At 64.7% G+C, this 57671-nt stretch carries 51 protein-coding genes and 1 tRNA gene (2 of these 52 only partly in view); 29 read left to right on the plus strand and 23 right to left on the minus strand.

Going from position 1 to position 57671, the window contains the following annotated elements:
- A protein-coding gene (locus tag ACP7BY_RS03820; RefSeq protein WP_126847908.1) for a DEAD/DEAH box helicase crosses the window boundary here: on the plus strand, nt 1-380 show its final stretch. The gene continues 1081 nt to the left of window position 1, outside the view; 380 of the gene's 1461 nt are visible here — the last part of the coding sequence; its start codon lies beyond the left edge, outside the window; its stop codon occupies nt 378-380.
- Between the two features lie 55 nt (nt 381-435).
- Here ACP7BY_RS03820 and ACP7BY_RS03825 read toward each other — a convergent pair whose 3' ends face one another.
- The 11 genes from ACP7BY_RS03825 to ACP7BY_RS03875 all read right to left on the minus strand — a co-directional run bounded on the left by ACP7BY_RS03825 (nt 436) and on the right by ACP7BY_RS03875 (nt 8372).
- Nucleotides 436-1074, minus strand: coding sequence for a glutathione S-transferase family protein (locus tag ACP7BY_RS03825; protein WP_033966047.1), 639 nt, complete (start codon nt 1072-1074; stop codon nt 436-438).
- Between the two features lie 55 nt (nt 1075-1129).
- Entirely contained in the window at nt 1130-2005 is an 876-nt protein-coding gene (locus tag ACP7BY_RS03830) for a dienelactone hydrolase family protein (protein ID WP_171010517.1), read from the minus strand.
- A gap of 49 nt (nt 2006-2054) precedes the next feature.
- Entirely contained in the window at nt 2055-3134 is a 1080-nt protein-coding gene (locus ACP7BY_RS03835; protein ID WP_033966044.1) for an MBL fold metallo-hydrolase, read from the minus strand.
- Nucleotides 3135-3177: 43 nt separating this feature from the next.
- Entirely contained in the window at nt 3178-3837 is a 660-nt protein-coding gene (locus tag ACP7BY_RS03840) for an HAD hydrolase-like protein (RefSeq protein WP_033966048.1), read from the minus strand.
- Between the two features lie 7 nt (nt 3838-3844).
- The gene (locus ACP7BY_RS03845; RefSeq protein ID WP_033966043.1) at nt 3845-4351 is read right to left on the minus strand and encodes an EF-hand domain-containing protein; all 507 of its coding nucleotides are present in this window, start codon (nt 4349-4351) and stop codon (nt 3845-3847) included.
- Nucleotides 4348-4803, minus strand: a complete 456-nt coding sequence (locus ACP7BY_RS03850; RefSeq protein WP_137902795.1) for a hypothetical protein — start codon at nt 4801-4803, stop codon at nt 4348-4350. Before ACP7BY_RS03850 ends, ACP7BY_RS03845 begins: the two co-directional genes overlap by 4 nt.
- Entirely contained in the window at nt 4800-5846 is a 1047-nt protein-coding gene (queA, locus tag ACP7BY_RS03855) for a tRNA preQ1(34) S-adenosylmethionine ribosyltransferase-isomerase QueA (protein WP_033966039.1), read from the minus strand. Before queA ends, ACP7BY_RS03850 begins: the two co-directional genes overlap by 4 nt.
- 36 nt (nt 5847-5882) lie before the next feature.
- Nucleotides 5883-6632 carry a peptidylprolyl isomerase gene (locus ACP7BY_RS03860; RefSeq protein ID WP_171010523.1) on the minus strand — a complete coding sequence of 250 codons (750 nt, stop codon included), beginning with the start codon at nt 6630-6632 and terminating at the stop codon, nt 5883-5885.
- Between the two features lie 90 nt (nt 6633-6722).
- On the minus strand, nt 6723-7226 hold the full coding sequence (gene coaD / locus ACP7BY_RS03865) for a pantetheine-phosphate adenylyltransferase (RefSeq protein ID WP_171010524.1): 504 nt from the start codon (nt 7224-7226) through the stop codon (nt 6723-6725).
- A gap of 2 nt (nt 7227-7228) precedes the next feature.
- Nucleotides 7229-8128, minus strand: a complete 900-nt coding sequence (locus ACP7BY_RS03870) for a polyprenyl synthetase family protein (RefSeq protein ID WP_033966036.1) — start codon at nt 8126-8128, stop codon at nt 7229-7231.
- A gap of 4 nt (nt 8129-8132) precedes the next feature.
- The gene (locus tag ACP7BY_RS03875; RefSeq protein ID WP_033966035.1) at nt 8133-8372 is read right to left on the minus strand and encodes an exodeoxyribonuclease VII small subunit; all 240 of its coding nucleotides are present in this window, start codon (nt 8370-8372) and stop codon (nt 8133-8135) included.
- A gap of 93 nt (nt 8373-8465) precedes the next feature.
- Here ACP7BY_RS03875 and ACP7BY_RS03880 point away from each other — a divergent pair, with 93 nt between their 5' ends.
- Complete coding sequence (locus tag ACP7BY_RS03880) at nt 8466-9812, plus strand: NAD-dependent succinate-semialdehyde dehydrogenase (RefSeq protein WP_033966034.1); 1347 nt, start codon at nt 8466-8468, stop codon at nt 9810-9812.
- A gap of 70 nt (nt 9813-9882) precedes the next feature.
- On the opposite strand, the gene ACP7BY_RS03885 is transcribed toward ACP7BY_RS03880, so the two are convergent.
- Nucleotides 9883-10884 (minus strand): NAD(P)H-quinone oxidoreductase, encoded by a 1002-nt coding sequence (locus ACP7BY_RS03885; RefSeq protein WP_171010518.1) that lies wholly within the window; start codon nt 10882-10884, stop codon nt 9883-9885.
- A gap of 70 nt (nt 10885-10954) precedes the next feature.
- Here ACP7BY_RS03885 and ACP7BY_RS03890 point away from each other — a divergent pair, with 70 nt between their 5' ends.
- The 13 genes from ACP7BY_RS03890 to ACP7BY_RS03950 all read left to right on the plus strand — a co-directional run bounded on the left by ACP7BY_RS03890 (nt 10955) and on the right by ACP7BY_RS03950 (nt 26509).
- Nucleotides 10955-11152 (plus strand): DUF1192 domain-containing protein, encoded by a 198-nt coding sequence (locus ACP7BY_RS03890; protein WP_033966031.1) that lies wholly within the window; start codon nt 10955-10957, stop codon nt 11150-11152.
- A 125-nt stretch (nt 11153-11277) separates the two neighbouring features.
- The gene (gene clpA / locus ACP7BY_RS03895) at nt 11278-13605 is read left to right on the plus strand and encodes an ATP-dependent Clp protease ATP-binding subunit ClpA (RefSeq protein ID WP_033966030.1); all 2328 of its coding nucleotides are present in this window, start codon (nt 11278-11280) and stop codon (nt 13603-13605) included.
- 227 nt (nt 13606-13832) lie between these two features.
- Nucleotides 13833-15461, plus strand: coding sequence for a GGDEF domain-containing protein (locus tag ACP7BY_RS03900; protein WP_249340851.1), 1629 nt, complete (start codon nt 13833-13835; stop codon nt 15459-15461).
- 68 nt (nt 15462-15529) lie between these two features.
- Complete coding sequence (locus ACP7BY_RS03905) at nt 15530-15727, plus strand: hypothetical protein (protein ID WP_033966028.1); 198 nt, start codon at nt 15530-15532, stop codon at nt 15725-15727.
- Nucleotides 15728-15766: 39 nt separating this feature from the next.
- On the plus strand, nt 15767-17470 hold the full coding sequence (locus ACP7BY_RS03910) for a long-chain-fatty-acid--CoA ligase (RefSeq protein WP_033966025.1): 1704 nt from the start codon (nt 15767-15769) through the stop codon (nt 17468-17470).
- Nucleotides 17471-17541: 71 nt separating this feature from the next.
- Nucleotides 17542-18153 carry a glutathione S-transferase family protein gene (locus ACP7BY_RS03915; protein ID WP_033966024.1) on the plus strand — a complete coding sequence of 204 codons (612 nt, stop codon included), beginning with the start codon at nt 17542-17544 and terminating at the stop codon, nt 18151-18153.
- 88 nt (nt 18154-18241) lie between these two features.
- Nucleotides 18242-19141, plus strand: coding sequence for a UDP-2,3-diacylglucosamine diphosphatase (locus ACP7BY_RS03920; protein WP_033966021.1), 900 nt, complete (start codon nt 18242-18244; stop codon nt 19139-19141).
- A gap of 5 nt (nt 19142-19146) precedes the next feature.
- Entirely contained in the window at nt 19147-20184 is a 1038-nt protein-coding gene (locus ACP7BY_RS03925) for a glycosyltransferase family 4 protein (RefSeq protein WP_033966019.1), read from the plus strand.
- Nucleotides 20185-20292: 108 nt separating this feature from the next.
- Nucleotides 20293-20973 carry a DUF1013 domain-containing protein gene (locus ACP7BY_RS03930; protein ID WP_033966017.1) on the plus strand — a complete coding sequence of 227 codons (681 nt, stop codon included), beginning with the start codon at nt 20293-20295 and terminating at the stop codon, nt 20971-20973.
- Between the two features lie 121 nt (nt 20974-21094).
- Nucleotides 21095-22243, plus strand: a complete 1149-nt coding sequence (gene tgt, locus ACP7BY_RS03935; protein ID WP_137902797.1) for a tRNA guanosine(34) transglycosylase Tgt — start codon at nt 21095-21097, stop codon at nt 22241-22243.
- Nucleotides 22240-22422 carry a hypothetical protein gene (locus tag ACP7BY_RS03940; protein WP_033965556.1) on the plus strand — a complete coding sequence of 61 codons (183 nt, stop codon included), beginning with the start codon at nt 22240-22242 and terminating at the stop codon, nt 22420-22422. The genes tgt and ACP7BY_RS03940 overlap by 4 nt, the downstream gene beginning before the upstream one ends.
- A gap of 129 nt (nt 22423-22551) precedes the next feature.
- Nucleotides 22552-25389, plus strand: coding sequence for a M16 family metallopeptidase (locus tag ACP7BY_RS03945; RefSeq protein WP_137902798.1), 2838 nt, complete (start codon nt 22552-22554; stop codon nt 25387-25389).
- A 103-nt stretch (nt 25390-25492) separates the two neighbouring features.
- Nucleotides 25493-26509: a cell wall hydrolase gene (locus ACP7BY_RS03950; protein ID WP_137902799.1), complete on the plus strand. Its 1017-nt coding sequence runs from the start codon at nt 25493-25495 to the stop codon at nt 26507-26509.
- A 123-nt stretch (nt 26510-26632) separates the two neighbouring features.
- Here the strand turns inward: ACP7BY_RS03950 and ACP7BY_RS03955 are convergent, their stop codons facing one another.
- The 4 genes from ACP7BY_RS03955 to ACP7BY_RS03970 all read right to left on the minus strand — a co-directional run bounded on the left by ACP7BY_RS03955 (nt 26633) and on the right by ACP7BY_RS03970 (nt 33085).
- On the minus strand, nt 26633-28540 hold the full coding sequence (locus tag ACP7BY_RS03955) for an alpha/beta hydrolase family protein (protein WP_033965558.1): 1908 nt from the start codon (nt 28538-28540) through the stop codon (nt 26633-26635).
- Nucleotides 28541-28698: 158 nt separating this feature from the next.
- Nucleotides 28699-29112, minus strand: a complete 414-nt coding sequence (locus ACP7BY_RS03960; RefSeq protein WP_033965559.1) for a holin family protein — start codon at nt 29110-29112, stop codon at nt 28699-28701.
- A 74-nt stretch (nt 29113-29186) separates the two neighbouring features.
- Nucleotides 29187-29726, minus strand: a complete 540-nt coding sequence (locus ACP7BY_RS03965; protein ID WP_033965560.1) for a glycoside hydrolase family 108 protein — start codon at nt 29724-29726, stop codon at nt 29187-29189.
- Between the two features lie 98 nt (nt 29727-29824).
- Nucleotides 29825-33085: a S41 family peptidase gene (locus ACP7BY_RS03970; protein WP_033965561.1), complete on the minus strand. Its 3261-nt coding sequence runs from the start codon at nt 33083-33085 to the stop codon at nt 29825-29827.
- Between the two features lie 132 nt (nt 33086-33217).
- Between ACP7BY_RS03970 and ACP7BY_RS03975 the strand changes: the two genes are divergently transcribed.
- Complete coding sequence (locus tag ACP7BY_RS03975; protein WP_249340852.1) at nt 33218-37147, plus strand: PAS domain S-box protein; 3930 nt, start codon at nt 33218-33220, stop codon at nt 37145-37147.
- 1 nt (nt 37148) lies between these two features.
- Entirely contained in the window at nt 37149-37868 is a 720-nt protein-coding gene (locus ACP7BY_RS03980; RefSeq protein WP_033965562.1) for a response regulator transcription factor, read from the plus strand.
- Here ACP7BY_RS03980 and ACP7BY_RS03985 read toward each other — a convergent pair.
- Nucleotides 37844-38467 (minus strand): response regulator transcription factor, encoded by a 624-nt coding sequence (locus ACP7BY_RS03985; RefSeq protein WP_033965563.1) that lies wholly within the window; start codon nt 38465-38467, stop codon nt 37844-37846. The two genes, ACP7BY_RS03980 and ACP7BY_RS03985, sit on opposite strands and share 25 nt — an antisense overlap.
- A 201-nt stretch (nt 38468-38668) precedes the next feature.
- Between ACP7BY_RS03985 and ACP7BY_RS03990 the strand changes: the two genes are divergently transcribed.
- Complete coding sequence (locus tag ACP7BY_RS03990; RefSeq protein WP_231565190.1) at nt 38669-40066, plus strand: hypothetical protein; 1398 nt, start codon at nt 38669-38671, stop codon at nt 40064-40066.
- Between the two features lie 37 nt (nt 40067-40103).
- Here the strand turns inward: ACP7BY_RS03990 and ACP7BY_RS03995 are convergent.
- The 3 genes from ACP7BY_RS03995 to ACP7BY_RS04005 form a co-directional block, all read right to left on the minus strand.
- Nucleotides 40104-40180: transfer RNA gene (locus ACP7BY_RS03995), tRNA-Pro, on the minus strand.
- Nucleotides 40181-40244: 64 nt separating this feature from the next.
- Nucleotides 40245-40931: a hypothetical protein gene (locus ACP7BY_RS04000; protein WP_033965564.1), complete on the minus strand. Its 687-nt coding sequence runs from the start codon at nt 40929-40931 to the stop codon at nt 40245-40247.
- A 29-nt stretch (nt 40932-40960) separates the two neighbouring features.
- Nucleotides 40961-41272 carry a putative quinol monooxygenase gene (locus tag ACP7BY_RS04005; RefSeq protein ID WP_033965565.1) on the minus strand — a complete coding sequence of 104 codons (312 nt, stop codon included), beginning with the start codon at nt 41270-41272 and terminating at the stop codon, nt 40961-40963.
- A gap of 135 nt (nt 41273-41407) precedes the next feature.
- On the opposite strand from ACP7BY_RS04005, the gene yajC reads away from it, so the two are divergent.
- From yajC to ACP7BY_RS04030, 5 genes are read left to right on the plus strand one after another with little or no spacing between them, the layout of a single operon-like run.
- Nucleotides 41408-41752: a preprotein translocase subunit YajC gene (gene yajC / locus ACP7BY_RS04010; protein ID WP_033965566.1), complete on the plus strand. Its 345-nt coding sequence runs from the start codon at nt 41408-41410 to the stop codon at nt 41750-41752.
- Between the two features lie 4 nt (nt 41753-41756).
- Complete coding sequence (gene secD / locus ACP7BY_RS04015) at nt 41757-43346, plus strand: protein translocase subunit SecD (protein WP_033965567.1); 1590 nt, start codon at nt 41757-41759, stop codon at nt 43344-43346.
- 12 nt (nt 43347-43358) lie between these two features.
- Nucleotides 43359-44312, plus strand: a complete 954-nt coding sequence (gene secF / locus ACP7BY_RS04020; RefSeq protein WP_033965568.1) for a protein translocase subunit SecF — start codon at nt 43359-43361, stop codon at nt 44310-44312.
- The gene (locus ACP7BY_RS04025; RefSeq protein ID WP_033965569.1) at nt 44312-44692 is read left to right on the plus strand and encodes an Mth938-like domain-containing protein; all 381 of its coding nucleotides are present in this window, start codon (nt 44312-44314) and stop codon (nt 44690-44692) included. The genes secF and ACP7BY_RS04025 overlap by 1 nt, the downstream gene beginning before the upstream one ends.
- Before the next feature lie 54 nt (nt 44693-44746).
- Nucleotides 44747-45937 (plus strand): DUF3089 domain-containing protein, encoded by a 1191-nt coding sequence (locus ACP7BY_RS04030; protein ID WP_137902800.1) that lies wholly within the window; start codon nt 44747-44749, stop codon nt 45935-45937.
- Here ACP7BY_RS04030 and ACP7BY_RS04035 read toward each other — a convergent pair.
- Together ACP7BY_RS04035 and ACP7BY_RS04040 are read right to left on the minus strand one after the other, a co-directional pair.
- Nucleotides 45923-47095: a glycosyltransferase gene (locus tag ACP7BY_RS04035; protein WP_137902801.1), complete on the minus strand. Its 1173-nt coding sequence runs from the start codon at nt 47093-47095 to the stop codon at nt 45923-45925. The two genes, ACP7BY_RS04030 and ACP7BY_RS04035, sit on opposite strands and share 15 nt — an antisense overlap.
- A gap of 61 nt (nt 47096-47156) precedes the next feature.
- The gene (locus ACP7BY_RS04040) at nt 47157-47981 is read right to left on the minus strand and encodes a class I mannose-6-phosphate isomerase (RefSeq protein ID WP_033965571.1); all 825 of its coding nucleotides are present in this window, start codon (nt 47979-47981) and stop codon (nt 47157-47159) included.
- 136 nt (nt 47982-48117) lie between these two features.
- Here ACP7BY_RS04040 and ACP7BY_RS04045 point away from each other — a divergent pair, with 136 nt between their 5' ends.
- Together ACP7BY_RS04045 and recN are read left to right on the plus strand one after the other, a co-directional pair.
- The gene (locus ACP7BY_RS04045; RefSeq protein WP_033965572.1) at nt 48118-49071 is read left to right on the plus strand and encodes an outer membrane protein assembly factor BamD; all 954 of its coding nucleotides are present in this window, start codon (nt 48118-48120) and stop codon (nt 49069-49071) included.
- A gap of 64 nt (nt 49072-49135) precedes the next feature.
- Nucleotides 49136-50800 carry a DNA repair protein RecN gene (recN, locus tag ACP7BY_RS04050; RefSeq protein WP_033965574.1) on the plus strand — a complete coding sequence of 555 codons (1665 nt, stop codon included), beginning with the start codon at nt 49136-49138 and terminating at the stop codon, nt 50798-50800.
- An 89-nt stretch (nt 50801-50889) separates the two neighbouring features.
- On the opposite strand, the gene ACP7BY_RS04055 is transcribed toward recN, so the two are convergent.
- The gene (locus ACP7BY_RS04055; RefSeq protein ID WP_033965575.1) at nt 50890-51207 is read right to left on the minus strand and encodes a hypothetical protein; all 318 of its coding nucleotides are present in this window, start codon (nt 51205-51207) and stop codon (nt 50890-50892) included.
- Between the two features lie 367 nt (nt 51208-51574).
- Here ACP7BY_RS04055 and ACP7BY_RS04060 point away from each other — a divergent pair, with 367 nt between their 5' ends.
- The 4 genes from ACP7BY_RS04060 to ACP7BY_RS04075 all read left to right on the plus strand — a co-directional run.
- Entirely contained in the window at nt 51575-51781 is a 207-nt protein-coding gene (locus ACP7BY_RS04060; protein ID WP_010185321.1) for a cold-shock protein, read from the plus strand.
- Nucleotides 51782-51837: 56 nt separating this feature from the next.
- Nucleotides 51838-52065: a hypothetical protein gene (locus tag ACP7BY_RS04065; RefSeq protein ID WP_231565191.1), complete on the plus strand. Its 228-nt coding sequence runs from the start codon at nt 51838-51840 to the stop codon at nt 52063-52065.
- A gap of 40 nt (nt 52066-52105) precedes the next feature.
- Nucleotides 52106-54241: an NAD-dependent DNA ligase LigA gene (gene ligA / locus ACP7BY_RS04070; protein ID WP_033965576.1), complete on the plus strand. Its 2136-nt coding sequence runs from the start codon at nt 52106-52108 to the stop codon at nt 54239-54241.
- A gap of 177 nt (nt 54242-54418) precedes the next feature.
- Nucleotides 54419-57671, plus strand: partial view of a TonB-dependent receptor gene (locus ACP7BY_RS04075; RefSeq protein ID WP_126847840.1) — the 5' portion only. The gene runs 80 nt beyond the window's last position; the window shows 3253 of its 3333 coding nt (coding positions 1-3253); the start codon lies at nt 54419-54421; its stop codon lies off the right edge, out of view.

Below are 57671 nucleotides of genomic sequence, written 5' to 3' on the forward strand. Positions count from 1 at the left end.
CCGGTCTGAAGATCGAGCGCTACGAGACCGGCACCGCCCCCGCTGCCGACGACACGCCAGAAGCGCCGCGCGAAGCTGCCCCGAAAACACGCCGCCGTCCCAAGGCTGCCGCGAAGGTCGCGGTGCCCGTCGTTGAAGCGGAGGAAGCGCCATCCGAGGTCGACCGCCCTGCCCGCCCGCCACGTCCGCCGCGCGCCGAACGCCCGGCGCGAGAGGCACGCGCACCGCGCGAAGATCGCCCCGCCCGTACCAGCCGCCCGCCGCGTAGCGCGCCCGCCGAGCGCGCAGAACCGCTGGAGCCAATCGATGCGGTCGACGATGGCGGTTGGAACGGCCCGATGCCGAACTTCCTGCTGGCCAAACTGACGCTGACCGACTGAGCGTGTCCACCGCCGCGCGGCGGTGGACACGCTATCCGGCGGTGGAGTGCGGCCGTTACGCCGCCGATGCCGGTGTCGGTGTCGGCATCAGCGCGTTATCGATCTCGTTCGCGCGCTGATAGGCAGGCCGCTCCTGCACGCGCGCAAGATAGTCCTCAAAGGCCGCGCGCTTGGGCAGCGACCCGAATTGCACGCCCCAGGCCACTTGCGACCCGGCATAGACATCCGCTGCCGTAAAGGTGTCGCCCGCGAAATAGCGATGCGCCGACACCGCCTTTTCCAACGTATCGACTGCCAGATCGTACGATCCGTACCCCGCCATGCGTTGCTGCGAATCGGTCGGCGTCACGCCAAGCGACCGGTTGGTGATCGCATGTTCGAGTGGCCCCGCCGCGAAGAACAGCCAGCGATAATAGTCCGCCCGCGCCGTCGTCGGCGGGGCCAGCCCGGCCTCGGGAAAGGCGTCGGCGAGATAGGCGCAAATCGCCGCGCATTCGGTAACAACATGCCCGTGATGGACGATCGCAGGCACTTTCCCCATCGGGTTGACCGACAAATACGGCTCCCCCTTCATCGTCGTGGCATAATCGAGCAGCACCGTTTCATAGGGTGCGCCGACTTCCTCGAGCATCCAGCGCGCGATCCGGCCGCGCGACATCGGGTTGGTGTAAAAGGTCAGGTCCGCCACGATCATTCTCCCCCAGATATCGCCCAGCGATTCTTCGGAACATTAGTGGAACGAAAGTCCCCTACCCGTCAAGATGCTGGTGCAGAAACGCGACCGTCCGCTCCCACGCCAAGTCAGCGGCGGGCTTGTTATAGCGTTCAGCCGAGGTGTCGTTGTTGAAGGCGTGATCGACGCCGTCATAGGCATATGCAGTCACGTCCTTGCCCGCCGCCTTCAACGCGGCAACCCACGGCACGCCCGTAGCGGCAACGCGCGCATCCTTGCCCGCATAATGCAGCAGCAAGGGGGCTGCGACCGCCCCCGCCTCGGCCGGATCCGGTGCCGGGCCATAATAAGCGACACCCGCCGCCAACGCGTTGCCCGCCGCCACGGCAACACGATTGACCAGCGCCCCGCCCCAGCAAAAGCCGATAATGCCAACCTTGCCGTTCGCGCCCGGCTGCGCCGACATTGCGCCGATCGTGGCGACGGCTTCCCCGGTGATCGCGGTAAGGTCAGCCTTGCCAATCATGTCGCGGGCGAGGTTCTCGTCGACGGGAGTGCCACCCTGGTCGCTCAGAAAATCGGGCGCAACCGCCTGAAAGCCGGCCAGCGCCACACGCCGGGCGACATCTTCGATATGCGGGGTCAGCCCGCGATTTTCATGCACGACAATAACGACGCCAGCGTGTTTCGCATCCTTGGGTGCCGCGAAATAGCCGGTCAATTGCTTGCCCGGCCCGATCGCATAGGGACCTTTACGCGTCACCAGCGCCGGGTCATCGGGCTGGGTGATCGAGGCAGCGGCGGGCGAGGCCGCAATCCCGGCGATCAACACTTCGGCAGCAGCGACCGATCCGACCAGGCCGACCATTTCGCGCAACAGGGCGCGGCGGTCGCGATGCTCATGCGTGAAGGCGTCGTAAATCTGGATAGCGCGATCGCGGATATCGGGCATGAGCATTCCTCAAACGATTCGCCCCCCGGCACTTCGCCAAGCTACCCCGTCAAACCGCGCGATACCACCACACACCGTCCTCGATCGTCTTCACCGCGCGCCCTTCGACCTCCAGCCGCCGGACATGCGCCAGCGCTTCGCCCGTCGCCATGCCGAGCATGTCGGGCCCGATCGCGCGCCGGAACAGCCGCCCGAAACAGTCGATCGCGCGGCGCGGTTCGGCCAGAAACACTTCCAGTTCGTCGAGCCGCTCGCGATGTTCGCGGTCCATCGCATCGAGCCGCGCGTGCAAGCCGGTGAACGGATCGCCATGTCCCGGCAGCACCAGCACATCGTCGGGCAATGCCTTCAACCGCGCGATCGAGTCGAACCATTCGCCCAGCGGATCGGCCGCAGGCTCGGTCACACCGAGCGAAACATTCGGGCTGATCCGCGGCAACACCTGGTCGCCCGAGATCAGCACCTTGCCGACGGGATCGTACAGACAGGCATGTTCGGGACTGTGCCCCGACCCGACAACCACCTGCCACTCGACCGCGCCGATCAGCCGCGTATCGCCATGCTGGATGCGGGTATAGCCGAGTGGCAGCGGCGTGACGATCCGGCGGAACCCCGCCCAGCCACGCTCGCTGGCATGGGCGATCTGCGCATCGTCCCACCCCGCGCCACGCCAAAAGGCGATCATCTCATGCGGCACCGCATCGCGCGCATCGGCGACCAGCATCCGCGCGGTCAGCCATTCGCCGCGCGTCATCACCAGCGGGCAGCCATGCGTATCGCATATCCAGCCCGCCAAACCGATATGATCGGGATGGAAATGCGTGCCGATCATCTGCGTCATCCGCACGCCCGCCAAAGGCCCCTGCCCCAAAGCCTCCCACGCCGCACGCGCCTCGGGCGTGTTCATGCCGGTATCGACCAGCGCCACGCCACCCGCATCGTCGAGCAGCCAGCAATTGACATGCTTGAGCGGTCCCGGAACGTGCAGCCGCACCCAGCCGATGCCGGGGGCCACACGCATCACCGTGCCGGGCGCTGGCTCGGCCCCGCCATACGGATAGGTCAGCCCCTTATGGCTGGTCGGGACGAAGCTCTGCTCGACCGGGACGGCCGCCTCTGCAATGGACATGCGATCGGTTAGCGCGGGGTGCCGTACCAAGTCACGCATTTCCTCAGGCAAGGAGCGTCGCCTCCTCGCCCAGCAACAGCCGCAGCACCTCGTCGGGCGATTCGAACATGATGTCCGGATTCAGCCGCGCCAGCCCGTCGCGATTGGCATAACCCCACAACACCGCGCCCGAACAGATGCCGACCTTCTTCGCCGCCACCACGTCGCGCGTCTCGTCGCCGATCGAGATGACATGCTCGATCGCCACCTTGCTCTTGCGCAACACCCGGCGATAGCGCGGTGCCTTGCCGAACAAGGATGCGCCGCATTCGAACCATTCGATCAACGCGGCATTTTCGGGGCCAAGGATGGCACGGGCATTATGCTCGGCATTGGAAGTGACCAGCGCCATGCGCACGCCATTGTCCGCCAATTGCCGCAGCAACGGCGTAACGCCCTCGAACAAGGCGATCCGGTCGGTCTGCTCGGCCAACAGGCGATGGAGGTAGCGCCCGATCTTGGGCAATTTCCAGCGCGGAATGCCGAGATGGCGGATCACCTCCCCCGAGGTGCGCCCGCGCAAGGACGCAACCTCCTCGGGGGCGACCTTGCGGAACTTGAACCGGTCGGCGAGATGATCGGCGACCGACAGGAACCAGTCCCCGCTATCGGCCAGCGTTCCGTCGAAATCGAAGATCACCAAACGATAGCGCGGATCGGACATGGTCACCTCAGCGCGATTGCGAGGAGCGGCGATGGCCGCGCTTGCCGTCATCCCCCTGGGGAACCGGTGCGCTGCGAATGGTCACCAGCTCCGCTCGTGTCGCCGCCCCGTCCTTGTTGAGGTCGAAACGGTCGAACAGGCTCGAAAACTGCGCCTGCAACTCGGCGAGCGTGATGCGGTTGTCGCCATCGCTGTCGATGGCGAACGGGCTCGGCAGCGCATTGCGATCCCCCAGCCATTTGAGCGCCCAGTCGCTATAGTCGATATAGCCGATCGAGCCCTTATGCGCGCTGTCGGCATCGGCGAAGCTGCGCGCGATACAGGCACTGAGCTCGGCGCGGGTGGTGCGCCCGTCGCCGTCACTGTCGCACGCGGCGATGAGCATTGCGGCCGGCTCGACCACGATCGTCGCGGCTGGCTGACGGGCTGGCGGGGGAGTGACGACGGGTACGGTTTGCGCCGATAGCGGTGCCGCCATCAACAGCAGCATCGCTCCGGCGCGCACGACCATCATTTCGTCAAACCCGCAAAATCGCTCTCGTTAAGATAGTGGGTATAGCTTTCCAGCCCCTTGGAAGCCGCCGGATTGGACAGCAGTTCCTTCATCGCAATCTTGCCCAGCGCGCCCCCGGCCGCTTCAAATCCGGCACGACTTCTCGCCTTGAACAGCGGACGCGCCTCCTTTGCGCAGTCGACCACCATCAATCGCGTGAAAAGCACCGCCATTTTTTTGTCGGCCTCAATCTGCCCGGCGGAATCGACCTTGATAAGATCCGCCATCTGCGGTGCCGAACTCATGGCACCTAACATCCAGCGTGCGACCGCGATTCGGTCAGCGCCGGTAGTCTTGTCGACGAAGCACTGCCCAAGCACGGTCGCCTGTTCGGCTAGCTTGGCATCATCAGGAACCGACGCTTGCGGACTCGCCGCAGCAGCCAAGGCAGCAACCATCATAAGAATCGTCATGCTTCGCTCTTCCCCGCGTTCGGCAACAACAGACTGGCATCGCCATAGCTGTAGAATCGATAGCCGTCTCGCACCGCATGGGCATAGGCCGTTTGCATCTGCTCGGTGCCCATCAACGCGCTGACCAGCATGAACAAAGTCGATCGCGGCAAGTGGAAATTGGTGACGAGGCCGTCGATACCGTTGAAGCGGTAGCCGGGCGTGATGAAGATCGCGGTGTCGCCCTCGAACGGGCGAATCACCCCGTCGGCACCGGTTGCACTCTCGATCAGGCGCAGACTGGTGGTGCCGACCGCGATCACGCGCCCGCCACGGGCGCGCACCGCGTTGAGCCGGTCGGCGGTGGCGGCATCGATGCGTCCCCATTCGGCGTGCATCTTGTGGTCGAGCGTATCGTCGGCCTTGACCGGAAGGAAGGTGCCCGCCCCGACGTGTAGCGTCAGCGTGGCGTGCTCGATGCCTGCCTCCCCAAGCTTCGCCATCAGCGCGGGCGTGAAGTGGAGCGCCGCAGTCGGAGCCGCCACCGCGCCTTTTTCGGCAGCGAACATCGTTTGATAATCGTCGGCATCCTGCGCGTCCGCCGGGCGGCGCGCGGCGATATAGGGCGGCAGCGGCATGCGTCCGGCGCGTTCCAGCAGCAATTCGACCGGCTCCTCGCCCACGAAATCGAGCGCGAAGCTACCATCCTCGCCGCGATCGCGCGCATAAGCGGTGACACCGCTGCCGAAATCGATTTCGTCGCCATCGCGCAGCCGCCGCGCATTGCGGATGAAGGCGCGCCAGCGCCGCGGCCCCTCGCGCTTGTGCAGGGTCGCACCGATCCGCGAATCGCCGCGCGTCCCCTCCAATTGCGCGGGGATCACGCGCGTGTCGTTAAACACCAGCATGTCGCCCGCGCGCAATGCGTCGGGCAGATCGCCCACATGGCGGTCGAGGAGGGCATTCCCCTCGACCACGAGCATTCGGGCGCTGTCGCGCGGCGACGCCGGGCGCAGTGCGATCCGCTCCGGCGGCAAGACGAAGTCGAACAGATCGACCTTCATGACGGTACTCCCCCCGTCGTGGCAGGTATCAGCGGCTCAGGCCGCCTTTTTCTTCGGCGCTGCCTTGGGTGCGGGCTTCAGCACCGGCTGGCTCGGCGCGAGCGTAGCCGGGGCAGCGACCGGCGCGGGCGGCGGCGGCGGCGCATAAGCGGGGGGATTGTCCGCCGCGATATAAGCATGGAGAATCCGCGACGGGTGCACCGGCGGCTCACCGCGCGCGATCGCATCGACATAGTCCATGCCCGAGATGACCCGGCCGAACACAGTATATTTGCGGTCGAGCTTCATTGTCGGACTGAACACGATGAAGAACTGGCTGTTGGCGCTGTTTTCGGCCTTGGTCACTTCCTCGACGGTGGCACCCTCGGCCGATCCTTCGCGCGCCGCCGACACCGCGCCACGCACATGTGGCAGCCAGTTGAACTCGGCTGGCACGTTGGGCAGCGTCGATCCACCGGTGCCGTCGCCCTTCGGGTCACCGGTCTGCGCCATGAAGCCTTCGATCACGCGGTGAAACAGCAGCCCGTCATAGAAATGCTGGCGGGTCAGCGTCTTGACGCGCTCCACCATCTTGGGCGCGGCATCGGGGCGCAGCCAGATGACCACACGGCCACCGGTCGACAGGTCGAGATAGAGCAAATTCTCCGGGTCGCTCGCCGAGGGGATATCGGGCCGCCCAACGGCGGTGACGACAGCGCTCTTCGGGTCCGGCTTCTTTTTGGCGGCAAAGGCGGGCCCAGCGACGAACGCGAGGATGAAGACCAGAAGGGTGGTAACGAAACGCATCATTTCCCCGCGAAAAACTCGGTGTGGACCCGCGCTTAGACCAAGTCGCCGCTTGCGCCAATCTGAACGTGGCGCGCGAAAGCGACCATATTAGGGCTGAGTGCCCTTGCGGCCGATCTTATCGACCCGCGCGGCAAGTTCCGCCGCCACGGTCGGGCTGACGAAACGGTCGATCGGGCCGCCATAAAGCGCGATTTCCTTGACCAACCGGCTGGCAATTGGCTGCAACGAGACATCCGCCATGAGGAACACCGTCTCGATACGCGGGTTGATCGCCCGGTTCATGCCCGTCAGCTGATACTCATATTCGAAATCGGTCACCCCGCGCACGCCGCGCAAGATGATGCTCGCGCCCTGCGCCGCCGCGAAATCCATCAGCAGCGAATCGAAGCCGACGACGCTGACCCCCGCGATCCCTGCGGTCTCGCGCTCCATCATGGCGATCCGTTCGGCATCCGAGAACATCGGCGATTTGGAGGCATTGGTGGTCACGCCGATCACCAGCCGGTCGACCAACGCCGCGCCGCGCCGGATGACGTCCATATGCCCCAGCGTCACCGGATCGAACGTACCCGGATAGACCCCGGTGCGGATCGTCAACGGTCGCGCTCGAGCGTGAAGCGCGCAATGTCGCGCAACAGATCCGCCTCGGGGCCAAAGGCATGGAGATGTTCGATCGCCTGATCGACCAGCATCCGCGCTTGTTCGCGGGCACGATCGAGGCCGAGCAGCGACAGGAAGGTTTCCTTGCCCGCGCCCTCATCCTTGCCGAGCTTCTTGCCGACTGCAGCCTCGTCGCCCTCGACATCGAGGATGTCGTCGGCAATCTGGAAAGCGAGCCCCACATCACGGGCATAGCCGCGCAAGCCTGTGCGCCCTTCGGGTGGCACCTTGGCGAGGATCGCGCCCGCTTCGACCGAACAGGCGATCAGCGCGCCGGTCTTCAGCGCCTGCAATCGCGTGACGGTCGGCAAATCGAAGGTCGATTTCTCGGCCTCCAGATCCATTGCCTGTCCACCCGCCATGCCCGCCGGGCCCGCTGCGCGTGCCAGATCGAGCACAAGTTCGCTGCGCACGAAGGGGTCGGGATGCGTGCTCGGGTCGGCCAGAATTTCGAAGGCCAGCGCATGCAGCGAATCGCCTGCCAGGATCGCGGTCGCCTCGTCGAACGCGCGATGGACGGTCGGCTTGCCGCGCCGCATGTCGTCGTCGTCCATCGCGGGCAAATCGTCATGGATCAGGGAATAGACATGGATGCACTCGATCGCCGCACCCGACCGGCCGACCGCATCCCGGTCGAGATTGAACAAGCGCCCGGTCGCGAACACCAGCAGCGGGCGCAGGCGCTTGCCCCCGCCAATCGCGGCATGGCGCATCGCCCGATACAGGTTGGCCCGCGGATCCTCGGGGATCGCCAGAAACTGGTCGAGCCGGCGATCGATATCGGCACCGACTTCGGACAAAGCTGCGGCAAGCGTCAGGGACGAAGCGGTCATGCCCTCAACCCGCGGCAAAGGGCTGCGTGCCGATGGCACGCCCCTCGCTGTCGGTGCGGATCGCCTCGATCCGCGCCTGGGCCGCATTAAGCCGCTCGTCACAGCGACGGCGCAATTTGTCCCCGCGCTCATAGAGCGCAATTGCCTGGTCGAGCGGCGCATCGCCACTCTCGAGCCTCGCCACGATCCCCTCCAATTCCTTTAACGCCGCTTCGAACGACAGCTCTTCGATCGCTATATCCATTTGTCAGCTATGCGGCAGGCGAGTGTTTGGGGTCAAGGATACGCTAGGGCCGCAATGCGTTTGTCGTGCAATTCGCAATAAGGAACTTCCCGCATGTTCACCAGCATCGATCCGGCAACCGGAACGCCCGGCCCGTCTTACCGCGAGCTGACCGGCGATGAGATCGAAACCAAATTGACGCGGGCACAGGATGCTTTCCAGGAGTGGCGCGTCACCGATTACGCCACGCGCACCGCCCTGCTCGAGCGAATCGCCGAGCAGTTCGATGCCAACACCCGTCGCCTCGCCGAGATCGCGACGCGCGAAATGGGCAAGACGCTGAAATCGGCAATCGCCGAGGTCGAGAAATGCGCTGCGGGATTCCGCCATTATGCGCAGGAGGGCCCGGCGATGCTGGTGCCGAGTCCGGTCCAGGGAGGGACCGCGACCTGGCACCCGATGGGTCCGGTGCTGGCGGTGATGCCGTGGAATTTCCCCTATTGGCAAGTCGTCCGCTTTCTCGCGCCGACGATCATGGCGGGCAATGTCGGCCTGCTGAAACACGCCTCCAACGTGCAGGGCGTCGCCGCTGCGATCGAGGAGATGGTGATCGCCGCCGGAGCCCCTGTCGGCCTGTTCCAGAATTTGCCGATCAAGTCGGACAAGGTCGCTGCCATCATCGCCGACGACCGCATCGTCGCGGTCACGCTTACCGGCAGCGAGGGCGCGGGCATGAAGGTCGCTGAGGCGGCGGGCCGGGCGCTCAAGAAGGTCGTGCTCGAACTGGGTGGCTCGGACCCGTTCATCGTCATGCCCTCCGCCGATCTCGATCTCGCCGCCAAGACCGCAGTGGCCGCGCGCATCCAAAATACCGGCCAGTCGTGCATCTGCGCCAAGCGCATGATCGTTCACGCCGACGTGTATGATGCTTTTCTCGAAAAATTCTCGGCCGGGATGAAGGCGGTTGTCGCGGGCGATCCGATGGACGCCGCGACCGACATGGGCCCCTTGTCGAGCGACGCACAGCTTCAGACTGTGCTGGACCAATTGCAGATGTTCCGCGAGGCCGGTGCCAAGTTGCTGTTCGGCGGAGAGCCCTTGCCCGGCAAGGGGGCCTATCTGTCGGCGGGGATCCTCGTCGACGTGCCCGCCGACCATGCCGTCGCGCGGGAGGAGGTGTTCGGGCCGGTGGCAATGCTGTTCAAGGCCGATGACATCGACGCTGCCATTGCCCTCGCCAATGCTGTGCCATTCGGCCTCGGCTCCTCGGTCTGGACCAACGATCCTGCCGAGCGCGCGCGCTTCGAACGGGATATCGAGGCCGGGATGATCGCAGTCAACGCAATGCTGGCTTCCACGCCGGGAGCACCGTTCGGCGGCATCAAGCGCTCGGGCCACGGGCGTGAATTGGGGCCCTATGGGTTGCACGAGTTCATGAATTTGAAGACGGTGATCGGCTGAGCCCCGCCGTTTCCTCCCCTCCCTGGGAAGGGAGGGGAGGAAAGCAGTGTCGACCTCCCCTCTTCCCGGATCAATCCAGCGTCAGTACGATCTTCCCGACATGCTCGCCCGCCTCCATCCGCGCATGCGCGGCGGGGGCTTCCGCGAGCGGGAAGGTGCGGTCCATCACCGGCTTCAGTCGCCCCGCCTCCACATGCGGCCACACCGTGCTGTGCAGTTCGTCGGCAACCAGACTCTTGAACGCCGTATCGCGCGGGCGCAGCGTCGATCCGGTCAAAGTCAGCCGCCTCCGCATGATGTCGAAGATGGGAATCGTCGCCATCAATCCGCCCTGCACCGCGATCGAGACATGGCGACCATCCTCGGCCAGGCATTTCAAGTTGCGCGGCACATAATCGCCGCCGACCATGTCGAGCACCGCCGCGCAGCCCTTGCCACCGGTAATCTCGGCGACGCGCTCGACGAAATCCTCGGTCTTGTAATTGATCGCATGCGCCGCGCCGAGCGCGACTGCCGCCGCGCATTTATCGTCCGAGCCAGCGGTGACGATCACCTCCAGCCCGAAGATCGCGCCCAAGGCGATCGCCATCGTGCCGATGCCGCTGGTGCCGCCATGCACCAGCACGGTGTCCCCCTCGGTCGCATAAGCGCGTTCGAACAAATTGGTCCACACGGTGAACAATGTCTCGGGCAAGGCCGCCGCCTCGACCATCGACAGCGCGTTGGGCACGGGCAACACCTGCCCCGCTGCGACCGCGACATATTCGGCATAGCCGCCCCCTGCCAGCAGCGCACACACTGGCTGACCGGTCATGTCGATCGCGACCTCGGCCCCTTGCGCGACGATCGTGCCCGACACTTCCAGCCCCGGGATCGACGGCGCGCCCGGCGGTGGCGCATATCCGCCCTTGCGCTGCAGCACGTCGGGCCGGTTCACGCCCGCCGCGACGACGCGGATCAACACTTCATCAACACGCGGCATCGGCACCGGGCGCTGCACCACGCGCAGCACCTCGGGCCCGCCCGGCACGTCCGGGTCGATCGCTCGCATCGTTGTCGGAATACCGTCCATCGGTCGTGCGCCCTGTTTTGCTTTGCGCGCCTTATTGACATGGCGCGCCGCCGGGTCAACGATCCTGCCTATGGACCTCGACGAGATTCTCCCGAAACGCGCGGGCGATCCGCTCGCCGCGCTGATCGTACAGGACCTTGACCCGCTGTCGGTCAAGGAACTGGAAGCGCGCATCGTCGCGCTGGAGGCGGAAGTGGCGCGCACCCGAGCAAAAATACAATGCGCGGTTAACCATCGGGCAAGCGCGAACGACCTATTCAAGTCATGAGGGGTTTCGTCGCGGGGCCGAGGAAATGCCGCGACGTGTTTCAAGTGCTTGATGCGGGCGTCCTGCCTTCCGACATAGCAGGAAAGGGCCGCCCGTCTTTCGTGGCCCGCATGGAGTAAATACAGATGCCATCCTTCGCCTCCGCGCTGGAAACCACGCTGCACAAGGCCTTAGAGGCCGCGTCGTCGCGCCGGCACGAATATGCCACGCTCGAGCACTTGCTGCTTGCCCTGATCGACGATGAACATGCCTCCAAGGTGATGCAATCGTGCGGGGTCGACACCGCCGAGCTGACCGCAACCGTAAAACACTATCTCGATACCGAGCTTGAGGCGCTGAAGGTCGAAGCCGCGACCGACCCCTCGCCCACCTCGGGCTTTCAGCGCGTCGTCCAGCGCGCGATCCTGCACGTGCAGTCCTCAGGCCGCGATGAAGTGACCGGAGCCAACGTGCTGGTCGCCTTGTTCAGCGAGCGCGAAAGCTACGCCGTCTATTTCCTGCAGCAGCAGGATATGAGCCGCCTCGATGCCGTCAGCTTCATCAGCCACGGCGTCGGCAAGGGCACGCCTGCACCGGAAGCCACCACACCAAAGGGCGTCGATGAGGAAAAACCGCCGAAGCAGGGCGAGAAGGGCAAGAGCGAAAGCGCGCTCAAGCAATTCTGCGTCGATCTCAACGAGAAGGCCAAGAAGGGCAAGGTCGATCCGCTGATCGGGCGCGGGCCCGAAGTCGATCGCACCGTGCAGATCCTGTGCCGCCGTTCCAAGAACAACCCGCTTTATGTGGGCGATCCCGGCGTCGGCAAGACTGCCATCGCCGAGGGCCTGGCGCGCAAGATCGTCGAGGGCGAAGTGCCCGAGGTGCTGTTGCCAGCGGTCATCTATTCGCTCGACATGGGCGCGCTGCTCGCCGGCACGCGCTATCGCGGTGATTTCGAGGAGCGGCTGAAGGCCGTCGTCAACGAGCTCGAAAAGCTGCCCGACGCGATCCTGTTCATCGACGAGATCCACACCGTGATCGGTGCCGGCGCCACCAGCGGCGGCGCGATGGATGCGTCGAACCTGCTCAAGCCCGCACTGTCGGGCGGGACGATCCGCTGCATCGGTTCGACCACCTATAAGGAGTTCCGCAACCATTTCGAGAAGGACCGCGCGCTGCTGCGGCGCTTCCAGAAGATCGACGTCAACGAGCCGACGATCGAGGACACGGTCAAGATCCTGACCGGGCTGCGTTCGGCGTTCGAGGAGCATCACAAGGTCAAATACACCCCCGACGCGATCAAGTCGGCGGTGGAACTGTCCGCGCGCTACATCAACGACCGCAAGCTGCCCGACAAGGCGATCGACGTGATCGACGAAGTCGGTGCGATGCAGATGCTGGTGCCGCTCGCCAAGCGCAAGAAAACGATCACCTCACGTGAAATCGAGGCGGTGATCGCGACGATGGCGCGCATCCCACCGAAATCGGTCTCGACCGACGATACCAAGGCGCTCGAATCGCTCGAAACCGATCTGAAGCGCGTGGTGTTCGGGCAGAATGCGGCGATCGAAAAACTCGCCTCGGCGATCAAGCTGAGCCGGGCTGGCCTGCGCGACCCCGAAAAGCCGATCGGCAACTATCTGTTCACCGGCCCGACCGGCGTCGGCAAGACCGAAGTCGCCAAGCAGCTTGCGCAGATCATGGGCATCCCGCTTCAGCGTTTCGACATGTCCGAATATATGGAACGCCACTCGGTCAGCCGACTGATCGGTGCCCCTCCGGGCTATGTCGGCTTCGACCAGGGCGGTCTGCTCACCGATGCGATCGACCAGCAGCCGCATTCGGTGCTGCTGCTCGACGAGATCGAGAAGGCGCATCCCGATCTGTTCAACATCCTGCTGCAGGTGATGGACAATGGGCGCCTGACCGACCAGCACGGCAAGACGGTCGATTTCCGCAACGTCATCCTGATCATGACGACCAATGCGGGTGCTAGCGACATGGCGCGCGAGACATTGGGCTTCGGCAACCTCACCCGCGAGGGCGAGGATGAGCAGGCGGTACAGAAGATGTTCACGCCCGAGTTCCGCAACCGTCTCGATGCAATCGTGCCGTTCGGCTATCTGCCGACCGAAGTCGTGGCCCGCGTGGTGGACAAGTTCATCCTCCAGCTCGAGCTGCAACTGGCCGACCGCAACGTCCACATCAACCTCGACGACGAGGCCAAGACGTGGCTCACCGCCAAAGGCTATGACAAGCTCTACGGCGCGCGCCCGATGGGCCGCCTGATCCAGGAAAAGATCAAGCAGCCGCTCGCCGAGGAATTGCTGTTCGGCAAGCTGGTCCATGGCGGCGAGGTGACGGTGAAAATGAAGGACGGCGCGCTGTCGTTCGAGATTACGGCCGCCCCGCCCAAGAAGCCCAAGAAAAAGGCGGCCGCCAAGATCGACAAGGATACCACGACGGCCAAGTGACCAAAGCCGGCGGGTCGGCAGGAGTGCCGACCCGCTTTTTTTCAATCATACTGCGGATCCCATGCGGGGCGGAGCGCCGCCGCCTTCGGTTCTGGCTCTTGGCGATCCCTGTGCGGCGCGGCGAAATCGCCCTTCGCAACAATTTTTTGTCCTTTACGCTCTGTTTGGGTTCCTGGGCGTAGGGAGCAAGCATGTGCCGCGTGCTTTTATCCAGTCTCCTTGCAGTGATGTTGACGCTCTTTGCATCGGCGGCGCATGCTGAGCGACCGGGCGACACGCTGCCGATCTGCGTCACCCGTGCGCAAACGGGCATGACCCCGCTCCGGCTTTTCGCCGGCAAGACCGCGTTTGATTGCGTTTCTCCGCAAAGCGTTTTGCCCGGTGGCGACTATTGGGCGATTTCCTCGCCGGTCCACCGCACCGGCCCGCTTGCGATCCAGGTCGCCAGCCTTTGGCAAAAACGCATTACTTTCTATGCACTGTATGCCGATGGAACGGTCGTCTCCGCGTCGCTCGACCAACACGGGGCCGCGCGCCACCTCCAGCTCGGGGCGATTATCGAACAGTCCTTGCCCGAGCGCAACGCGCCGCTGTTGCGCGTGCTTTGGCATATCGAGGGGACTGGCAACATGCGCGGAATCTTGCGCGGCGCGCGGATCGTGAATCCGCAACAAAGCGTCGGCGCGAATTTGAAGATGGCGGGGCTCTACGGGGGCTTTGCCGGTCTCTGCATCGCGTTGCTCACCTATAATCTGGCGCTATGGGTGGCGCTTCGCTATCGGTTCCAGCTCGCTTACTGCGCGATGGTGACGGCGCTGCTGCTCTATGCGCTCTCGTCCTCGGGTGCCCTGGCCTGGGCCTGGCCTGATCTCGCCAATAACGACCGGATACGGATAAATTATCTTACGCTCGGCATTGCCGCGGTCGCCGCGTTCGCGTTTGCCCGGGCCTTTTTCGAGCCGCGCGTGTTCGGCGGATATCTCGGCCGGTTGGCGACGGTCGCTTCCGGCATAATGACGGTTGCGACGCTTGCCTTCGCTGTGTTCGCTCCGGTCGCACCCTATCTCACCGACCGCGCCTACACCTATGCTTTTCTAGCGCAAATGGGGGTTGCAGGACCAATTCTGTGGCGCGCATGGCGCTTGCGCAGCGACTATCTTGGAATGTTCGTTCTGGCCTGGGGTGCGCCGATCACGCTGGCATGCCTGCGGGCGTTCAGTTCGCTGGGCCTGATCGGCTGGAGCTTCTGGCTTGATAATTCGACGCTGGCTTCCATGACGATCGAGGCGCTTCTGTCGAGCATTGCGGTTGCCTATCGCATCCGCATGCTGAGCCGCGAACGTGATGTGGCGCGCGAACGCGAGATCGCCGCACTGCTGCTCGCCGACACCGATTCACTGACGGGATTGCTCAACCGCCGTGCCTTTCTGACCGAAGTTATCGGACGGTCCGGCGAGCAGACCTTGCTGATCGCCGACCTCGATCATTTCAAGCGCGTCAACGAAACGATCGGCCATGACGGGGGGGATGAGGTATTGCGGGTCTTCGCCCGTACGCTCCGCGAGTCGGTCCCACCGGAGGCGCTGGTCGCGCGAATCGGCGGTGAGGAATTTGCAATCGTTGCCCCCGCCGATATTCTGATCGAACCGCGCGCCATCCTGGAGAAACTGCGCGCCGGGCGCATGCCGTACGATGTGACCGTGACGGCGAGCATTGGCACTTGCACGGGCCCGCTGTTGCGCGAAGTCGACTGGAAGGCGCTGTACGCGTGTGCCGATCGTGCGTTGTTCGAAGCAAAGTCGGCAGGACGAGACCGCGTACGCGGTCGCCATTTGCCCGATCGCTGGGCAGCCTGACACGATTGGCGGACTTTCTTGCTCCGAATCGGAATTACCGATAGAATCGGGATGCAAAGGGGCTGGCCATGCGCAATCGCCGCATCACGATCGGAATCGTCGCAGCCCTCGCGCTGATCGCGGTCATGCGCCACCCGAGCGCCGACATTCAGATTTTGACGCATGACGCTACGGATCGTGCGCCACATCAGGTAAAGGCGGCGCTGGACCTCGGGCTGGTTGCCATATCGGTACTCGTCACCTGGACGGGAGCTCATATCTCCTGACGCTTGCGGCGCGCGGGAAGGCTGCTTACACCCCTGTCAATGATCTCCGCTGAAGCCGTCTGGCGCCAATCCTACCGTCATCCAACCCCTTGGGAGAGCGCCTTTCCTGCGCTGTCGATGGTGGAATTGTTCGAGCGCTCCGCGCATGCGGCAGGCAAGGCTCCGTTGATCGATTTCCTGAGTCGGCACTTCAGTTATGCCGAGACGCTGGACGGAGCGAACCGCGTTGCGGCCGGCCTGCAAGCCTTGGGCTATGGTCCGGGCGACCGGATCGGCCTGTTCCTGCCCAACGTGCCGCATTACCTCGCGGCCTATTATGGCATTCTCAAGATCGGCGCGACCGTCGTCAATTTTTCGCCGCTCTATACGGTGGCCGAGTTGGAGCATCAGGTCGCGGATTCGGGAACGCGCGTGCTGTTCACGCTCTCGGCCAGCGCGCTGCTGCCAACCGCGCTCAAGGTGCTCGACGGAAGCGGCCTGGAGCGCTTGATCGTCGGATCGATCGCCGGGGCGCTGCCAAGTGCAAAATCGATCCTCTATCGCCTGTTCAAGCGCGCCGAAGTCACGCCGCGCCCACACGACCCGCGCGTCATCGCCTTTTCGCATCTCATCGCCAATGACGGACGGTACACCCCTGCGACGATCGACCCCGAACGCGACGTCGCGCTGATCCAATATACCGGCGGCACCACTGGCGTGCCCAAGGGTGCCGCGCTGACGCACCAGAACCTGTCGGCCAATGCCCGGCAAGTGATGGGGATCGACCCGCACCCCGGCCCGCCCGACCGCATCCTCGGCGTGCTGCCGCTGTTCCACGTCTTCGCCAACACCTGCGTGCTCAACCGCACTGTGCTGAATGGCGGCTGCATCGTGATGCTGCCACGCTTCGAGGCAGGGGCTGTGTTGGCCGCCATCGGCCGCACCAAGGCGACCGCCCTGCCCGGCGTGCCGACCATGTATCAGGCGCTGCTCGACCATCCCAAGATCACGAGCACCGATTTCTCGTCGCTGCGCATCTGCATTTCCGGCGGCGCGCCGCTCGCCGCCGAATTGAAGGCCAAGTTCGAAAAGGTCACCGGGGCCGCCGTGGTCGAAGGCTATGGGCTGTCGGAAAGCTCGGGCGTGCTGTCGGCCAACCCGTATGAGGGCGAAGGCAAGACCGGAACGATCGGCCAGCCCATTCCCGGCACGCGGCTGCGGCTGGTCGACAAGGCCGATCCGACGCAGGATCCACCCGCCGGCGAGCCTGGCGAAATCGTCGCGATGGGCCCGCAAATCATGCAGGGCTATTGGCACCGGCCGGATGCCGATGCCGAGGTATTCCTGACGACCGAGGAAGGCCGCTGGCTGCGCACCGGCGATGTCGGCACGATCGACGCGGACGGGTTCGTGCGGATCGTCGATCGCCTGAAGGACATGATCGCGGTGTCGGGTTTCAAGGTCTTCCCCAGCCAGATCGAGGCGGTGCTGCACCATCATCCGGCGGTGAAGGAAGCGATGGTGATCGGCCTGCCCGATCCGTATCGTGGCGAGCAGCCGCGCGCCTATGTCACCCTGAACGAGGGGGCCGATGTTACGCCGGAGGCGCTGCGCGACTGGCTCAATCCGCAGCTTGGCCGCCATGAGCGAGTCGATGCCGTCGTGATCCGCCTGACCATGCCCAAGACGATGATCGGCAAGCTCAGCCGCAAGGATTTGATTGCCGAGGTGAAGGCGGAGAGCGATCCCCCTCCTTCCGCATAAGAAGCGAACTGGCCCGATCAGATCGAACCTCCTAAAGACCGTTGAAAACGATCCAAAGGGGCGCGCGGACAATGGCCAATCTGATCCTCCACGAAGATCCCGTTTCGGGGAATTGCTACAAAATCCGCCTGACGGCGGCGCATGTCGGCATTCCGCTCGAACGGCGCAGTTACGACATTCAAAAGGGCGAAACGCGCACCGCCGCCTTTCTCGACGGCGTGAACCCCAATGGCCGCATTCCGGTGCTGCAGATCGGCGACGATTATCTGCCCGAAAGCGGTGCCGCCTGCCTGTATCTGGCCGATGGATCGCCGCTGATCCCGCACGACCGCTTCGATCGCGCCGACATGCTGCACTGGATGTTTTGGGAACAATATAATCACGAGCCCAATGTCGCGACGCTGCGCTTCTGGCGCGCCTTCATCGGCGAAGACCGGCTGACCGATTTCCAGCGCACGCTCATCCCCGGCAAACAGGCGGCGGGCGAAGCCGCGCTGGCGCTGATGGACGCCCACCTTGCGCAAACGCCGTTCCTGGCGGCCGGGCGCTTCACCGTCGCCGACATTGCGCTCTACGCTTACACGCATGTCGCCGAGGACGGGGGCTTCGTCCTAAGCCGCTATCCGGCGGTCACGGCATGGCTGGCTCGCGTCGCAGAACAACCTGGACACGCGCCCATGTGACAGTTGCGTGAAGGTCCACGATTCCGATTGTAACATTCCGTCGCCATAGCTGGAGATCAGCCAAAGGTTTCGCGAAGGTTTCGACGCTATGGACGCTGTGACCAAGATTGCCATGGACGGTCTTTCGGGCGGGACGATTGCCGATTTTGCGGACTTCGCCAACTCGCATCCCGCCATCCCCGAGCGCGCAACGAGCGAACGCCGCCGTTATCGCACGATCTGGATTTCGGACATTCACCTCGGCACGCGCGGCTGCAACGCCGATATGCTGATCGACTTTCTCGACCATGTCGACAGCGAGCGAATGTATCTGGTCGGCGACATCATCGATGGTTGGCGGCTGAAGAAGCGCTTCTACTGGCCCGCCGCGCATAACGATGTGGTGTGGCGGCTGCTGAAGCGCGCCAAGCGCGGCACCGAAGTGATCTACATCCCCGGCAACCATGACGAGGTGATGCGCCAGTTCACCGGGCTCGATTTCGGTGGCGTCGCGATCCGGCGCAAGGCGATCCATGAAACCGCCGACGGTCGCCGGTTGTTGGTGCTGCATGGCGACGAATTCGACGCAATCACGCTGGCGCATCGCTGGCTGGCGCATGTCGGCGATGTGGCGTATGAATTCATGATGGCTCTCAACCGCTGGGTGAATGCGTATCGTCGCTTCTTCAACTTGCCGTATTGGTCGCTGTCCAAGCACGCCAAGGCCAAGGTGAAGAACGCGGTGCAGTTCATCTCCAACTTCGAAGAGATCGTCGCGCAGGCCGCCGGTTCGCGCGGCGTTGATGGCGTGGTTTGCGGCCACATTCACACCGCCGAATTCCGCGATATCAACGGGGTCGAATATTATAACGATGGCGACTGGGTGGAGGGTTGCACCGCCCTGGTCGAACATTTCGACGGCCGGATGGAGTTGCTCCACTGGGCCGACGAAATCGCCGCGCGGGCAAAGGCCCGGCCCGTGGCGAAGATCGAGATGATGGCGGCCTGACCGGCGTGCGCATCGCGATCGCCACTGATGCGTGGAGCCCCCAGGTCAATGGAGTCGTGCGCACGCTGCAGGCCGTGCGCCGAGAATTGGAGCGCCAGGGGCATGAAGTCCTGATCGTCTCGCCCGACCTGTTTTATTCGCTGCCCTGCCCGACCTATCCTGAGATCCGTCTGGCCTTTGCCAGCACCGCCACGGTCGGCAAGATGCTGGCCGACTTTGCACCCAATGCAATCCATCTGGCGACCGAGGGGCCCGTCTGCCTGGCGGCGCGGCGCTGGTGCCTGACGCGCGGCTTTCCCTTCACCACCGCCTATCACACGCAATTCCCCGATTATGTTTCGGCGCGCACCGGCGTGAACCCGGAATGGGTGTGGCGCTATATTCGCTGGTTCCATTGGCCGGCCCAATCGATCCTCGCCTCGACACCGTCGATCGCGGCGACGCTGAAGTCGCACGACCTCACCAAAATCCGGCATTGGGGGCGTGGCGTCGATCTGTCGATCTTCGGGCCGCACCTCGCGCCGCTGCCGGCGATCAAGGCGCTGAAGGATGCAGGTAAGGGCCCGATCCAGCTTTATGTCGGTCGCGTCGCGATCGAGAAGAATATCGAGGCGTTTTTGACCTCGAGCCATCCCGGCACCAAGGTGGTGGTGGGCGACGGCCCGGCGCGTGCGGCGCTGACCGCACGCTTCCCCGACGCGCATTTCCTGGGGCCGTTGTTCGGCGGCGATCTGGCCGCCGCTTACGCGTCGGCGGACGTGTTCGTCTTCCCCAGCCGCACCGACACGTTCGGGTTGGTGATGATCGAGGCGCTGGCATGCGGTACGCCCGTCGCAGCTTTCCCGGTGACGGGGCCGGTCGATGTGCTCAACCCTGCGGTCGGCGTCATGGACGAGAATCTCGATACCGCGATCGCCGCCGCGCTGACGCTCGATCGCACTGCCTGCGCGGCCTATGGCCAGACCTTCACCTGGGAAGCGAGCGCCCGGCAGTTTCTCGGGGCCTTGGTGCCGGTCGATCATCCCGAGGCGATTGCTGCTTAAGGAGGAAAGCGACACGCTTGCCCTCCCTTCACAACCGCTCTACACTGATAGTCAGAATAAGCGGCCGCTCCGAAAGGGGCGGCCCTTTCCGTTTTTAAGGAGTTTTCCGTGGCCCAGCCGCTCATGCCGCACGCGACCGCGTCCTGGCTCGTCGACAATACATCGCTCAGCTTTGAGCAAATCGCCGAATTTTGCGGCCTGCATATCCTGGAAATCCAGGCCATCGCCGATGACACCGCCGCGACCAAGCTGACCGGTCGCGACCCGATCCGCGCGCACGAACTGACCCAGGCCGAAATCGACAAGGGGCAAGCGAACCCCGATTATCGCCTGCAGATCCTCAAAGGACCAGAGCAGGTCCGCCGCACCAAGGGGCCGCGCTACACGCCGGTGTCGAAGCGGTCGGACAAGCCCGACGGCATTGCCTGGGTGATCCGCAATCACCCCGAAATCAGCGACGGCGCGATCAGCAACCTGATCGGCACGACGCGCACCACCATTGCCGCGATCCGCGACCGCAGCCACTGGAACATCGCCAACATCACGCCGAAAGACCCGGTGACCCTGGGTCTAACCACCCAACGCGAGCTAGACGCGGCCGTGTCCAAGGCGGCGAAGGCTGCTGGGCTCGAAGCCCCGGTCGACACCCGGCTGGAAGGCGACCGCGAGGCGCTGATCACCGAACTGCGCGCGCAACGCGACCAGCTTTCGCGCGACGCCGAAGCGGCTGAGCATGGCGAAACCGCGAAGCCCGCCGAACCCACTGCCGAGACGCTGTTCAAGCGCTGAAAACCCTTCTCCCCTCCCGCGAAGGGAGGGGCTGGGGGTGGGTTGCTCTCGGGGGAGCGCCGCGCTCTCCTTATGCCGACCCACCCCCGGCCCCTCCCTTACAGGGAGGGGAGGAAGCAAGATGACCCAACCGCCCCGTTTCGCCTTCACCATCCACGCCACCGACGGCAAAGCCCGCACCGGCGAAATCGCGATGCGCCGGGGCACGATCCGCACGCCCGCCTTCATGCCGGTCGGCACAGCTGCCACCGTCAAGGGCGTGAAACCAGCCGACGTCCGCGCCGCCGGTGCCGATATCATCCTTGGCAATACCTATCATCTGATGCTCCGCCCCGGGGCCGAGCGCGTGGCGCGCTTGGGCGGGCTGCACGGCTTCATGGGCTGGGATCGCCCGATCCTGACCGATAGCGGCGGCTATCAGGTGATGAGCCTCAGCGACCTGACCAAGCGCGACGAGAATGGCGTGACCTTCAAGTCGCATCTCGACGGCACCCGCCACACGCTCAGCCCCGAACGCTCGATCGAAATCCAGCGGCTGCTCGGATCGGACATCGTGATGGCGTTTGACGAACTGGTGCCGACCACGTCGCCCCCCGAAGTGCAATCCGCCGCAATGGCGCGCTCGATGCGCTGGGCCAAGCGCAGCCGCGATGCCTTCGACAGCGGCGGTGCCCATGCCGAAAATGCGGCGATCTTCGGCATCCAGCAAGGCGCGCTAGACCAGACACTGCGCGGCGACAGTGCGGCGGCGCTGATCGACATCGGCTTCGACGGATACGCCGTCGGTGGCCTCGCGGTTGGCGAGGGACAGGAGGCGATGTTCGGCTGCCTTGATTTCGCGCCCGGCCAATTGCCCGCCGACAAGCCGCGCTATCTGATGGGCGTGGGCAAGCCGACCGATATCGTCGGCGCGGTCGAACGTGGCATCGACATGTTCGATTGCGTGCTGCCGACGCGCTCCGGCCGCACCGGCCAGGCATTCACCCGCAACGGGCCGATCAACATCCGCAACGCGAAGTTCGCCGAGGACACCGGCCCACTCGATCCGACCTGCGCCTGCCCGGTCTGTGCGACCTGGAGCCGTGCGTATCTGCATCATCTGGTCCGGTCGGGGGAAATGCTCGGCGCGATGTTGATGACAGAGCACAATCTTTGGTTCTATCAGTCGCTGATGGCCGATCTGCGCCGCGCGATCGCCGAAGGACGGCTCAAATCCTTCGCCGATACGTTCCGGCAGGAGTATCGAAGCCAGAGCGAGAGGGACCAATGAGCGAAATCAACGAAATCGAAGCTGCCGCCCGCGACCATAAGCGCGTGCGTGATGCGGCCGAAGCCAAATCTGAAAAAGGCGGCAATTGGCCGGTCACCCCGATTGCGATCGGCGTTGGTGTCGGGTCCGCAGCTTTGGCGGCGGTGTTGCTCTACGTAAATCGGGATCGCAAGAAGTAGCGGGGCGGTTTCGCGCCCGCGCCGAGAGCGCGGGAATACCAGCAAAGTGTGCCATCCGATTGACACAGCGCCGGGTCGCGCGACACAGTGGCGGCACCCGGCATCCTCTTGTCTCTCGGAGTTTCCCAAATGCGCTTGTTCCGTGCCACCCTCTTAGTGGGTGCCGCCCTGCTGCCGCTGACATCCGTCGCCGCCAAGCCTACGCCCCCCGCATCCGCCCCCGCGATCAAGCCGATTGGCTTCACCGAACGCACGCTCGCCAACGGCCTTCGCGTCTATGCCATCCGCGACACGTCGACGCCCAACGTCTCGGTGCAAGTGTGGTACGATGTCGGCTCAAAGGATGACCCGGCCGGTCGCTCGGGCTTTGCGCACATGTTCGAACATCTCATGTTCAAGGCGACGCGGAATCTGGTCTCGGAGCAGATGGACCGGCTGACCGAGGATGTCGGCGGTAACAACAACGCCTCAACCAATGACGACTATACCGAATATCACGAGACGATCCCGGCCAACCACTTGCAGCGCCTGCTGTTCGCAGAGGCCGACCGGATGGCCGCGCTCGTCGTCGAGCCGAAGAGCTTCGCCTCCGAACGCGACGTGGTGAAGGAGGAACTGCGCCAAAACACCAATGCGCGGCCTTACGGCAAGCTGTTCTCACTCTATTTCCCGGCGATTTCTTACACCCGCCATCCTTATGCACGCGGCACGATCGGCAGCCTCGACAACCTGCAAAGTGCGCAAATCGATGACGTGCGCGCGTTCCACGCGACCTATTACCGGCCCGACAATGCCGTGCTGGTGGTCTCCGGCAATTTCGATCCCAAGCAGCTCGACGCCTGGGTCGACCAGTATTTCGCCGGGATCAAGCGCCCCACCACCCCGATCCCGCGCGTGACGGTGACCGAGCCCGAGCGCACCTCGGCCACGCACTATGTCGTGCGTGAGGCCAATACGCCGCTGCCTGCGGTGATGATCAGCTACCCGATCCCCGCCGACAGCGACCCCGACAATGCCGCGCTGACGGTGCTCAACGCGGTCCTGTCGCAGGGTGAAAGCTCGCGGCTGTATGAGACGCTGGTCTATCGCGACCAGCTCGCGCAGAGCGCCGAAAGCGTGCTCGATTCCAAACAGGGGCCGGGCAATCTCGCGGTGTTCGCGATCCTGGCCGGAGGCAAGAAGGCCGCAGACGGCGAAACCGCGTTGCGCCGCGAAGTCGCCCGTTTGCGCAACACGCCCGTCAGCGCTGCCGAACTGGCCGAGGCCAAGAACGAAATCCTGACCGCTGCGCTTGAATCGCGCGAAACCGCCGAGGGCAAGGGGCGCACGATTGCCTCCTCGGTGATCATCGATCGCGACCCGCGCGCCGCCGACCGGCAACTCGCCGCGATCGGTCAGGTCACCGCCGCCGATATCCAGCGCGTTGCGGCCAAATATCTGCGCGACGAACGCTCGGCGACGATCCAGTATCTGCCCGAGGACAAGACCATCGCTGCGCCACAGAACGACCGGATCGAAGTCGCCGATACCGTCGTGGTCAAGCCGCTGGTTGTGCCGGGCACGGTTGAGGTGGTGACGCCAGCGAGCGCGGCCGAGCGGATCGCCCCGCCACCGGCTGGCCCCGCCATCGCGGCGAGCGCGCCTGCCCCGCAGGAATTCAAGCTCGCCAACGGGCTGCGCGTGGTGGTGGTCGAAAAGCATGATCTCCCCCTGCTGAGCGCCTTGCTGATCGCGCAGGGCGGCGGCGCGGCGGATCCGGCCGATCGCGCCGGATTGGGCAGCCTCACCGCCGACTTGATGACCAAGGGCACCAAGACGCGCTCGGCCACCGAAATCGCGCGGCAAATCGAATCGCTCGGCGGGTCGATTTCGAGCGATGCGAGCTTCGACGGATCGAGCGTGACCGTAACCGTGAAATCCGACCAGGCCGCGCCTGCGCTCGCCATCCTGGCCGATGTGGCGCGCAATCCGGTGTTCGCATCCGAGGAAATCGAACGGGCACGGGCGCAGGCGATCGACGGTGTGCAGGTCGCGATCAAGAATCCGAGCCAGCTTGCCGGGCTCGTCGCCGCGCGGGCCGCGCTTGGCGATACCGAATATGGCCATCCGCTGTCGGGCACGCCGAACTCGCTCAAGGCGATTACCCAGGCCGACATCCGCCGCGCCTATGCCGAGGCCTGGGCACCCGGACGCAGCACGCTGGTGCTGGTCGGTGACGTGACCCCGGCGCAAGCGAAGACCTTGGCGGAGAGCAATTTCGCCAATTGGACCGCACCCGCCGCGCCACCGGAAGCGGTCACGCCGGTCGCCGCCTATCCCAAACCACGCGTGATCGTCGTCGATATGCCCGGCTCGGGCCAGGCGGGCGTGGTCGTCGCACGCCCGGGCCTCGCGCGCACAGACGCAGCCTATTATCCGGCGGCGGTCGCCAATACCGTGCTGGGCGGCGGCTTCTCTTCGCGGCTCAATCAGGAAATCCGCATCAAGCGCGGGCTGGCCTATGGCGCGGGCAGCAGCCTGCAAGCCGGACGCGATCCCGGTGCCATCGCCGCGCGCACTTCGACCAAGAACCCCAGCGCACCGGAGACGGTGTCGATCATCCTCGCCGAAATGAAGCGGCTGGGCGCGGAACCCGTCACCGCTGCCGAACTCGAAACCCGCAAGGCGGTGCTCGTCGGCAATTTCGGGCGCGCGACCGAGACCACTGGCGGGATTGCAGGGACGATCGGCAGCTATACCGTGCAGGGCGTGCCCCTGAGCGAGCTGGGGCGCTATACCCAGCGCGTCGCGGCGGTCGATCCGGCAGCGGTGCAGGCAGCGGCGGCAAAGCTGCTCGACCCAAGCGTGGCGAGCATCGTCGTGGTCGGCGACGCCAAGCTGTTCCTGCCCGAACTGCGCAAGACCTATCCCGACGCGGAAGTGATCGCGGCGGATGCGCTGAAGCTCGACAGCGCTTCGCTCAAATAGGGTCCGCGCGGCGAAACCCTTGCATTAACCAACAAGTGTTTCGCCGCGGGACGCCGCAAAATCGGTGGCATCGCGGGGCTCCGAGATCGGGTATGGGCGACGCGTGCGCGTGTGGACGATCCTCGGTTGGTTACAGACTCGGCGGCTGAGCAAGCTCGGCCTCGTCGGCCTGTGCGCGCTGATGCTGGCAGGCGTGTCGGCACACGCCGCCTTGCGCGCGATCGTCGATCAGCAGGCCAAGGCGTCCCGCAACGCCGCGCCGCCGACCGGGTATGAAGCCGAGGATCATTTCCCCGGTTCTGCCTATTTCTACACGGCCGATGAGGCACCCGTCCCGGCGCGCGGTGCGACCGGCACGATCGCGCTGCCAGACCTGCCCTTGCCCCCCGGCGCAGCGACGCTGGCCCCCGACGGGTCAATCCATCCCGCAGCCCCCTTCTCGCTCGCTTATGCCAGCGCGACCGATCGCGGGCGGGCGCTACAATGCCTGACCACCGCCATTTACTATGAAGCCGCGACCGAGCCCGATGCCGGGCAGCGGGCAGTCGCGCAGGTCATCCTCAACCGCGTGCGCCATCCCGCCTTTCCGGCGACAGTGTGCGGGGTGGTGTTTCAGGGGTCCGATCATGCCGGATGCCAGTTCAGCTTCGCCTGTGACGGGTCGCTGCAACGCGGGACACCTGGCAAGGCGGCGTGGCTGCGCGCGCTGAACGTCGCCGCCGCTGCGCTGGGGGGCCATGTCATGGCGCAGGTCGGGATGGCGACGCACTACCATACCTATGCCGTCACGCCGGCGTGGAACCGCAGCCTGGTGATGACGGCGGCGATCGGCGCACATTTCTTTCACCGCTGGCAAGGCTGGTGGGGCACGCCTGCCGCGTTCCGCCAGAGCTACGTCGGGGGTGAGCCGGTGCCGGGACCGCTGGCGCGGATCACCCCGACGCCCGTCATCGCCGCTGCGCCTCCTCCCCCAGCCGCCCCGAAGACGGCGAGCGCCGCGATCCAGCCCGCCTATGCGCAAGCGAGCCTGCCAGTCGCACCTCGCCCTGCCGCCGATACGCTGCCAGGCGACTCGCAAATCCTCGACCGCTGGAAGGATTCGGGCAAGCCGCTGCGCTAGCTCCGCGTCACCCCGGCCTTGTGCCGGGGTCTACCATGGTCTTCCTCCAACACCTGCAGGATTTGCCGCCCGGTGGCCCCCGGGACGAGCCCGGGGTGACGAAATTGGCGCGGTCCTTTCGCCTTACTTCCCTGCCCCCAGATATTTGTCGAACCACGCCAGCGTGCGCCGCCGCACATCGGCGGCGTTGACCGGATTGCGGATGCCGTGGCCCTCTTCGGGGTAGATCACCAGGCTGGTCGGCACGCCCATATCGTGCAGCCCGTGCCAATATTCGATCGACTGCGTCGGCGGCACCTCAATGTCGCGTTCGCCGACATAGATGAAGGTCGGGGTGTGCGCCTGCTTGATGAAATTGACCGCCGAGACATCCTCATACGCCTTGCGGTCGTCGTACATCGTCTTGCCGAAGAACGGCAGCATCCACTGATCGATGCCGTTGGTGCCATAATAGCTCACCCAATTGCTGAGACCCGCGCCCGCGACGATCGCCTTGAAGCGATTGGTCTGGGTGTTGGCCCACATCGACATGAAGCCGCCATAGCTGCCGCCCGTCAGGCCCAGACGGGCATCATCGACCGGCGCGACCTTCTCGACCGCGTCGATCCCGGTCAGGATATCGCGCAAGTCGCCCCCACCGAAATCCCGCTTGTTGGCGGCGGTGAACGCCTCGCCCTGGCCATAGCTGCCGCGCGGATTGGGCAGGAAGATGTAATAGCCCGCCGCCAGCAGATCGCCAAAGCCCCCGCCAAAATAGGGAACGTTCGCGGAGGATGGCCCGCCATGCACGATCGTGACCATCGGGGCTTTCTTGACCGGGTCGGCCCCAAGTGGCGCGAGCAGCCAGCCCTGGACGGTGAAACCGTCATTTTTCCACGTAATGCTGCGCGCGGTCATCGCCGCGGGGACAGCATCATTGTCATGGGTGATCTGGACCGGTGCTGTGACCGGCCCGGCAAAGATCGCCGGGGCATGCGTGAAGTCCTGCGCGACGGTGGCGACGGTCAGCCCATCCGCACTGAACGCGGCCTTGGCATCGCCCGCGGCGAGACTGGCGGGGCGGCTCCAGCCGAGACCGTCGGCGCGTTCCCCGGCAAAGGTGAACAGACCCATCCGGTCGCCGCTGAGCGCGGTGCCGCGGATAAACCGATCCTTCCACACCAGCGACGTAACCGTCAGCGTGCTGTGCGGCATAAGATTTTGCGGCTCGCCACCGGCGAAGGGCACGGTCCACACATCGCCGCCGACCGCGCCGAAATCGCTCATCAGCCCGCCAATATAGGCGACTGTCTTGCCATCGGGGGAAACGCGCGGGAAGTTGAGCTGCGTCGTCGGCTTGGCGATCGTGCGGACCGCGCCCGTTTTCGCGTCCACCGCATCGAGCGTCGCCACCCACCAATTGTTATCGCCATTGCCCAGCGCCGAGGTGACCACGAACCCCTTGCTGTCGGGCGTCCAGTCATATTCATAGATATAGCGATCGGCCGGCGACACCGGCTTCACCGCCTCCGCCGAGACCGGCGCGCCCGACACGTCGAACACCGCGATCCGCTGCTCGTCGCTCTTTTCGCCAATTTCGCCGATCTGGCGCACCCCGGCTTGCGCCGCGCCCGCTTCCTTGGCCGCACCGATTGTCACCAGCACCGCCAGCCGCGTCCCGTCGGGCGAGAAGCGCGGGGTTTGCGCGATGCCGCTGATCGTTGCCACGGTGCGCGCCTTGCCGTCGTGATCGAGCGCAAGCGTGACCGTGCCCGCCTTGCGATCGCGCGCGAGCCAGGCGAGGCTGCCATCGGGCGCGAAGGTCAAGCCAGACAGGCCGCAGGCACTGGCGCACGGATCGAAGCTGCGCTGGACCTTGCCGGTCTTGGCGCTGCGCAGCGTGATCGTGCTTTTACCCGTCGCATCGCTTTCGACCGTCGCAATCGTGTCGCCCTTTGCCGACAGCGCGAGGCTGCCATAGCCGTGGACCGGTGCCGCGAGCGCGGGCGTGGCGACAGCGGAAAGCAGAAGGGCGAACACAGTGAGGCGCATGAAAGGAAAGCTCCGTCGAGGTGATGGAGCGGTGTAGCACGGTGCTGCGGCGGGGCAACTGCTCGCGCTTCTTCTTCCGCACCATCCAAGCGCACCCGATACTCAAACCCCTCCCCTCCCTGACAGGGAGCGGAGGGGAAGGGAAAAACAAGCGCCCACTATTTCTCCAGCCCCTTGGCCTTCCCCCACGACCGCGCCGCCGTGTACCCAAGATAGCCCGTGCCGAAGAGCGCATAAAGCGGCTCCGGGATACCATTCAGATACGCATTCATCCCCGCCGCGATGTCCCTGGCCATTTGCGGTTGCGCAGCCGCGATCAGGCCCATCGGGATCGCCCACAGCAAGAGCGTATACATAACGTAGAGAAAGCTCGGCCGTGCGCGACTGGTCCAGGGATCGGCGCTTTGCGCTTCGGCCAGGATCGCCGAGATCTGCGTTTTGACCTGCTCCATCTCTTGCGTGCCCTGCAGCGTGAGCAATTTGAGCTTGGCCTCGTCGCGCGCCTTGGGGTCGGGGATGATCTTGTCGATGATGCTGGTGATGGGGCCGATCAGGCCGTCGAGAAGTCCCATGATCTCACTCCTGTTGAAGGTCGGAAGTCCACAAAGTCCACGCTACGTCCCCCCAGTTTCGGGGTTCACGCGGGTTAACCAATGCGGTTGGCGAGCCACCCGTAGAGAAAGGCTTCATTGGCCAGGCGGCGCTCGGCAAGCGCGACATAGCGTTCGCCTTGCAACGCCTCGATTGCCTTGAGCAGCACCGCCTCGCCGCCTGCCCCGCGCCGCTTGAGAAAGGCCGCAAGCGCAGCGAGCGTCACCGCGCCGATACGCCCGTCGACGGGCATGTCAGGGTAATCGGTGGCCCCGCGATTGAGCGCGTTGAGGGCGCGTTGCAGGAAGGCGGCTGCGACCGCCGGCCCCATATTGACGCCGCTGTCGAACAGTTCAGCGGCCAGACGCGGCGCTCCCTCGGCGACGGCGTCGAAGCGCGGTGCCTCCCAATAGAGCCGCCGATACAGCGCCCGCGCCCGTTCGAGCGGAAAGCTGCGCATCGGCCCGTCATAGCCGTTCGCGCGCGCCACGGCGGCGGTAATCCCAAACCGTGTCTCACCGCCGCGATCAGCGGGATGGTTGACGTATCCCCCTTCGCGATCCAGCACGGCGTCGATCAAGCTGTCTATGGTCATGGCCACCTCCTGGCATAAGGAGGTAACCTATTTGGTTTTTGTAGGACAGCCACTGCTCCTCCCCTCCCTTCCAGGGAGGGGAGAAGATGACGCCTCGCTTAAGGCTTCCCCGCGCCCACTTGCGCCAGCAACACATCCACCGCTGCGCGCAACTGCGCATCCTCGCCCGTGGCGGTCTCGCCCAAAGGCCGTTCCACCGCCAGGTCAACCGGGCGCGGGTGCATTTCCATGTCCTGCCCGCGCCCATCCTGAATCCGCGTGCTGGGGGTGCGCACCGAAGATCCATCGATCAGCGGCTCAGCCCCGGTAAAGATGATCCAGCCCGCCGTCGGTTGCCCAACGACCTTGCCCAGCCCGAGCGAGCGATAGCCCTCGGTAAAATCCTCCGCATCGGACAGCGAGGATTCATTGGTGACGAGCACGGTCGGTTTGCCGAGCGCACGCTGCCCCAGCGCCTGGCGCCCCGGCAACGAAAACAGGTCGCGCGGCGTCATCGTCAGATAGTTGCGCCGTGCGAACACGTCGATCGCATAGCCGTTGATGAAGCCGCCATTGTTGTTGCGGATATCGACCACCACGCCCTGCTTGCCCTGATTTTCGGCATCGAGATCAAGATAGAGCTGGTCGAGCGATTCAGACGACATATCGGCAATGTGGACATAGCCGAGCTTGCCACCCGACAATCGCTCGACCAGCGCGCGGCGATCATCGACCCATTGGCGGTAGGCGAGCCCAGCGGCGCTCCCCGCCGATACCGGGCGCACCACCACCTCGCGACGACCATTCGCGCCCTCGACACCCAGCCGCACGCGGCGGCCGACGGTGTTTTCCAGCAGCGCATCGAGATTGTCGTGCGCGCCGACCGCGACACCGCCGACGCTGACGATGCGCTCGCCCGGCACGATCTTCTCGGTCGCGGCGGGGCTGAGCGTCACCACTTCGCGCACGACGAGCCCGCGCCCGGCCTCGTAGGCGGAACGATCGAACCGCAAGCCGAGATCGCCGACGCGGCCCGATGGCAGCGTCCCCGGCCCCATGAAGGGCCGGTTGATGCCGGTGTGCGAGGCGTTGAGTTCGCCGATCATCAGGCCGATGATCCGGCGCAGTTCGTCGGGCGTGCGCGCGCCTGCGACATAAGGCTGGAAGCGCGCGCGCAGCGCCGTCCAATCATGACCATTAAACCCAGCATCGAAGAATTTGCGGTTGAGGATGCTCCACGCCTCATCAAACACGACTTGCTTTTCGCTTGCGAAGTCGATGTCCATATCGGCGGCGATGTTGATCGGCTTGGGCTTGGGGGAATCGATCGGCGTCGAGATCACGCGCCCACCGTCCAGGTAGAACAGCGTCTTGCCGTCCCCCGACAGCGCGAAATCGCCCTTGGGACGATCGCTCTGCGTCAGTTGCTGTGCGACCGGGGGCTCGTCGGCGAGTTCGTCGAGAGTGTAGCTGTAGAGATTGGCTCGGCCCTTTTCGGATGCGCGAAACACCAGTGTCTTGCCATCGGTGCTGATCACAGGTGTGTCCGCGCTGAGCCCCAGCGGCAGGATCGTCGCGCGCCCGCGCAGGCCCTGCCACACGATGGCGACGGGTGGGGCCTTGGGCGCGAGCGGCAGCGCGGCACCTTTCTTGGCCGCGACCGGGAGCGGCTTTGGCCTGGCGGGCGCGGGGCTATCGGCCGGAGCGTCGGGCGTACCGGGCTGTTTGCCCGGCTTGAACAGGTCGCTGAACTTGTCCTCGCGGAACTTGGGCACGTGCGGCAGCAGATCGACGCGGACGATGCGCGAGTCTTCGCTGCGCTGTGCGGTGTCGAACAGGATGTACTTGCCGTCGGGCGACCAGGCGATGCCGCCCATTTCGCCATTGCCGAGGAAGCTCACCGGGCGCGCCGCACCGCCCGCAGCCGGAACTACATGCACGTTCACGAAGGACCGCGCATCGCGCAACGGGAAGGCGACATATTGCCCATCGGGCGACCAGGTCGGGCGCGGCCCCTCGCGCCCGTCGGTGGCGATTGCACCGGTGAATAGCGTGCGATCGGTGCCACCTGTGCCCAGCGTGACCAGGTGCAGCTCACGGTCGTTGAGCACATAGGCCACCGACTTGCCGTCCGGGGCGTAGCTCGGCACCGAAGCAATGCCGCGCGTGGTCAGCATCGTCTCGCGACCGCTGGCGACATCATATTCGACCAAGGCATGGTCGAGCCCGCGCTCGGAAATGACCAAGGCGCGGCGGCTGTCGGGCGACCACACCACTTCCCGCTCGGCCCCCGGCGTATTGGTGATGCGCTGCGCCGGGCCGCCATCCTTGGCCGGGGCGGCGAAGACTTCGCCGTGTCCGATCACCGCAACCTTCTGCCCGTCGCCCGATACGGCCAAGCGGCTGAAGCTCTGCAATTGTTCATGGCGGCGCGGTGTCGCGCTGGCCGCCCCGCGCAGCGTGATCGGCACTGCGCTCGTCTGGCTGGTCGCGGGATCATAGCGCCACACGCCGAAATCGCGCTCGAACACGATCGCCGATCCATTCGCCGCCATCGACGGGTAGAGTAGCCGACCATCGGCGAAGTGCGTCAGTTGTTCGGGGGCAGCCCCCTCGCCCAGCCCGACGCGCCACAGATTTTCGGTGCCGCCGCGCGCGCTCATATAGACGATGCTCTGGCCATCACGGCTCCACATCGGCCAGGCGTGCTTCTCCCCGCCGGGCAACAGACGGCGATACGCGCCACCCTCGGCCACGGGCTTCAACCACAGCTCGGTCTCATCGATATGCGAGGTGCCATTGCGCCACCATTGGCTGCCGCTCAGTCCCCGCGCGTTGATCGCCAGCGTGGTGCCGTCGGGCGAGGGTGCGGCCTGGAACTCGGCGAGATATTTCTCGCGGCTGACCTGCATCGGCGTGCCGCCCGAGGCTGGCACCCGGTAGATATCCGCTTGTCGCCCGACATCGGCAACGCCAGAGGCGAAATAGAGATACTTTCCATCGGGCGACCAGGCATCGAGTTCTTCAGCCGATTCCGCATAGGTCAACCGCGTCACCGCGCCGCTGGCGAGATCGAGCACGTACAGATTCTGGCTGCCGCCACGGGTCGAGGTGAAGGCGAGCCGGGTGCCATCCGGCGAATAAAGCGGGCGTCCCTCGGTCGCGGCATCGGTCACAAGCGGACGCGCGGTGCCGCCGGTCGCCGCCACTTCCCAGATGTCGCCGCCCGAGGCGAAGGCGATCAGGCTACCATCGGGCGACAGGCTCGGTTCGGCAAAGGCCGCTTTGGCCGCAACCGCTTGCGCCGTCGCAGGCAGCGACGCGAGTGTGGTCGACGCGAGCAACGTCGCCGTGGCGAGTGCAAGGCCCCGGAAGATCATAGAAGCACGCCTCAAAATTATAGGAATTTGCTTGTCGCTATTTGCCAGCAACAAAGCGTAAAACAGTGTTCATCACAAGCGCCGTCTGGCATGTTAGTCTCGGCTTAACCGAAGAGGTTCAACAGGGCCGCAATGGACCCTATCACTCTCCCGGCATATTCTCCCGTGGTGCCCGTCCGCCGACCCCATAATGCTGCGCTGGCGCTGTTTGCTGGGCTCATCCTATTATTGGCATGGGGTGGCGTCGCGATATCGCGCGGTAACGGTTATGTCGCGCCCTTGTGGTTGGCCAACGCCGTCCTTGCCGCGACCATCCTGCGGTCAGGCTGGCGCAACGCCTGGTATTGGGTCGCCACAGCCTTCGCGGCCTTGTGCCTTGCCGCCATCTTGAACGGGGATCCGCCGTTATTTTCGCCCGTGCTCGCCGCAATCAATTGTGCCGAAGCGATGGGCGGAAGTTGGCTGCTGATGCGGTGGCAGAAGCACGCACCCGATATGGCCGACTTCCGCGACCTGCTGCGCTTCGCGCTCTGGTGCTGCTGCATCGCACCGGCCTTGTCGGGGGTGGTGGCAACGTTCTGGCTGCATCCGCACGACCTTTTGCTTGGCTTGTCGATTTGGCGATATTGGTTTTTCGCCGATAGCCTGGGCATGTTGATCGGTGGACCGATCGCGTTGATCGCGATCGACACATGGAGCCAGCGCCGCGCCATTACCCGAGAGCGCACATTGGAGATCGCGGCGATCTTGGCAGCCAATGCCGTGGTGGCCGCGATCGTCTTTCTGCAACCCGCCTATCCGATGTTCTTCGTTTCCCTGCCGTTGATCATTCTGGCCTCGTTCCGGCTGGGCGTTCCCGGGGCTGCGGCCGCGATCACGGTGGTCGGGATCATCGGGACGGTGGGAACGCTGTCGGGCCTCGGCCCGGCGTATATGATCGGCGGAACGCTGGCGACGCGCGTCCATCTGCTGCAACTGTTCCTGGCCGCGTGTTTCGCGATCAGCCTGCCTTTCGCAGCCGCGATCGCGGGACGCGAGCGCATTCGCCTGGAGTTGAAGCGCAGCCGTGACTTTTCGGAAACCCTCGTTTCCTCAATGCAGGAAATCGTGTTTCGAACCGATGCCGAGCGGCGCTGGATCTTTCTCAACCCCGCCTGGGAAACGATCACCGGCTACAGTGTCGCGGAAAGTCTAGGGCGATCGACAACCGAATATCTGTTGCCCGAAGACCGCGCCCAAGGCGACATACGCTTCAGAAAGATCATCAGCGGCGAGGTGACCGAGGCAACCCTGCGGCAACGCTTCTTCAATGCCGCTGGCGAATGCCGCCATATCGAGACCATGCTGCGCCGCCTCGCCGAGCCGGACGGCAGTTTCGCCGGGACGATCGGTACCATTCGCGATATTACAGAGACGGTTGCGACACAGCACGCCCTGACCGAGAGCGAAGCGCGCTTCCGGCGCCTGGCAGAAACCGCTCCCGTCGGAATTTTCCGCGCAGGTGCCACGGGCGGGCTGACCTATGTCAACCGCGCTTGGGCCGACAAGGTCGGGCTAAGCATGGAGGATGCGCTGGGCAACGGCTGGATGCGCGCTCTGGTCGACCCAACACCCTTTCTGGAACAGCCCGCCTGGGAAGACTTCAAACCGGGCGACGTGCGGGTCCGCGACAACGCCTTTCGGGGTTCGGATGGACGGGAATTGTGGTTCCAGACCGTCAACAGCCCTGAATTTGACGAAAATGGCGTGCTGACCGGCTTTATCGGCGCGATCATCGACATCACCGAGCAACGGCAATCACGGATTGCGCTCGCCGAGAGCAAGCGCTTGTTCGAAACGCTCGCCGACCTTTCGCCCGCTGGTATTTTCCGCACCGATACCGAGGGGCGTGTCACCTATGTCAATCGCGCCTGGATGGAATTTGCCGGGCTGAGCTACGAACAATCGATGGGTTATGGCTGGAGCAAGGCGATCCATCCCGACGACCTGGCACGCGTTTCCAAGACCTGGAACGAAGCGGTGGGCGGTGCCCAAAAAGTCCGCATGGATTTTCGTTTCCTGCGCGACGGAGTCGAGCGCTGGGTCGAGGTGCTCGCCGTCAATGAATATGACTCCGAAGGCAAGCGGATCGGCTTCCTCGGCGTCGACATCGATATCACCGAACGAAAGGCCGCAGAAGCAGCCCTCGCCGCGAGCGAGGAACAGTTGCGCCTGCTCGCCGAAAACGCGACCGACGCTGTGTTCCGCCTGTCGTTGGACGGGGTGTGCCTCTATGCGTCGCCATCGTTCCAGCACATGCTCGGAATCGATCCACAAAGACTGATCGGCCAAAATATCCTCGTCCGTTTTCATGCCGAGGATTCGGATGCCGTCATGGCGACACACCGGGCCCTGGCGGCAGGAGAAATGGAGCGATCGGTTACGACCTTTCGGTGGGAATCGATCGAGCACAAAGGAAAATGGTTCTGGCTGGAGGCCAATAGTGGGTTGGTGCGCGACCCCGAGACGCACCAGCCACTCGAAATCATCAGCTCGATCCGCGACATCACCGTGCGCAAACAGCTCGAATTCGACCTCGATTCGGCACGGCGCCATGCCGAGGTCGCCGCCCAGGCGAAATCGAGCTTCCTGGCCAATATGAGCCACGAAATCCGTACGCCAATGAACGGTGTGCTTGGCTTTACGGATTTGCTGCTCGCGGAAGACCCGCGCCCCGACCAGCAACAAAAGCTGCAGATGATCGCCGAATCGGGGACCGCGATGATGCGGTTGCTCAACGACATTCTCGATTTGTCGAAGATCGAGGCCGGGCATGTCACGCTGGCGCACGATCGGGTCGACCTGCGCCATCTCGCCCGAAGTTGCGCCAAACTGATCCTGCCGATCGCCATGCGCAGCGGGCTGGAATTGCAGACGGAAATCGCCGACGATGTTCCCAATATGGTGATCGGCGATGGGCTGCGGCTGCGCCAGATTATCCTGAACTTGCTCGGTAATGCCGCAAAATTCACCGAACACGGCGCAATCACGCTCAGCGTCGCGATGGTAGATGGCGATGTCGCCATTTCGGTCGGTGACACGGGCATCGGCATCGCGCCGGACCGCCAGGCCGCGATTTTCGGAGAGTTCGTCCAGGAAGACAGCTCGACCGAGCGCCGATATGGCGGCACTGGGCTCGGCCTCTCGATCTCGTCGAAATTGGCCAAATTGATGCAGGGGTCGCTGTCATTGTTCAGCGCGGTGGGGATCGGAACGACGATCACCTTGCGTGTTCCCCTGCCGGTGGCCCCCCCTAATGCGCCGGCGATCAAGCCCACCCCGGCCGCGACCTTGCCGCCCGTGCCCGGCGCACGCGTGCTGGTGGCGGAAGATCACGAGGTCAACCAGCTTCTCATAAAGGCAATGTTGACACGACTCGGTTATGATCCGGTCATTGCGCGCGGCGGTATCGAGGCCATTGCGATGGTGCAGGATGCCGCGACACACGGGAATCCGTTTGGATTGGTACTGATGGACATGCAAATGCCGGACATTGACGGACTGGTCGCGACGCAACGCATCCGTCAAGGCGGCATAGCGCCCACCACCTTGCCGATCATCGCACTGACCGCAAATGCCTATGCCAGCGACATCGAGGCCTGCCGCGCGGCCGGCATGCAAGACCATCTGGCCAAGCCCGTCCGCCTCAGCGCGCTTGACCATGCCGTGCGGCGCTGGGCGATACCGCCAACGGGTGTGCCAACCGAAGCACCGCTTCCCGCAAGCGCGGATCCCGAACTGATTGCGCAGTTCGAAGCGCGTGTGCAGCGAACCTTCACCGCGCTCGACATTGCGTTGGGGGAAAACGGAGGGCCTACTACCGACCCGAAACGGGCGATCGATGACGTGCAGGAGGCTTTACACCTGCTGGCGGGCACGGCGGCTTTCTTCGGTAAAGCAGACCTGGGCACCATCGCAGCCGATCTCGACGAGCAGCTCGGTGCCGGGCATCATATCGGCACCGCGGCGTTTCTGCAGGCTGCACGAGCGCAATTGCGGGCTGCTGCTGCCGAGAGCGTGTAAGATGGCGACGATTGTCATGGTCGACGATGACGAGCTGCTATGCGCCATCGTTGCCCGTACGCTGGCACCGCTCGGCCACACGGTGGTCGCAGTCCGCGACGGGGATGATGCGGTGGACGTGTTGTGGGAATGCGGCCCCGATCTGGCGATTCTGGATTGCGCTTTGCCAGGCAAGACCGGCCTCGCCATTCTCCGCGAAATCCGCCAGTCCGCGATGTTCCAGACGTTGCCGGTGTTGATCCTGACGGCGCGGCGCAGCGAATGGCATGCGAAGCTCGCCATGGAGGCGGGTGCCAATGACTATGTCCGCAAACCCTTCAATCCGGGCGCGTTGATCGACAAGATCGAACAGTTGCTGGCGACCCCACCGCCGCCCACCGATGGCGCATCGCTGATCGACATGGCGCGCCTGGCGGATTTGCGCGCTGCCGTCGGCTATGCCCAGGCCGACACGCTCCTCGCGATGATGGCGACCGACATTGTCGAGCGCGCCAACCGGATCGCCACACTGCTAGCCGAAGAGGACTTTCGGCGCGCGGTCACCCAGGCCCATGCGCTCCGCGGCGCGGCAGACGGGATTGGCGCGCTCGATCTCGCCCAGCAGTGCCGCGCGATCGAGCAGGAGACCGAACGCAGCGGAGGCCCGATTGTCGCGTGCGCGACTGCGACCGTCGCCGCAATCGACCAGGCGCGCCGTCACGCAGCGACGTCTAGCGCCTGAAGCGCCAAGATCGCCTGCGTCCTGTTGGTGACGCGCAGTTTCTTGAAAATCTGCGCGAAATGCGTCTTCACGGTGGTTTCGGCGATGCCCAGCTCATACGCGATTTGCTTGTTCTGGCTGCCATCGGCGGCGGCGCGCAGCACGCGGAATTGCGCCGGCGACAATTCTCCAATCAACGACGGCGTCTCGACCGGATCGCTACCTTCCAGCATTTCCGGGGGAAACGAGGTTTCGCCCGACAGCAATGCCGCGATCGCCTTTACCATCGCGGACATCGGCTCGCTTTTGGGAATAAAGCCACTGGCCCCTTCCTGCGCCGCGCGCCGCATCAAGGCGGGCTGATCGCTGCTGGTGACGATTGCGATTCTCGCGTGCGGCTGCAAGCGCCGCAACATCAGCAAACCGGCCAAACCCTGTACATCCGGCAAACCAAGATCGAGGAGGATCAGGTCGAATTTGCGCTCCTGCGCCAAAGCAGTTGCGTCGGAAATCGTCCCGACCTGGTCGATAGCGATTTCGGGCTCGACTTGCTGGGCGGCCATTCCCAAGGCGGTGGCACACATCGGATGATCATCCGCGATCAAGATCGTTCGAGCCAAGCTCTGTCTCCCCCTGCTTCATCGCCTTTCGCGGCGGCCGCTAACCCGCACCGCACCGGCAGACGACCTCTGCCGTCGAAAAATACTACGGAACTTCAAGACATTCAAACGATGTTAGCGTAATTTTTAATAGTACGTCAGTCCGCATATTACGGATTGACGACGGATGAAATTTATTTGCTGCTATGGTAGCCGTTGCCAGTGAGCGGCCTTTCAACACGATGGCGTACCCGCGACCAGCGGTCGATCGCCCTGGCGTTTACGGTCGTCTTGCTCGTCGCCGTAGCGCACGGCCTGCTCTTCTGGCCGGGGATCCTCACCTGGGACGCAATTCGGCAATACGGTCAGGCCCTTAGCGGTCGATATGACGATTGGCATCCGCCCGCCATGAGCTGGCTGTGGCGGCAATTTCGGGTGTTCGGCTCCGGCCCGGCACCGATGCTCGTGCTCCAGCTTGCCCTGTATTGGAGCGGAACCGCATTGTGGCTGCGTGCAACACGGCGCGATCACCGCCGTGCTGCGCTGGTTATCGCCGTGCTGGCCTTGTCACCCGTAATGTTGGTGCTGATCGGCACGGTATTGAAAGACAGCCTGTTCGCCGGTGCGCTGCTGCTGGCAAGCGGCCTGATTGCGGCCGCACGACCGGGCGAGCGCTGGGGCAGGAGCATCGCCGCGATCGTGCTGGTGGCAGCGGCGACGCTGCGCTTCAACGCCGTGCCTGCATGCCTGCCGCTGCTCGTGCTGACGGCCCCAGCGACCTGGCGACGGTCGCTGCCGCGCCTGGCCATGACCAGCGTGCTCGCCGCAATCCCGCTGGCCCTGGCACTGCCGCTCGCCAATGCCGCGCTCCACGCCGAGCGCAGCGGGGTCGAGCTGTCGCTGGTTATTTACGATCTCGGCGGGATCGGGCGCTTCAGCGGTGCCGCCATGTTTCCAGCGGTCGAGGTCGACGACCCGGTTGCGGTCAATGCCCAATGCTACACACCGGTATCGTGGGATCGCTATGCCTGGTGGGGAGCCGATCCGTGCGCGATCGGCTTCACCACGCTGCGCACCCCGCTCAGGGCCGGGCACGGCCCTTATGCCTGGTGGGCGAAGGCCGTGCTGGCACATCCGCTGGCTTATGCCGAGCATCGCCTCGCGCATTTCAACAGCAATTCGCGGTTCCTCGTTCACGATGCCGATTTGCCGGGGTTGTCGCTTGCGTCGGATCCCAATCCGTGGGGCTTCACGCTCGCCCCCAATGCCGCGCGCGATGCGGTGGCGACGGCGGCGCAGGCGTTGCTGCGAACGCCGTTCGGCTGGCCGATCTGCTGGCTCGCGCTCGGGGTCGGCCTGCTGGTGCTACGGCCAGCGGTGCGGACACTCGACCCAGCGGCGGCGATGGCCTGGTCGGCGGTGCTGTACGGCTTCAACTATCTGCCGCTGAGCGTGGCGTCCGAAGTGCGCTACCATCTATGGACAATCGCCGCCATCGGCATCGCCGCCGCGCTGACGCTCCCCCGCGCCGACGTACGCGCGCTACCGCGCTGGCGGTGGGTGCTGGCGGGCGTGCCGTTGGTGGTGGTGGTGCTGGGCGGGGTGGTGGCGCGGCTCTAACGAGCACTGGGCAACCGCTTTGCAAGGGAGGAATCTCTGGTCGGGGCGACAGGATTCGAACCTGCGACCCCCACACCCCCAGTGTGATGCGCTACCAGGCTGCGCTACGCCCCGACCGAGGGAGGCGCGTCTAGGCTGGCGCGCGCCGCGATGCAAGCCACTTCCGCGTGAACACCCGTTATTGCTTGATCTGGCCGAGCGGCAGCAGGCGTTTGGCCAGCGCCTGGATCAATTTGGCGTCCCCGCCCTGCACCACCACCGCCAGTTGCACGGCGTGGCGCTGCAGGATTCGGTCCAGCGGAGTCGGCGTGCTGCCCTTCGCGGCGCGCGCGAGCAAAGCGGCGGCCCCGGCATCGGTGCCGTCGATGGCGAGTCGCAGCAGCCCTTCCAGCGCGGGGAACAGCGCGCGGTCGCCGCCAAGCGCGATCGCGCGGTCGAGCGACTCAAGGCCGTCGGCCTTGCGCGCGCCCAGCGCACCGCGCGCCATCAGCGTGCCGAGCGACACGACGGCATTGAGGTGCCACGCGCCACATGCCGCCTGCGCCTCGGCATCGCGCGGGTTGCGGCGGACGATCGCCTCGAACTGATCGCGCGCGGACAGCGCGTCGGCGCGGTTGCGGGTGAGCTTGGCGCGATAGCTCGTCGCCATTGCCAGCGTCATCAGCGCCTCGGCATCGGTCGGCGCACGCGCCAGCGTCACCCGCGCCGCCGCTTCGACGCTGGCGATCTGCGCCAGCGCCACCGCCTTGTCCCGCGCGAAAAACGCCATCTGAGTCAGCGCCTCGCGCCCGTTGGGCGCTTGCGCGAAGGCCGGTGTTGCGAACGGTGTCGATACCAGAACGGTAGCAGCCAGGAACAGTCTCATGGCAATCCTCCCTCGCGCGGCGGGGCGCGCTATTCTCCGCGCAGCGTCCTCCAGAACGTGCCGTCCCATGCCTTCACGCTGAAATCAACGATTCCGAAATCACCGAGCGCGCGACCGAAGGCCGTCTGGTGCGGTGCCTCGCCATGCGCGCCCAGCGCCTCGACCGAGGCCCAGCGTTCGGAAATATGCAACAGGTCTGGATCGGCGACATCGACGGCGAAGGCGTAGAGTTCACAGCCCTCTTCTGCGCGGACCTTTTCGACATGTGCCGCGAGCAACTCGGTCATCTTTGCCAGATCGCCCGGTACGGTCTTGATATGGCCCATTACGATGATCGTCATATGTCTGTCTCCAACCCGCATGTTGCGTGAACGCACACTAGATGATAGCGCCCGCCGCTTGTAACGAGGTCGCAAGATCTCGCCATCCCCGCATGCCAAGATGCGCAGGCGGGTCCAGCTTTACCAAGGTAGCCCATGTTCGCCACCCCCGCCTTCGCCCAGACCGCCGGTGCCGCTGCGCAGCCCGATGGCTTTCTCCCGATGATCGTCAGCTTCGCGCCGTTGCTGCTCGTGTTCGTCGTGTTCTACTTCCTCATCCTGCGCCCGCAGCAAGCCCGCGCCAAGGCGCAGGCCGCCGCGATCAACGCGGTCAAGAAGGGCGATTCGGTCATCACCGCGGGCGGCGTGCTCGGCAAGGTGACCAAGGTCGAGGACAAGGTGGTCGAGGTCGAGATCGCGCCGACGCTGAAGATCAAGGTCGTCAAGGCGACGCTGGCCGAGGTGACCCCGCTCGGCACCGCCAAGCCCGCGAACGACTGATCCGATGCTGGATTTCCCGCGCTGGAAGGTCGCTTCGATCCTGGGCCTGCTCGCTTGCCTGATGGCGTTGGCGATCCCCAGTTTCCTGCCCGACTCGGTGACCAATAGCTGGGGGCGCTTCCCCCACCCGAAGGTCAACCTCGGTCTCGATCTGGCGGGCGGCAGCTATTTGCTGCTTGAGGCCGACACCAAGGAACTGGTCAAGAACCGGCTCGAGGCGAAGCGCGAGGAAATCCTCAACGACATGAACAGCGCGACGCCGCCGATCCAGATCGGCGACATCGCGACCGACGGCGGCAAGCTGAGCTTCCTGCTGCGCGACGTCCGCCAGCTCGATGCCGCGCGCGAATTGCTGAACAAGCATATCGGCGGCGCGGGGATGACCGGGCAGCGCGACTGGGATCTGAGCGTCATCGACGGACAGCGCATCGTGATGACGCCGACCCAGGCCGGCATCACACAGGCCGTCAACGATGCGATGGCAACCGCCACCGATGTGGTGCGCACGCGTATCGACAAGCTCGGCACCAAGGAGCCGACCATCGTCCGCCAGGGCACCGACCGCATCGTGGTGCAGGTGCCGGGGTTGAAGGACCCCAAGGCGCTGAAGGATTTGCTCGGCAAGACCGCCAAGCTCGAATTCAAGATGGTCGACGACACGCCCTATGTGCCGGGCGGGATCGTCCCCGCAGGCAGCCAGGTACTGCCGTATCCCGAAGGCGGACCGCAGGCAAAGATCCTGGTCAAGCGCAAGGCGATCCTGACCGGCGACCAGTTGCTGAGCGCAAGCCAGGGCTTCAAGCAGGATTCGACCGAGCCGATCGTCAATTTCGGTTTCAATTCGGATGGCGGTCGCATCTTCGCACGGATCACGCAGGACAATACGGGCAAGGCCTTCGCCGTGATCGTCGATGGCCAGGTGATTTCCGCGCCGCGCATCAACACGCCAATTCTGGGTGGCTCGGGCTATATCGAAGGCCGCTTCACCGTCGAATCCGCCAACAACCTGGCGATCGCGCTCAGCTCGGGCAAATTGCCGATCACGCTGAAGGTGATCGAGGAGCATAGCGTCGGTTCGGATCTCGGCACCGACTCGATCCACGCCGGCATCCTGGCGTCGAGCATCGCTGTCGCGCTGGTCGTGGTGTTCATGATCGTCACTTACGGTCGCTTCGGTTTCTATGCCGACTACGCCGTGGTCATCAACGTGATGGTCATCATGGGCGTGCTGGCGTTGCTCAACGGCACGCTGACGCTGCCGGGCATTGCCGGCTTCGTGCTGACGATCGGCACCGCAGTCGACGCGAACGTGCTGATCAACGAGCGCATCCGCGAGGAACGCCGCCGCGGCCGCAGCGTGATCCAGTCGGTCGAACTGGGATACAAGGAAGCGAGCCGCACGATCTTCGAGGCGAACGCAACCCATGCGATTTCGGGCCTGATCATGCTGTTGCTCGGCTCGGGCCCGGTCAAGGGGTTCGCGGTCGTGCTGCTGATCGGCATCGTCACGTCGGTGTTCACCGCCGTCACCTTCACGCGGATGCTGGTCGTGTTGTGGATTCGCAAGAATCGCCCGACCGAAATCAATATTTGATCGGCCAGACATATGCGCCTGCTGAAACTCGTTCCCGATAACACCAACCTCCCGTTCGTCTCGCTGCGCAAATGGGCGTTCGGGCTGACGCTATTGTTGTCGATCGCCGCCGTTGGTCTGGTCGTCGCGCGCGGCCTCAATCTCGGCGTCGATTTCGTCGGCGGTCTGATGATCGAGGAAAAGTTCGATACACCGCCCTCGCTCGACACGCTCCGCACCACGGTCGACCGGCTGAACCTGGGCGAAGTCCGCCTGCAAAGCGTCGGCACCGACGGCAAGACCATCTCGATCAAGCTGCCCCCCCCGCACAGCACCGACGAGGGTGCCGCGAACCGCATCGTGGCCCAGGTCCAGGCGGCGGTGACCAAGCAATTTCCCGACGCGAAATTTTCCAAGCAGGACGTCGTCGGTGGCAAGGTATCGGGCGAGCTGATCGGCAAGGGCATCCTCGCGGTCGTGCTCGCGGTGATCGGCATCGGCCTGTTCGCGATCCTGCGTTTCGAATGGCAGTTCGGCGTATCGACCGTCGTCGCCATCGTCCACGACGTGCTGATGACACTTGGCTTCTTCGCGCTGACCTGGTTTGAGTTCGACCTCAATATCGTCGCCGCCGTGCTGACGATCATCGGCTATTCGATCAACGACAAGATCGTGATCGACGACCGTATCCGCGAAAACATGCGCCGCTATCGCAAGATGGACATGTCGGCGATCGTCGATCTGTCGGTCAACGAAACGCTGCCACGCACCGTTATGACCTCGGTCACCATCCTTCTCGCGCTCTTTGCCCTGCTCATCTTCGGTGGCCATGTGCTGCGCGGCTTCACCTCGGCGATGATCCTCGGCATTTTCGTCGGCACCTATTCGTCGATCTACGTGTCATCGTCACTGCTCATCTCGCTCGGCCTGCGCCCCGATCCCAAGCTGGACGATGCCCCGGTCGGCGGAACGCCCAAGGCGCGCTGATGCGGATCGAACGCGAGCGAGGAGTCGGCCCGATCATCACCGGCTTCTCGCAAGGCGGGTTCAAGGTCGAGGCCGACGCGTTTCGCGGTGTCTATCGCGCGCTGCTGATCTGGCCCGACGGGTCGGACGAATGGGCCCCGCCCGCGCTTGAGGCGCTGACCGCAGAGGCGGTCTCGCCGTTGCTGGCGATCGATCCGCGGCCGGAATTTCTGCTGCTCGGGACCGGAGCCACCATGCAGCGTCCGTCGCCCGCCTTCGTCCGCGCGCTGGAGGCGCAAGGGGTCGGGGTCGAGGCGATGGACAGTCGCGCCGCCGCGCGGGCGTGGGCCGTGCTGCGCGGCGAGGGCCGTCAGGTCGCAGGCGCGCTCTATCCGCTTTGACGCGCGCGCAGGCGGCGTTATCCTCTTCGGAAAACGCTTGGGGAGAGTCGCGTTATGACGATGAGAGTATATCTGGCCGCCGCCGCTCTGGCCGCCACCACCCCCGTTTTTGCCAGCGCGCAAACCGCCGACACACCGCCCGCACCCGCTGCCGCCCCCGATTACGGCAAACCCGAAAGCTGGCTGTGCCGACCCGGCAAGGTCGATCCGTGCGACGCCAATCAGGACGCCACGGTCATCAAGGCCGATGGATCGCGCAGCACCGAGAAGTTTTCCGCGACCAGCGACCCGAAATTCGACTGCTTCTACGTCTACCCAACGGTCTCCAACGATCCGACGCCCAATAGCGACATGGTGGCAGGACCCGAGGAGGATTCGGTCGCCGCTTTCCAGGCCGGGCGCTTCGCCAAATATTGCCGCGTGTTCGCGCCGCTCTATCGCCAGGTCACGATCGCGGCGCTCCGCGCGAAGCTGATCGGCAAGCCCGACACGTCGGACCGGGCGATGGCCTATCACGACGTCAAGGCAGCGTGGGAGGAGTATCTCGCCTACGACAATCACGGGCGCGGCGTCGTGCTGATTGGCCATAGCCAGGGCGCGGGGATCCTGAAGAGCCTGGTCGCCAAGGCGATCGAGGGCACACCGGTGCAGCAGCAGATCATCTCGGTGCTGATTCCGGGCACCACGGTCGCGGTGCCGGAGGGCAAGGACGTCGGCGGCGATCTGCAATCGACCCCGCTCTGCCACACCGCCAAGGATGTCGGCTGCGTTGTCAGCTACGTCACCTTCCGCGCCGATGCGCCGCCGCCCGCCAACAGCCATTTCGGCATCGTCAGCGAGCCCGGCATGGTCGCGGCCTGCGTCGATCCGGCGGCGCTCACCGGCGGTGCCACCACCGACGCCTATCTCGGCGCAAAGGGCGCTGGCATGAGCAGCTTGCCGATGGGGCCGTGGACGACCGATGGCGCGCCCGTCACCACGCCGTTCGTCAAGGTGCCGGGCCTGCTCAGCACCGCCTGCGCCAGCTCGGGCAAGGCCCATTATCTGGCGCTGACGATCCACGCCCAGCCGACCGACAAACGCACCGGCACGATCGTCGGCGACATCGTTTATGGCGGGATGACGCTCCGCGACTGGGGCCTGCACTTGATCGACATGCCGGTGGTGATGGGCAATCTGGTCGAGCTGAGCAACCTGCAGGCCAAGGCGTGGCTGGCCAAGCAACCGCCGTCACCGGCGGGCTGAAACCAGCCCGGCCAGATGATCGTAGAGCGCGGCAGTATTGGCCGCCCAGGTGAAACGCTCCGCGCCTCGGCGGACATCCTGCGCGCTCGGCGGATTGGCGAGCACATCGCCGATCGCTTCTGCAAAAGCGGACGCGCTGCGTTCGGTGATGCGCCCGAAGGCGCGCTCGGTCACCACCTCCGCCGCCCCGCCCGCGCCGGTAATCACAATCGGCGTACCGCAGGCCAGTGCCTCGACCCAGGCATTGGCGAGCCCCTCCGATGCCGATGCCAGCGCCATCACGTCGGCTGCGCCGAGCAAGGCGGGAAGGTCGTCGTGCCGGACACTACCCAATAGCCGCACGCGATCCGTCAGGCCAAGCGTCGCAATCTGCGCGGTGAGCGCGGCGCGTGCGGGGCCCTCGCCCGCGATCAACAGCGTCGCGGCTGGCAGCGACGCCATTGCCGACACGACGATGTCATGCCCTTTGCGCGGGATGAGCGCGCCGAGCGAGACGACCAGCGGCCCGGCGACGCCGTAAGCCGCCTTGGCCGCAGCGCGGTCGCGGGCCCCGAAACGATCGAGATCGACGCCGGTATGGTGCACCCGAATCCCCGCTTCAGGCAGGCCGAGCACGGCCATGTCGTGGCGCATTGCCTGCGACACGGCGAGCAGCCCGTCGGCCGCCTGCCCCGCCGCGATCACCTGCGCGGCGGTCGCGGGCGCGCGCCCCCAATGATGGATGTCCGCCCCGCGCGCCTTGATCGACACCGGCACGCCGAAATGCCGCCCCAGCGCGACCGCAGCCGGACCATCGGGGAAAAAGAACTCCGCATCGATCACGTCGAACGCGAAATCGCGGCGGAGCGCGGTGAGCAGGGGGACCAGCCGTCGCACCAGTGAACCCGCATGAAACCGCCCGCCGGTGCCGGGCAGCGCGAGAAAGCGCGGGCGGCGGATGTCGAGGCCCTTCCACGTCTCGCGCTCGGGCAAGGCCGCGAGCGGGGCATAATGCCCGTGCCGCGCAAGCGGCCAAGGCGGTATCCCCAGCGGTGCCACCACGCGCAGATCGACCCCTGGATGCGCCGCCAGCCCAAGCGTCTGCCGTTCGACAAACACGCCGAAATTGGGCCGCGACGCATCGGGAAACAGCGTCGAAAGGGTCAGTACGCGCAGCATCGGTGCGATGTAGCGCGAAACACTTACCGTTTCCCTCCCCGGCTTTCAGGGAGGGGCCGGTTTAAATGCGTTTGTCGCCGGGATACGCCAGCAGCAAGTCGCTTCCGACCTCCGCCGCAATTTCACAGCGACCGGACAGCGTCAGACACTCGCCCGCTTGCCACGCAACGCCATCGACGACACCGGCACCGGCGACCGGCACCAGCCACGCCGTCACGCCCTCGGGCAAATCGATTACGCGGTGACCGGCCGCAAAGCGCTCGACCACGAATTTCGGCCCTTCGGCCAGCACCTGATGGTCGCGGCCGTCCGGTGCAGGGGTCGGCAGCGGCACGAACGGCACGGGGTTGGATACCGCCACGCCCGCATCCAGATGCAGTTCGCGGTCGCTGCCATAATCGTACAGGCGATACGTCAGATCGACATTCTGCTGCACCTCGATCACAGTGATGCCAGCACCGATCGCGTGGATCGTCCCCGCTTCCGAATAATAGAATTCGCCCGCCTTTACCGGTTTCCAGTCGAGCAGATGCTCGATCGAACCGTCAAGTGACGCCGCGCGCAACGCCTCGTGCGTCATCGGTTCCAGCGTGCCGAGCGCGATCGTCGAATCGGGTTCGGCTGCCAGGATCAGCCACGCCTCGTCCTTGCCGCGCGGATAGCCCGCCGCCTGCGCTGCCGCATCGTCGGGGTGAACCTGCACCGACAGTTTTTCGCTGGTGAAGAGATATTTGATCAGCAGCTCGGGCTCGCCTGCATGCGGCGTCTGAAACCACACCTCACCGATCTTCTCGCCGCCAGGTGCCGGATTGGCGAAGCCGGGCCACAGTTGCGTGCGACCCCAGGGTTTCTCGACGCGTTTGGTGGCAAGCAGGGTGGCGGTCACAGGGGGTACTCCAATCGAATCCGAAAATGGCAACGCTCCGATAGCGCGAAGCGATCCGTATTGAAAACGCGCCGTCGCAAGCATGCCGTCGAAAAGGATTGTTCGCGCATCCGGGGTTAGGCTAAGGCTTACGCCGATGCGTACCCCCCTTACCCGCTCGCCCCTTTTCCGCAGCCTCGCGGTCGGCCTGATCGCCGCGACCGTGCTCACCTCCACGGGGTGCGCGCGCAACCGGACCAAGGGCGACATACCCTATGTCGCGCGCGACGTCGGCACGCTGTACACAGCAGCGAAGCAGCGGCTCGATAATAAGGAATATAAGCTGGCAGCGGCGCTGTTTGACGAGGTCGAGCGGCAGCACCCCTATTCGGTATGGGCGCGTCGTGCACAGTTGATGAGCGCGTTCAGCTATTATCTCGCGCATGATTACACCGCTTCGATCCAATCCGCACAGCGTTTCATATCGGTCCACCCCGGCAACCGCGACGCGGCTTATGCCTATTATCTCGTCGCGCTCGGCTATTATGAGCAAATCAGCGACGTCACGCGCGACCAGAAGATCACGCAGCAGGCGCTCGATGCGCTTGGCGAATTGACGCGCCGCTACCCCAACACGCGCTATGCCGCCGATGCACGACTCAAGATCGATCTCGTGCGCGACCATTTGGCCGGCAAGGAAATGGAGATCGGTCGCTTCTACGAAACGCGCGGCCAATGGCTCGCCGCGACGATGCGCTTCCGCAAGGTGGTCGACGATTATCAGACGACCACGCACGCACCCGAGGCGCTGATGCGGCTGACCGAAACCTATCTCGCGCTCGGCGTGCCCGATGAGGCTCGCAAGGCGGCGGCCGTGCTGGGGGCCAATTATCCCGGCACGCAATGGTATAGCCGCGCCTACAAATTGTCGGAGGAACACCCGCCCGTCGCGGTCGCGGCGATCGCGCCGGGCCAGTTGATCGTGCCGCTGCCCGACAAATCGCTTCCCGACAAGCCGCTCAAAACCCACGAGCCGAAGCGCGACGCGCGCGCTTTGCCGACCTCGGGCGGTTCGTCGACCAACCCAGGCAATCCGAACCCGGGTAGCTGACCGCGCGCGGCGAAAAGAACGATACCGGAACATCGATTGTTCGGGTAAAGCGGGCGGCAGACCCATGCTGATCTCTCTCGCCATCCGTGACGTCGTGCTGATCGAGGCGCTGGACCTGCACTTCGGGCAGGGCCTGGGCGTGCTGACCGGTGAGACCGGTGCGGGCAAATCGATCCTGCTCGATGCGCTGGGCCTGGCGCTCGGCGCGCGCGGCGAGGCCGGGCTGGTGCGGCAGGGTGCCGCGCAAGCCGTGGTCACCGCCACCTTCGATACGCCCCACACCACCGGGCCGATCGCCGCGCTGCTGGGCGAGAACGGCTTCGACGTCGATCCCGGCGAGCCGCTGATGATCCGCCGCATCGTCAAGGCCGATGGCGGCAGCCGCGCCTTCGTCAACGATCAGCCTGCGTCGGCGGGCCTGTTGCGCGAGCTCGCAACCTATCTCGTCGAAATCCACGGCCAGCACGATGATCGTGGGCTGCTCAACGCGCGCGGGCACCGTGCCTTGCTCGATGCGTTCGGACGGATCGACGCGGGCGCTACGGCGACCGCCTATAAAGCATGGCGCGATGCCGAAGCTGCGCTGGCGACGGCGCGCGCGACGATCGACACTGCCGCACGCGACCGTGAGTGGCTGGAACACGCCGTCGCCGAACTGCGCGCGCTCGCCCCCGAACCGGGGGAGGAAGAAGCCCTCGCCGAACGCCGCCGAACGATGCAGCGTTCGGAAAAGATCGCCGCCGATCTCGCCGCGATCGAAAGCTGGCTGGAGGGATCGGACGGTGGCCTTGCGCAACTCCGCCAGGCGGCGCGCGTGCTCGAACGAATCGCTGAGGATCATGAGGCACTGGCCGAGGCTTTGGCAGCGGTCGATCGCGCGGTGATCGAGGGCGCGGTCGCCGAGGAGAAACTGCGCGAGGCCAAGGCCGATCTGTGGTTCGATCCCGCCGCGCTGGAGGAGGATGAGGCGCGGCTGTTCGAACTGCGCGGCATGGCGCGCAAACATCGCGTCCAACCCGATGCACTGGCCGAGTTGGCTGACGACCTGACCGCCAAGCTGGAGGCGCTCGATGCCGGGGAAGAAGGCATCGCCGCGCTCGAAGCGAAGCTCGCCGCTGCGCGCGCGACTTATGACAGGGCCGCCGCCGCGTTGAGCGAGGCGCGCACCGCCGCCGCAGTGCGGCTCGACGCTGCGGTCAAGGGGGAGTTGATCCCGCTGAAACTCGATGCCGCCCGCTTCCGCACCGTCGTCGCGCCAGCGCCCGGCGAACAATGGTCGGCGGCGGGCAAGGACCGCGTCGAATTCGAGATTTCGACCAACCCCGGCGCGCCCTTCGCGCCATTGGTCAAGATCGCCTCGGGTGGCGAATTGTCGCGCTTCATCCTCGCGCTGAAGGTTGCGCTGGCCGATCAAGGCGGGGCCGCGACGATGATCTTCGACGAAATCGATCGTGGCGTCGGCGGTGCCGTGGCGAGTGCCATCGGGGAACGTCTGGCGCGGCTGGCGCAAGCGACGCAATTGCTGGTGGTCACGCATAGCCCGCAAGTCGCGGCGCGAGGGCAGCACCACCTGCTGATCGCCAAGAGCCATGACGGGACCGTCACCCGTACCGGCGTGACGACGCTCGACGACACGGCCCGCCGCGAGGAAATCGCACGGATGCTGTCGGGCGCGACGATCACGCCCGAGGCGCGCGCGCAAGCCGATAGGTTGTTGGAGACGGCGTAAAGCCATCCGTATCGGCAACCCGCAAACCCAGCACCGAATCCGTCACCCCGAGTTCATCCCGGGGTGACGGAACGACGGCGGATCGGCTGTTAAAACGGCATCGTCACGGTAAACATGATGCCCTTGTCATTGGTCCGCCCCTGCCCCGCATATAGATTGCCTCGCACCCCCTTGCCGAGATCGATGCCGATCCCCGGCCCGCCCACTTCCGCATATTTTTCCGGCAGCGGACGCGCGCGGAATTTCTCGGCTACGTCTTGCCTGCCGCATACAACGATGTCGCTGCCGGACTCTGCGGTGGGACAAGAGGCCGGGTGCCAGGCGGCGGGCAAATCGACACTCGCGCGATGTGACCGCTCGTCCTCTGGAGGTGCAGACTGTGCCAGGGCCAACATCATCAGGATCATGGTCGGCCCCTCTGCCGGGATGTTCGGGAAAGGCTAACGGCCATCTGCCACCGACACAATCCGCCGCCGCGCAATCTCCACGACATTCCTCGCACAACCTGCTACAGCCGTCCTATCGCGCGAGTCCGCTCTCAAGCATCGCGCGGCTGAGAGACGTCCCGCGCTCCCGCTTGCCTGGCATCGGATGCGCACTCTTGGCTCTCCTTTCCCGCTTTCTTGCACAGCCTGTCCGCTGCGGATCTTCCGCGCACGGCTGATGCGTCGCGATCGGATGCGTCGGCCGGGGCCGGACGTCGCATCCGTCTTCGATCTCGGCCCCATCCGGTACCGACGCTGCGGCGCGGCACCGGCACGTAAGGAATTAGGTATGGCTATCGGCACCGTTAAGTTCTTCAACGCCGACAAGGGTTATGGTTTCATCGCGCCTGAGGGCGGCGGTGGCGATGCCTTCGTCCACATCAGCGCGGTGGAAGCCGCCGGCATGGCCACGCTCGACCGCGACCAGCGCGTTTCCTACGAGCTGGAAGAAGACCGTCGCGGCAAGGTTTCGGCCGTGCGGCTGGCGCAAGCCTGAGCCAATACGGGGTGCCGCCAACAGGGGGCACCCCGCTTTCTCGTTTCCATTCCTATTTGCGGAGATATCCCACGAACACCACCGCCCTGTTCTATCGCGACCGCGCCCGTCAGGCCGAGTCCGACGCGGCTACGGCCACCCTCGACAATGTCCGCGGCCGCTGGCTGCGCGCCGCCAAAGCCTGGGACGAAATGGCCAGCCGCGCGGAAAAGACCGCCGAGCGCCGTTCGACCAACGAAGAGGCCAAGCATCTCGCCGAGATGGACGCCAGCGAAGACGATTAGCGGATTGAAACCGCTACCCGTCCTCCGCTAGCGAAGGGGGATGGCCCCTGCCCTCCCCACGACCGATGATACCGCCGCAACCGAGCTGGCCCGGCTGGCGGAGCTGATCGCGCACCACAACCGCCTGTATCACACCGACGACGCGCCCGAGATTTCCGACGCGGACTATGATGCGCTGGTGCGCCGCAATGCTGCGATCGAGGCGGCCTTCCCGCATCTCGTTCGCAGCGATTCGCCGAGCGTTCAGGTCGGGGCCGCCCCCGCCGCCCACCTCGCCAAGGTCGCGCATGCGCGGCCGATGACCAGCCTCGACAATGCCTTTACCGACGAGGATGTCGCCGATTTCGTCGGCCGCGTGCGCCGCTTCCTCGCGTTGCCCGAGGACGCGCCGGTGGAACTCACCGCCGAGCCTAAGATCGACGGCCTGTCCTGTTCGCTGCGCTACGAAAACGGCGTCCTGGTCCAGGCGCTCACCCGCGGCGACGGCCAGGTGGGCGAGGATGTCACCGCCAATGTCCGCCACATCGCCGACATTCCGCAAAGCCTCCCGGCCGACGCGCCGGCGATCTTCGAGGTGCGCGGCGAAGTGTATATGGCCAAGGCCGATTTCGCGGGCCTCAACGCGCGCCTGCTCGCCGAGGCCGAGGGGACCGGCAAGGACGCGCGCCAGTTCGCCAACCCGCGCAACGCCGCCGCCGGATCGCTGCGCCAGAAGGACGCCGCCGTCACCGCGACGCGGCCCTTGCGCTTCTTCGCCTGGGGCTGGGGCGAGGCGAGCGCGGTGCCCGGCGAAACGCAAAGCGCGGTGATCGCCGCGATCAAGGCCTGGGGCTTCCCAGTGGCGGAAGGCTTCGCTCCTGCCGCGACCGCTGCGGATGCGCTCGCCGTCTATCGCGGCATCGAACATCTGCGCGCCGACTTGCCCTTCGATATTGACGGTGTGGTCTACAAGCTCGACCGGCTCGACTGGCAAGCGCGGCTCGGCACCGTCGGCCGCACCCCGCGCTGGGCGATCGCGCACAAATTCCCCGCCGAACGCGCCGAGACGACCTTGCTCGCGATCGATATCCAGGTCGGCCGCACCGGCGCGCTCACGCCCGTAGCGCGGCTGGAACCCGTCACCGTCGGCGGCGTCGTCGTCGCCAACGCCACGCTCCACAATGCCGACGAGATCGAGCGGCTTGGCGCGCGCGTCGGCGACCGCGTCGTGTTGCAGCGCGCGGGCGACGTCATCCCGCAAATCGTCGAAGTGCTGACCCGCGCCGAGGAGCGCCCGGCCTTCGTCTTTCCGACCATCTGCCCCGAATGCGGCTCGCTCGCCGAGCGTGGCGAGGGCGAGGTTGTCGTGCGCTGCACCGGCGGGCTGATCTGCCCGGCGCAGCGCGTCGAGCGGTTGATTCATTTTGTCTCGCGCCACGCCTTCGACATTAGCGGCCTCGGGCTGGTGCGCATTGAGGAGTTCTTCCGCGACGGCCTGATCGCCTCCCCCGCCGACATCTTCCGCCTGCACGAACATCGCGAGGCGCTGATCACGCGCGAGCGCATGTCGGAGCTGGTCGTCGACAAATTGCTCGCCGCGATCGACCTGCGCCGCAAGATCGGGCTCGACCGCTTCCTGTTCGCGCTCGGCATCCGCCATGTCGGGGAGATTACCGCGCGTGACCTGGCGCGACGCTATGTCAGCATGGCCGCCTTTTCCGACATGATCGAGCGCGTGCTGGCGGTCCGCACCGAGCTTGTCCCCGCATTGGGCGAGACCGACCTGAAATTCGTCGTGCGCCGTGGCAAGGCGCTCGCCGCCGCGATCGAAACGGCGGGCATCGGCCCCGAAGTCGCCGATGCCTTGATCGAATTCTTTGCAGAACCACACAATCGGGACGTAATTGCCGCCTTGCTGCGCGAGGTCGAGCCGCTCGATATCGTCCACGAAACCCGCGAATCCCCCGTTAGCGGCAAGACGGTCGTGTTCACCGGCAGCCTGGAGACGATGAGTCGCGACGAAGCCAAGGCCCAAGCGGAAGCACTCGGCGCGCGCGTGTCGGGCTCGGTGTCCGCCAAGACCGATCTGGTCGTGGCCGGGCCGGGTGCGGGCTCGAAGCTGAAAAAGGCCGCAGAATTAGGCATTTCCGTCATCGACGAAGCGGGTTGGGCGGAGATTGTTGCGGCTGCGGGGTAAAGGGGATCGCCACGCCGAAGTCCGCCAGTGATGCCATTTTGCAACGCATCATTACTGAATGCTTCATGTACCTTGCGGAATCGTGATTGTCATCTAACCGAAATATTTAAGTCGCATGGGGGCGCCAGGCGACGAGACAGTCGCGTTTTCCGCGATCAGGAACACAGGGGCAATATCATGCGACATAATCTTCTTCTTGGCGTGGCCGTGGCCGCGCTTATGATTCCGGCTGCGGCAAGCGCCCAGGAAACGACAGCGATTATCCGCGGCTCGGTCACCGCCAACGGCGCTCCGGTTAACAATGCAACGATTACGGTCACGGACACCTCGTCGGGCACCGTTTCACGCGCATCTACGGACTCGTCTGGCAGCTTTTCGGCATCCGGCCTGCGCGCTGGCGGTCCCTATACGATCGACGTGACAAGCGCCGCCGGCAACACTCAGATCACCGGAATCTTCACGGTTGTTGGTGCTCCTTACGATCTTCCGATCGAGGTCGGCGCAAAATCTGACAGCGGCGCTGACATCGTCGTGACCGCCAAATCAATCAAACGAGCCGGCATTACGTCGGATGGTCCGCAGACCGTCCTCAACCAACGCGACGTCAGCAAAGTCGCCTCGGTCAATCGAGACATTCGCGACATCGAACGTCGCAGCCCCTTCGCGACGTTCGACCGCAGCAGCGGCGGCGGCAGCGCCGTATCCTTCGCTGGCGTAAATCCCCGCTTCAACCGCTTCACCATCAACGGCGCGCAGGTTGGCGACAACTTCGGCCTTAACCCTGATGCCAGCCCCACCAAGCGAGGCCCGGTTCCGTTTGACGCGATCGGTCAGGTGTCGGTTTCGATCGCACCGTATGATATCCGCCAGAGCAATTTCCAGGGCGGCGTCATCGACACGACCCTGCTGTCGGGCACAAATTCCTACCACCTGAACGGTTTCTATTCGCAGAGCACCGACGGTCTGCAGGGAAATCAAATCGGCGCGCTGCCCGTCGCTTTGCCAAAATATAAGAGTGAGACCTACGGCGTTACGGCCTCGGGTCCGATCATCAAGGACAAGCTGTTCGTGATGGTTTCGTATGAAAAGAACACTGACCCCCGCCCACTCAGCCCCGGAGCGGTAAACCAGGTCCCCAATCTGACCGACGCGCAGGTAGCCTCGGTCCAGTCGATCGCAAAAAGTGTTTATAACTACGACGCCGGCGGGGTTCTTGCGATTACGAACAACCTCGACGAGAAAATCGTCGGTAAAATTGACTGGAACGTCACTGAAGGCCAGCGCCTATCGCTTACTTACATCAACGCATACGATGCGCAGGACAACCTTCAAAACAGCAGCGGATCGACGACGTCGCCTGCTCTTGGTCTCGCCTCGAACGGTTACAAGCTGACCGAACTGCTGCGTACCGGTATTGCCCAGTTGAACTCGGATTGGAGTGACCGGGTCTCGACCGAAACGCGTTTCGTTTACAAGGCCTATACGCGTGGCCAGAATCCTGAATTGGGCCGCGGCTTTGCGCAGTTCCGCGTCTGCACCGCCCCGACCAGCGTCCTTACGCCGGTTGCTGGTAACGGCGACAATGCGACCTCCTGCGGCAGCGGCAACCCGGTTGTCGCGCTTGGCCCGGACATCAGCCGTCAGACCAACGCTCTGTTCACGGACACTTATGACGGCTCCTTCCTGCTGCGCTTCAAGGCTGGGCAGCACGATTTCAAGGGCCTGTTTGAATACGCCGAGAACCGCACGACCAACGCCTTCCTGCAATATAGCGCTGGCTCCTATTACTTTGACTCGATCGCCGATTTCCAGAATCGCAACGCGAGCTCTTTCGACTATCAGAACGCACTGACGCTGAACCCGAACGACACGACGTCCAATTTCAAATATGGCGTCTACACCTTCGGCCTTCAGGACGATTGGTCCGTCACACCCGAACTGCGGCTTACCTATGGCGTCCGGTACGATCTCTATGGATCGCGCAGCCAGGTTATTAACAATCCGAATTTCTACAATCGCTATGGCTTTTCGAACACCAACAATTTTGACGGTCTGGGCGCGTTCCAGCCGCGCGTAAGCTTTAGCTACAAGCCGCTTCCGTCGCTTAGCCTGCGTGGTGGCATCGGCATTTTTAGCGGCGGTACGCCCGACATCTATTTCTCGAACTCGTACGGCAACAGCGGTTTCATCCAGAACCGTATCTCGACTGTAAACCGTGCAACGGTTGCGGCGGGGAGCACGGCGACCGCAACGTGCGCGGCTCCCTATAATACCGGTGCGAATGCTGCACTCTGCGCGATTGCTCTCAACGGTGTTACGGGGTCGTCGATCCCGGGCGCAGTCAATACATTCCTCGCCTCCAATACGGCGTCGCTTCTGACGGCACCCACGGCATCGGTAGCACCGGACTTCCGCTTGCCTTCGCAGACCCGCGCAACGCTCTCGGCCGATTACCGCCTGTTCGGGGTTGATCTGGGCGCGGACTATGTATTCTCGAAGGTCAATCAGGCCGTTACCTTCACCGATCTGCGCTCGCAGATTGTCGGCACCCTGCCGGACGGCCGCCCACGCTACACTTTCCTGCCGACGCCGGGCGCTGGCATCCAAACCGCCGATACCAACACGGACATCCAGATCGGCAACACGTCGCGTGGTCGCAGCCACATTTTCACGCTGCGCGCTAACAAAGACTTTGCATGGGGCCTGTCGGTGGGTGGCAGCTACACCTGGCAGGACGTGAAGGACGTCAGCAACGCGACGTCTTCGGTGGCAAGCTCGCTTTATGCCGCCCAAGCCTCGATTGATCCGAACAACGCCAGCTACGGCATCAGCAGCAACGAAACAAAGTGGCAGTTCAAGTATAGCGTCGGCTTCGATCACGCCTTCTTCGGCGACTATCGCACCGTCGTGCAACTGTTCGGTGAAACGCGCGCCGGACAGCATTACAGCTTCTCGATGCAGGACACTTCGACGGGTCGCTCGTCGGTATTCGGCACCACCGGGAACAATGATCGTTACCTGCTCTACGTGCCGACCGGCCTCAACGATCCGTTGGTCACCTATGCCGCGAATGATACGACAACTGCGACCGCGCTCGACAACCTCATCAACAATACGCAGTTGAAGAATTTCCGCGGAAAGATTGCTCCTAAGAACATCGCCCGGGCACGCGCTAATACCCGTATCGACCTCCATCTTGAGCAGGAACTTCCGGCCTACGTCTTCCATTCGCGGATTTCGTTGTTTGCCGACATTGAGAATCTGCCCAACCTGTTGAACAAGAACTGGGGCGGTCAATATTATACCGGCTTCCCGTACACTTCGGCGGTGGTGCAGGTAACCTGCCTCAACGCGGCGGGAGCTGCACTCACGGGTGTGGTCGGGTCGGCGACCAATCCAGCCGGGGCTTGCGCCAAGTATCAATACAGCA

Origin of the sequence: Sphingomonas sp. PSPC2-2, assembly GCF_049897725.1 — a bacterium.
GTDB lineage: Bacteria > Pseudomonadota > Alphaproteobacteria > Sphingomonadales > Sphingomonadaceae > Sphingomonas.

What these genes read in the sequence shown, in the direction of transcription:
- ACP7BY_RS03825 (WP_033966047.1), bottom strand. Translation starts at nt 1,074, where the DNA reads ATGATCGTGGCGGACCTGACCTTTTACACCAACCCGATGTCGCGCGGC.
- ACP7BY_RS03830 (WP_171010517.1), bottom strand. Translation starts at nt 2,005, where the DNA reads ATGCCCGATATCCGCGATCGCGCTATCCAGATTTACGACGCCTTCACG.
- ACP7BY_RS03835 (WP_033966044.1), bottom strand. Translation starts at nt 3,134, where the DNA reads ATGTCCATTGCAGAGGCGGCCGTCCCGGTCGAGCAGAGCTTCGTCCCG.
- ACP7BY_RS03840 (WP_033966048.1), bottom strand. Translation starts at nt 3,837, where the DNA reads ATGTCCGATCCGCGCTATCGTTTGGTGATCTTCGATTTCGACGGAACG.
- ACP7BY_RS03845 (WP_033966043.1), bottom strand. Translation starts at nt 4,351, where the DNA reads ATGATGGTCGTGCGCGCCGGAGCGATGCTGCTGTTGATGGCGGCACCG.
- ACP7BY_RS03850 (WP_137902795.1), bottom strand. Translation starts at nt 4,803, where the DNA reads ATGACGATTCTTATGATGGTTGCTGCCTTGGCTGCTGCGGCGAGTCCG.
- queA (WP_033966039.1), bottom strand. Translation starts at nt 5,846, where the DNA reads ATGAAGGTCGATCTGTTCGACTTCGTCTTGCCGCCGGAGCGGATCGCA.
- ACP7BY_RS03860 (WP_171010523.1), bottom strand. Translation starts at nt 6,632, where the DNA reads ATGCGTTTCGTTACCACCCTTCTGGTCTTCATCCTCGCGTTCGTCGCT.
- ACP7BY_RS03870 (WP_033966036.1), bottom strand. Translation starts at nt 8,128, where the DNA reads ATGACCGCTTCGTCCCTGACGCTTGCCGCAGCTTTGTCCGAAGTCGGT.
- ACP7BY_RS03875 (WP_033966035.1), bottom strand. Translation starts at nt 8,372, where the DNA reads ATGGATATAGCGATCGAAGAGCTGTCGTTCGAAGCGGCGTTAAAGGAA.
- ACP7BY_RS03880 (WP_033966034.1), top strand. Translation starts at nt 8,466, where the DNA reads ATGTTCACCAGCATCGATCCGGCAACCGGAACGCCCGGCCCGTCTTAC.
- ACP7BY_RS03885 (WP_171010518.1), bottom strand. Translation starts at nt 10,884, where the DNA reads ATGGACGGTATTCCGACAACGATGCGAGCGATCGACCCGGACGTGCCG.
- ACP7BY_RS03890 (WP_033966031.1), top strand. Translation starts at nt 10,955, where the DNA reads ATGGACCTCGACGAGATTCTCCCGAAACGCGCGGGCGATCCGCTCGCC.
- clpA (WP_033966030.1), top strand. Translation starts at nt 11,278, where the DNA reads ATGCCATCCTTCGCCTCCGCGCTGGAAACCACGCTGCACAAGGCCTTA.
- ACP7BY_RS03900 (WP_249340851.1), top strand. Translation starts at nt 13,833, where the DNA reads ATGTTGACGCTCTTTGCATCGGCGGCGCATGCTGAGCGACCGGGCGAC.
- ACP7BY_RS03905 (WP_033966028.1), top strand. Translation starts at nt 15,530, where the DNA reads ATGCGCAATCGCCGCATCACGATCGGAATCGTCGCAGCCCTCGCGCTG.
- ACP7BY_RS03910 (WP_033966025.1), top strand. Translation starts at nt 15,767, where the DNA reads ATGATCTCCGCTGAAGCCGTCTGGCGCCAATCCTACCGTCATCCAACC.
- ACP7BY_RS03915 (WP_033966024.1), top strand. Translation starts at nt 17,542, where the DNA reads ATGGCCAATCTGATCCTCCACGAAGATCCCGTTTCGGGGAATTGCTAC.
- ACP7BY_RS03920 (WP_033966021.1), top strand. Translation starts at nt 18,242, where the DNA reads ATGGACGCTGTGACCAAGATTGCCATGGACGGTCTTTCGGGCGGGACG.
- tgt (WP_137902797.1), top strand. Translation starts at nt 21,095, where the DNA reads ATGACCCAACCGCCCCGTTTCGCCTTCACCATCCACGCCACCGACGGC.
- ACP7BY_RS03940 (WP_033965556.1), top strand. Translation starts at nt 22,240, where the DNA reads ATGAGCGAAATCAACGAAATCGAAGCTGCCGCCCGCGACCATAAGCGC.
- ACP7BY_RS03945 (WP_137902798.1), top strand. Translation starts at nt 22,552, where the DNA reads ATGCGCTTGTTCCGTGCCACCCTCTTAGTGGGTGCCGCCCTGCTGCCG.
- ACP7BY_RS03955 (WP_033965558.1), bottom strand. Translation starts at nt 28,540, where the DNA reads ATGCGCCTCACTGTGTTCGCCCTTCTGCTTTCCGCTGTCGCCACGCCC.
- ACP7BY_RS03960 (WP_033965559.1), bottom strand. Translation starts at nt 29,112, where the DNA reads ATGGGACTTCTCGACGGCCTGATCGGCCCCATCACCAGCATCATCGAC.
- ACP7BY_RS03965 (WP_033965560.1), bottom strand. Translation starts at nt 29,726, where the DNA reads ATGACCATAGACAGCTTGATCGACGCCGTGCTGGATCGCGAAGGGGGA.
- ACP7BY_RS03970 (WP_033965561.1), bottom strand. Translation starts at nt 33,085, where the DNA reads ATGATCTTCCGGGGCCTTGCACTCGCCACGGCGACGTTGCTCGCGTCG.
- ACP7BY_RS03975 (WP_249340852.1), top strand. Translation starts at nt 33,218, where the DNA reads ATGGACCCTATCACTCTCCCGGCATATTCTCCCGTGGTGCCCGTCCGC.
- ACP7BY_RS03980 (WP_033965562.1), top strand. Translation starts at nt 37,149, where the DNA reads ATGGCGACGATTGTCATGGTCGACGATGACGAGCTGCTATGCGCCATC.
- ACP7BY_RS04000 (WP_033965564.1), bottom strand. Translation starts at nt 40,931, where the DNA reads ATGAGACTGTTCCTGGCTGCTACCGTTCTGGTATCGACACCGTTCGCA.
- ACP7BY_RS04005 (WP_033965565.1), bottom strand. Translation starts at nt 41,272, where the DNA reads ATGACGATCATCGTAATGGGCCATATCAAGACCGTACCGGGCGATCTG.
- yajC (WP_033965566.1), top strand. Translation starts at nt 41,408, where the DNA reads ATGTTCGCCACCCCCGCCTTCGCCCAGACCGCCGGTGCCGCTGCGCAG.
- secD (WP_033965567.1), top strand. Translation starts at nt 41,757, where the DNA reads ATGCTGGATTTCCCGCGCTGGAAGGTCGCTTCGATCCTGGGCCTGCTC.
- secF (WP_033965568.1), top strand. Translation starts at nt 43,359, where the DNA reads ATGCGCCTGCTGAAACTCGTTCCCGATAACACCAACCTCCCGTTCGTC.
- ACP7BY_RS04025 (WP_033965569.1), top strand. Translation starts at nt 44,312, where the DNA reads ATGCGGATCGAACGCGAGCGAGGAGTCGGCCCGATCATCACCGGCTTC.
- ACP7BY_RS04030 (WP_137902800.1), top strand. Translation starts at nt 44,747, where the DNA reads ATGACGATGAGAGTATATCTGGCCGCCGCCGCTCTGGCCGCCACCACC.
- ACP7BY_RS04035 (WP_137902801.1), bottom strand. Translation starts at nt 47,095, where the DNA reads ATGCTGCGCGTACTGACCCTTTCGACGCTGTTTCCCGATGCGTCGCGG.
- ACP7BY_RS04045 (WP_033965572.1), top strand. Translation starts at nt 48,118, where the DNA reads ATGCGTACCCCCCTTACCCGCTCGCCCCTTTTCCGCAGCCTCGCGGTC.
- recN (WP_033965574.1), top strand. Translation starts at nt 49,136, where the DNA reads ATGCTGATCTCTCTCGCCATCCGTGACGTCGTGCTGATCGAGGCGCTG.
- ACP7BY_RS04055 (WP_033965575.1), bottom strand. Translation starts at nt 51,207, where the DNA reads ATGATCCTGATGATGTTGGCCCTGGCACAGTCTGCACCTCCAGAGGAC.
- ACP7BY_RS04060 (WP_010185321.1), top strand. Translation starts at nt 51,575, where the DNA reads ATGGCTATCGGCACCGTTAAGTTCTTCAACGCCGACAAGGGTTATGGT.
- ligA (WP_033965576.1), top strand. Translation starts at nt 52,106, where the DNA reads ATGGCCCCTGCCCTCCCCACGACCGATGATACCGCCGCAACCGAGCTG.